This window comes from Amycolatopsis australiensis, assembly GCF_900119165.1.
In the GTDB taxonomy this organism is placed as follows: domain Bacteria; phylum Actinomycetota; class Actinomycetes; order Mycobacteriales; family Pseudonocardiaceae; genus Amycolatopsis; species Amycolatopsis australiensis.
In genome coordinates this window covers 1-54179 of the sequence record NZ_FPJG01000001.1, presented here as the reverse complement: position 1 = coordinate 54179, position 54179 = coordinate 1, and the positions used below count along the sequence as shown (strand labels likewise).

66 protein-coding genes (1 of these 66 running past the window's edge) are annotated in these 54179 nt (G+C 70.6%); 49 read left to right on the top strand and 17 right to left on the bottom strand.

Translation table 11 applies throughout. The features are described 5' to 3' along the window. The 3 genes from BT341_RS00310 to BT341_RS00300 all read right to left on the bottom strand — a co-directional run. Positions 1-1039: the 5' portion of a nuclease-related domain-containing protein gene (locus tag BT341_RS00310; protein WP_143168416.1), read on the bottom strand. 71 nt of this gene lie to the left of the window's left edge; only the first 1039 of its 1110 coding nucleotides appear in the window; its start codon is at positions 1037-1039; its stop codon lies beyond the left edge, outside the window. 85 nt (positions 1040-1124) lie between these two features. Further along, a complete protein-coding gene (locus tag BT341_RS45070; protein ID WP_072474344.1) occupies positions 1125-2501 on the bottom strand; it encodes a hypothetical protein in 1377 nt (458 codons plus the stop codon). Positions 2502-2836: 335 nt separating this feature from the next. Beyond that, positions 2837-3175, bottom strand: coding sequence for a hypothetical protein (locus tag BT341_RS00300; RefSeq protein WP_143168415.1), 339 nt, complete (start codon positions 3173-3175; stop codon positions 2837-2839). 228 nt (positions 3176-3403) lie between these two features. Between BT341_RS00300 and BT341_RS00295 the strand changes: the two genes are divergently transcribed. Together BT341_RS00295 and BT341_RS00290 are read left to right on the top strand one after the other, a co-directional pair. Then, positions 3404-4255, top strand: coding sequence for a ParA family protein (locus BT341_RS00295; RefSeq protein WP_245804854.1), 852 nt, complete (start codon positions 3404-3406; stop codon positions 4253-4255). Then, positions 4255-5160 (top strand): ParB/RepB/Spo0J family partition protein, encoded by a 906-nt coding sequence (locus tag BT341_RS00290; RefSeq protein ID WP_072474341.1) that lies wholly within the window; start codon positions 4255-4257, stop codon positions 5158-5160. The genes BT341_RS00295 and BT341_RS00290 overlap by 1 nt, the downstream gene beginning before the upstream one ends. A gap of 1625 nt (positions 5161-6785) precedes the next feature. On the opposite strand, the gene BT341_RS00285 is transcribed toward BT341_RS00290, so the two are convergent. After that, positions 6786-7589 (bottom strand): protein phosphatase 2C domain-containing protein, encoded by an 804-nt coding sequence (locus BT341_RS00285; RefSeq protein WP_072474340.1) that lies wholly within the window; start codon positions 7587-7589, stop codon positions 6786-6788. Between the two features lie 14 nt (positions 7590-7603). Further along, positions 7604-8476: a sigma-70 RNA polymerase sigma factor region 4 domain-containing protein gene (locus BT341_RS00280; RefSeq protein WP_072474339.1), complete on the bottom strand. Its 873-nt coding sequence runs from the start codon at positions 8474-8476 to the stop codon at positions 7604-7606. A gap of 689 nt (positions 8477-9165) precedes the next feature. On the opposite strand from BT341_RS00280, the gene BT341_RS46230 reads away from it, so the two are divergent. The 12 genes from BT341_RS46230 to BT341_RS00225 all read left to right on the top strand — a co-directional run bounded on the left by BT341_RS46230 (position 9166) and on the right by BT341_RS00225 (position 17650). Continuing rightward, entirely contained in the window at positions 9166-9483 is a 318-nt protein-coding gene (locus tag BT341_RS46230) for a hypothetical protein (RefSeq protein WP_072474338.1), read from the top strand. Beyond that, on the top strand, positions 9480-9827 hold the full coding sequence (locus tag BT341_RS46225; RefSeq protein ID WP_281255958.1) for a WhiB family transcriptional regulator: 348 nt from the start codon (positions 9480-9482) through the stop codon (positions 9825-9827). Before BT341_RS46230 ends, BT341_RS46225 begins: the two co-directional genes overlap by 4 nt. Before the next feature lie 5 nt (positions 9828-9832). Continuing rightward, positions 9833-9958, top strand: a complete 126-nt coding sequence (locus tag BT341_RS47235) for a hypothetical protein (protein WP_281255957.1) — start codon at positions 9833-9835, stop codon at positions 9956-9958. Next, a complete protein-coding gene (locus tag BT341_RS00265) occupies positions 9955-10167 on the top strand; it encodes a hypothetical protein (protein ID WP_072474336.1) in 213 nt (70 codons plus the stop codon). The genes BT341_RS47235 and BT341_RS00265 overlap by 4 nt, the downstream gene beginning before the upstream one ends. Positions 10168-10184: 17 nt before the next feature. Then, positions 10185-10562 carry a hypothetical protein gene (locus tag BT341_RS00260; protein WP_072474335.1) on the top strand — a complete coding sequence of 126 codons (378 nt, stop codon included), beginning with the start codon at positions 10185-10187 and terminating at the stop codon, positions 10560-10562. After that, on the top strand, positions 10559-10756 hold the full coding sequence (locus tag BT341_RS00255) for a hypothetical protein (RefSeq protein WP_072474334.1): 198 nt from the start codon (positions 10559-10561) through the stop codon (positions 10754-10756). The genes BT341_RS00260 and BT341_RS00255 overlap by 4 nt, the downstream gene beginning before the upstream one ends. 234 nt (positions 10757-10990) lie before the next feature. Then, positions 10991-12337, top strand: coding sequence for a hypothetical protein (locus tag BT341_RS00250; protein ID WP_072474333.1), 1347 nt, complete (start codon positions 10991-10993; stop codon positions 12335-12337). Positions 12338-12495: 158 nt separating this feature from the next. Next, positions 12496-12906 (top strand): hypothetical protein, encoded by a 411-nt coding sequence (locus tag BT341_RS00245; RefSeq protein WP_143168414.1) that lies wholly within the window; start codon positions 12496-12498, stop codon positions 12904-12906. A 4-nt stretch (positions 12907-12910) separates the two neighbouring features. Then, a complete protein-coding gene (locus BT341_RS00240; RefSeq protein ID WP_072474331.1) occupies positions 12911-13165 on the top strand; it encodes a hypothetical protein in 255 nt (84 codons plus the stop codon). Continuing rightward, the gene (locus tag BT341_RS00235; RefSeq protein WP_143168413.1) at positions 13162-13530 is read left to right on the top strand and encodes a hypothetical protein; all 369 of its coding nucleotides are present in this window, start codon (positions 13162-13164) and stop codon (positions 13528-13530) included. The genes BT341_RS00240 and BT341_RS00235 overlap by 4 nt, the downstream gene beginning before the upstream one ends. 59 nt (positions 13531-13589) lie before the next feature. Continuing rightward, the gene (locus tag BT341_RS00230; RefSeq protein WP_072474329.1) at positions 13590-15290 is read left to right on the top strand and encodes a hypothetical protein; all 1701 of its coding nucleotides are present in this window, start codon (positions 13590-13592) and stop codon (positions 15288-15290) included. Positions 15291-15403: 113 nt separating this feature from the next. Continuing rightward, entirely contained in the window at positions 15404-17650 is a 2247-nt protein-coding gene (locus tag BT341_RS00225) for a hypothetical protein (RefSeq protein ID WP_072474328.1), read from the top strand. A 74-nt stretch (positions 17651-17724) separates the two neighbouring features. Here BT341_RS00225 and BT341_RS00220 read toward each other — a convergent pair whose 3' ends face one another. Beyond that, positions 17725-18045: a hypothetical protein gene (locus tag BT341_RS00220; protein ID WP_072474327.1), complete on the bottom strand. Its 321-nt coding sequence runs from the start codon at positions 18043-18045 to the stop codon at positions 17725-17727. A 109-nt stretch (positions 18046-18154) separates the two neighbouring features. Here BT341_RS00220 and BT341_RS00215 point away from each other — a divergent pair, with 109 nt between their 5' ends. The 11 genes from BT341_RS00215 (at position 18155) to BT341_RS00165 (ending at position 24979) form a co-directional block, all read left to right on the top strand. After that, positions 18155-18721, top strand: coding sequence for a hypothetical protein (locus BT341_RS00215; protein WP_072474326.1), 567 nt, complete (start codon positions 18155-18157; stop codon positions 18719-18721). 120 nt (positions 18722-18841) lie between these two features. Then, positions 18842-19261 (top strand): hypothetical protein, encoded by a 420-nt coding sequence (locus tag BT341_RS00210; protein ID WP_245804853.1) that lies wholly within the window; start codon positions 18842-18844, stop codon positions 19259-19261. Between the two features lie 137 nt (positions 19262-19398). Continuing rightward, positions 19399-20049, top strand: coding sequence for a hypothetical protein (locus BT341_RS00205; protein ID WP_072474325.1), 651 nt, complete (start codon positions 19399-19401; stop codon positions 20047-20049). A gap of 100 nt (positions 20050-20149) precedes the next feature. Next, entirely contained in the window at positions 20150-20401 is a 252-nt protein-coding gene (locus BT341_RS00200; RefSeq protein ID WP_072474324.1) for a hypothetical protein, read from the top strand. Between the two features lie 56 nt (positions 20402-20457). Then, complete coding sequence (locus BT341_RS00195; RefSeq protein ID WP_072474323.1) at positions 20458-20796, top strand: hypothetical protein; 339 nt, start codon at positions 20458-20460, stop codon at positions 20794-20796. Then, positions 20793-21533, top strand: coding sequence for a hypothetical protein (locus BT341_RS00190; protein WP_072474322.1), 741 nt, complete (start codon positions 20793-20795; stop codon positions 21531-21533). Before BT341_RS00195 ends, BT341_RS00190 begins: the two co-directional genes overlap by 4 nt. An 89-nt stretch (positions 21534-21622) precedes the next feature. Then, positions 21623-22312: an NUDIX domain-containing protein gene (locus tag BT341_RS00185; protein WP_245804852.1), complete on the top strand. Its 690-nt coding sequence runs from the start codon at positions 21623-21625 to the stop codon at positions 22310-22312. An 86-nt stretch (positions 22313-22398) separates the two neighbouring features. Next, on the top strand, positions 22399-22680 hold the full coding sequence (locus tag BT341_RS00180; protein WP_072474321.1) for a hypothetical protein: 282 nt from the start codon (positions 22399-22401) through the stop codon (positions 22678-22680). Next, positions 22677-22964, top strand: coding sequence for a hypothetical protein (locus tag BT341_RS00175; protein WP_072474320.1), 288 nt, complete (start codon positions 22677-22679; stop codon positions 22962-22964). The genes BT341_RS00180 and BT341_RS00175 overlap by 4 nt, the downstream gene beginning before the upstream one ends. Positions 22965-23047: 83 nt before the next feature. Further along, on the top strand, positions 23048-23269 hold the full coding sequence (locus tag BT341_RS00170; RefSeq protein WP_072474319.1) for a hypothetical protein: 222 nt from the start codon (positions 23048-23050) through the stop codon (positions 23267-23269). 246 nt (positions 23270-23515) lie between these two features. Then, positions 23516-24979: a hypothetical protein gene (locus BT341_RS00165; RefSeq protein WP_072474318.1), complete on the top strand. Its 1464-nt coding sequence runs from the start codon at positions 23516-23518 to the stop codon at positions 24977-24979. Between the two features lie 79 nt (positions 24980-25058). On the opposite strand, the gene BT341_RS45060 is transcribed toward BT341_RS00165, so the two are convergent. Beyond that, positions 25059-25340, bottom strand: coding sequence for a hypothetical protein (locus BT341_RS45060; protein WP_072474317.1), 282 nt, complete (start codon positions 25338-25340; stop codon positions 25059-25061). A gap of 111 nt (positions 25341-25451) precedes the next feature. Between BT341_RS45060 and BT341_RS00155 the strand changes: the two genes are divergently transcribed. From BT341_RS00155 to BT341_RS00135, 6 genes are all read left to right on the top strand, one after another. Beyond that, on the top strand, positions 25452-25697 hold the full coding sequence (locus BT341_RS00155; RefSeq protein ID WP_072474316.1) for a hypothetical protein: 246 nt from the start codon (positions 25452-25454) through the stop codon (positions 25695-25697). Positions 25698-25859: 162 nt separating this feature from the next. Then, positions 25860-26195, top strand: a complete 336-nt coding sequence (locus BT341_RS00150; RefSeq protein ID WP_072474315.1) for a hypothetical protein — start codon at positions 25860-25862, stop codon at positions 26193-26195. Next, the gene (locus BT341_RS00145; protein ID WP_072474314.1) at positions 26173-26625 is read left to right on the top strand and encodes an RRQRL motif-containing zinc-binding protein; all 453 of its coding nucleotides are present in this window, start codon (positions 26173-26175) and stop codon (positions 26623-26625) included. Before BT341_RS00150 ends, BT341_RS00145 begins: the two co-directional genes overlap by 23 nt. A gap of 27 nt (positions 26626-26652) precedes the next feature. Then, positions 26653-26784: a hypothetical protein gene (locus BT341_RS47230; protein ID WP_281255956.1), complete on the top strand. Its 132-nt coding sequence runs from the start codon at positions 26653-26655 to the stop codon at positions 26782-26784. Positions 26785-26992: 208 nt separating this feature from the next. After that, entirely contained in the window at positions 26993-27691 is a 699-nt protein-coding gene (locus BT341_RS00140; RefSeq protein ID WP_072474313.1) for a hypothetical protein, read from the top strand. Between the two features lie 108 nt (positions 27692-27799). After that, positions 27800-30034 (top strand): hypothetical protein, encoded by a 2235-nt coding sequence (locus BT341_RS00135; RefSeq protein ID WP_072474312.1) that lies wholly within the window; start codon positions 27800-27802, stop codon positions 30032-30034. A gap of 256 nt (positions 30035-30290) precedes the next feature. Here BT341_RS00135 and BT341_RS45055 read toward each other — a convergent pair whose 3' ends face one another. Together BT341_RS45055 and BT341_RS00125 are read right to left on the bottom strand one after the other, a co-directional pair. Continuing rightward, entirely contained in the window at positions 30291-30848 is a 558-nt protein-coding gene (locus tag BT341_RS45055) for a hypothetical protein (RefSeq protein WP_177328696.1), read from the bottom strand. A gap of 112 nt (positions 30849-30960) precedes the next feature. Next, positions 30961-31992, bottom strand: a complete 1032-nt coding sequence (locus BT341_RS00125) for a hypothetical protein (protein WP_072474311.1) — start codon at positions 31990-31992, stop codon at positions 30961-30963. 377 nt (positions 31993-32369) lie between these two features. Between BT341_RS00125 and BT341_RS00120 the strand changes: the two genes are divergently transcribed. Together BT341_RS00120 and BT341_RS00115 are read left to right on the top strand one after the other, a co-directional pair. Continuing rightward, on the top strand, positions 32370-32642 hold the full coding sequence (locus BT341_RS00120; protein ID WP_072474310.1) for a hypothetical protein: 273 nt from the start codon (positions 32370-32372) through the stop codon (positions 32640-32642). Between the two features lie 232 nt (positions 32643-32874). Further along, positions 32875-33441, top strand: coding sequence for a hypothetical protein (locus tag BT341_RS00115; protein ID WP_072474309.1), 567 nt, complete (start codon positions 32875-32877; stop codon positions 33439-33441). Between the two features lie 81 nt (positions 33442-33522). Here BT341_RS00115 and BT341_RS00110 read toward each other — a convergent pair whose 3' ends face one another. The 5 genes from BT341_RS00110 to BT341_RS00095 all read right to left on the bottom strand — a co-directional run bounded on the left by BT341_RS00110 (position 33523) and on the right by BT341_RS00095 (position 37769). After that, positions 33523-33810: a hypothetical protein gene (locus tag BT341_RS00110; protein ID WP_072474308.1), complete on the bottom strand. Its 288-nt coding sequence runs from the start codon at positions 33808-33810 to the stop codon at positions 33523-33525. Positions 33811-33963: 153 nt separating this feature from the next. Next, positions 33964-34086, bottom strand: coding sequence for a hypothetical protein (locus BT341_RS47225; protein WP_281255955.1), 123 nt, complete (start codon positions 34084-34086; stop codon positions 33964-33966). Between the two features lie 566 nt (positions 34087-34652). Further along, positions 34653-35633 (bottom strand): hypothetical protein, encoded by a 981-nt coding sequence (locus BT341_RS00105; protein WP_072474307.1) that lies wholly within the window; start codon positions 35631-35633, stop codon positions 34653-34655. A 619-nt stretch (positions 35634-36252) separates the two neighbouring features. Continuing rightward, positions 36253-37533 (bottom strand): helix-turn-helix domain-containing protein, encoded by a 1281-nt coding sequence (locus BT341_RS00100; protein WP_072474306.1) that lies wholly within the window; start codon positions 37531-37533, stop codon positions 36253-36255. Continuing rightward, entirely contained in the window at positions 37530-37769 is a 240-nt protein-coding gene (locus BT341_RS00095) for a hypothetical protein (RefSeq protein ID WP_072474305.1), read from the bottom strand. Before BT341_RS00095 ends, BT341_RS00100 begins: the two co-directional genes overlap by 4 nt. 1025 nt (positions 37770-38794) lie before the next feature. Here BT341_RS00095 and BT341_RS00090 point away from each other — a divergent pair. From BT341_RS00090 to BT341_RS00065, 6 genes are all read left to right on the top strand, one after another. Beyond that, a complete protein-coding gene (locus BT341_RS00090) occupies positions 38795-39910 on the top strand; it encodes a type IV toxin-antitoxin system AbiEi family antitoxin domain-containing protein (protein WP_245804851.1) in 1116 nt (371 codons plus the stop codon). Next, positions 39879-40742 carry a nucleotidyl transferase AbiEii/AbiGii toxin family protein gene (locus BT341_RS00085; protein ID WP_177328693.1) on the top strand — a complete coding sequence of 288 codons (864 nt, stop codon included), beginning with the start codon at positions 39879-39881 and terminating at the stop codon, positions 40740-40742. The genes BT341_RS00090 and BT341_RS00085 overlap by 32 nt, the downstream gene beginning before the upstream one ends. Positions 40743-40831: 89 nt before the next feature. Further along, positions 40832-41116 carry a hypothetical protein gene (locus BT341_RS00080; protein WP_143168412.1) on the top strand — a complete coding sequence of 95 codons (285 nt, stop codon included), beginning with the start codon at positions 40832-40834 and terminating at the stop codon, positions 41114-41116. Positions 41117-41238: 122 nt separating this feature from the next. Beyond that, on the top strand, positions 41239-41643 hold the full coding sequence (locus BT341_RS00075) for a hypothetical protein (RefSeq protein WP_072474301.1): 405 nt from the start codon (positions 41239-41241) through the stop codon (positions 41641-41643). Then, the gene (locus BT341_RS00070) at positions 41640-41933 is read left to right on the top strand and encodes a hypothetical protein (protein ID WP_072474300.1); all 294 of its coding nucleotides are present in this window, start codon (positions 41640-41642) and stop codon (positions 41931-41933) included. The genes BT341_RS00075 and BT341_RS00070 overlap by 4 nt, the downstream gene beginning before the upstream one ends. Before the next feature lie 42 nt (positions 41934-41975). After that, entirely contained in the window at positions 41976-42503 is a 528-nt protein-coding gene (locus BT341_RS00065; protein ID WP_143168411.1) for a hypothetical protein, read from the top strand. Positions 42504-42787: 284 nt separating this feature from the next. Here the strand turns inward: BT341_RS00065 and BT341_RS00060 are convergent, their stop codons facing one another. From BT341_RS00060 to BT341_RS00050, 3 genes are read right to left on the bottom strand one after another with little or no spacing between them, the layout of a single operon-like run. Continuing rightward, entirely contained in the window at positions 42788-43765 is a 978-nt protein-coding gene (locus tag BT341_RS00060; RefSeq protein ID WP_143168410.1) for a hypothetical protein, read from the bottom strand. After that, positions 43749-44681 carry a hypothetical protein gene (locus BT341_RS00055; protein ID WP_072474297.1) on the bottom strand — a complete coding sequence of 311 codons (933 nt, stop codon included), beginning with the start codon at positions 44679-44681 and terminating at the stop codon, positions 43749-43751. Before BT341_RS00055 ends, BT341_RS00060 begins: the two co-directional genes overlap by 17 nt. Next, positions 44678-45424 carry a hypothetical protein gene (locus tag BT341_RS00050; protein WP_072474296.1) on the bottom strand — a complete coding sequence of 249 codons (747 nt, stop codon included), beginning with the start codon at positions 45422-45424 and terminating at the stop codon, positions 44678-44680. The genes BT341_RS00055 and BT341_RS00050 overlap by 4 nt, the downstream gene beginning before the upstream one ends. 157 nt (positions 45425-45581) lie before the next feature. Here BT341_RS00050 and BT341_RS45050 point away from each other — a divergent pair, with 157 nt between their 5' ends. The 10 genes from BT341_RS45050 to BT341_RS00005 all read left to right on the top strand — a co-directional run. Then, the gene (locus BT341_RS45050) at positions 45582-45740 is read left to right on the top strand and encodes a hypothetical protein (protein WP_177328694.1); all 159 of its coding nucleotides are present in this window, start codon (positions 45582-45584) and stop codon (positions 45738-45740) included. Between the two features lie 160 nt (positions 45741-45900). Next, entirely contained in the window at positions 45901-47115 is a 1215-nt protein-coding gene (locus BT341_RS00045; protein ID WP_143168409.1) for a hypothetical protein, read from the top strand. Further along, on the top strand, positions 47112-47726 hold the full coding sequence (locus BT341_RS00040) for a hypothetical protein (RefSeq protein ID WP_072474294.1): 615 nt from the start codon (positions 47112-47114) through the stop codon (positions 47724-47726). The genes BT341_RS00045 and BT341_RS00040 overlap by 4 nt, the downstream gene beginning before the upstream one ends. Before the next feature lie 31 nt (positions 47727-47757). Beyond that, complete coding sequence (locus BT341_RS00035) at positions 47758-48429, top strand: hypothetical protein (RefSeq protein ID WP_072474293.1); 672 nt, start codon at positions 47758-47760, stop codon at positions 48427-48429. A 23-nt stretch (positions 48430-48452) separates the two neighbouring features. Then, on the top strand, positions 48453-49376 hold the full coding sequence (locus tag BT341_RS00030; RefSeq protein ID WP_072474292.1) for a hypothetical protein: 924 nt from the start codon (positions 48453-48455) through the stop codon (positions 49374-49376). Beyond that, complete coding sequence (locus BT341_RS00025) at positions 49373-50356, top strand: hypothetical protein (RefSeq protein ID WP_072474291.1); 984 nt, start codon at positions 49373-49375, stop codon at positions 50354-50356. The genes BT341_RS00030 and BT341_RS00025 overlap by 4 nt, the downstream gene beginning before the upstream one ends. After that, positions 50353-52356 (top strand): site-specific integrase, encoded by a 2004-nt coding sequence (locus BT341_RS00020; protein ID WP_072474290.1) that lies wholly within the window; start codon positions 50353-50355, stop codon positions 52354-52356. The genes BT341_RS00025 and BT341_RS00020 overlap by 4 nt, the downstream gene beginning before the upstream one ends. 648 nt (positions 52357-53004) lie before the next feature. After that, positions 53005-53226 (top strand): hypothetical protein, encoded by a 222-nt coding sequence (locus BT341_RS00015; protein ID WP_072474289.1) that lies wholly within the window; start codon positions 53005-53007, stop codon positions 53224-53226. Next, positions 53223-53486: a hypothetical protein gene (locus BT341_RS00010; RefSeq protein ID WP_072474288.1), complete on the top strand. Its 264-nt coding sequence runs from the start codon at positions 53223-53225 to the stop codon at positions 53484-53486. Before BT341_RS00015 ends, BT341_RS00010 begins: the two co-directional genes overlap by 4 nt. Before the next feature lie 205 nt (positions 53487-53691). Beyond that, a partial coding sequence (locus tag BT341_RS00005; protein WP_143168406.1) for a hypothetical protein occupies positions 53692-54179 on the top strand: 488 nt, incomplete at its 3' end.

Here is a 54179-nt window from a genome sequence, read left to right as displayed (position 1 = left end):
CCACGATCAGCCCCCACGGAATCCGCCGCGGTCGCGCGCCTGCGCGTGCCTCGGTCACCGGGCGCGGCCGCGCCGCGGGCCGCGAGGACGATGTGGTTTTCGGCCGCGGCAGGCTGTGCCCGGCAGGAACTTGCCGCGCGCGCCGCGGCGGGGCGGGTGCCTTCGGCGGGGGCGTGCTCGCCGGAGCGGTCCGGGCCGCGGGAGTCGCGGCAGGAACCGGCCGGCGGGGATGCGGTGCGCTGCGTCCGCCCGCGGATGCCGGGCGCCGCACGATCGGCTCCCGATGTGGGGCGCTACCCAGAGCGGGCTCGACGGGCGGCGGGATCGGGGCTTTGATCGGCGGTTCGGGCCGGTCGGGTGGGGGTGGCAGGTGTTCGGGGAAGCCTTCGGTGAGCAGGTCGGCGCGGCCGGGCGCGAGCTCGGTCAGGGCGAGGGCGGTGCAGGCGGCTAGGACGTCGTCGACGGTCCAGGCCAGCGGCTGGGCGCGGTAGCGGTGCAGGACCTTGCGCAGGCTGGTCGGGGTGGCCAGAGCGACGTCGACGCCGGGACCGGCCAGGTCCTTGCCCGGCGGAAGCCGGAGCTTGCCGGTCGGGGCGAGCACGACCAGGCCGCGGATGAACCCCTTGCCGCCCGGGATGCCGGCGAACGCGCTCTTGGCCGCATAGACCCCGGCCTTCACCTGCTCGCCGGGGTTCGGGAGCCCGGCGAGGGTATGGATCGCTGCCGGCTGCCCGTCGACCAGCCACGGGCCGTTCGGCGGGATCACCAGCGTGCCGGTCTGCGGGGTGGTGAAGCCTTTGACCTCGAGCACGGCCAGGCCGGTGGGCAGGAACAGCAGCCCGTCGACCTGCCGGGTGCTGCGCTTGTCGGGGATGTTGACGTTCAGCAGCGCCAGCCCGCCGATCGCGTAGTCGGTGCCGTGGGCCCAGCCGGCCAGCAAGTCGTGGACCTTCGCCTCGGCGCCGGAGAGGCCGTGCGCAGCGGACCCGGTGCCCGGTTGCACCCGCACCAGCATTCCGTCGCCCTCCCGCGTGCACACGTTGCGGCACCTGCCGGTGCCTGCTCGTAATCGACGGTACGAGCAGGCACCGGTCCGTGCTGCCACCGTTCGGGTGGCCAGATGGCTACTTCTGCGGCGGGAACGTCACGGCGAAGAACTCGTCCACGCGTTCTGGTGGCATGCCGCCGTGGGACATGAGGGACTGGCGCAGGGACTTCTCGACCACGTCGGCGGGGATGTCCAGGTCGTCCTTGGCGTGCCGGACGATGGCCCCGAACAGGGCGGGAACCCGGCCGGGTGCCTGCTCGATGAACCAGCCCAGCGCGTGCCCGGCCTGGCGGGTCAGGCTGACGTGGCCGACCACCGACATCGTGTCGCGGAAGCGCTGCAGTTCCCACAGCACGCCCTGCTGGATCATCCAGGCCAGGTCGTTGACCGGGATCGCGGCGTCGGCATTGACCGCCGCGACCCAGCCCAGCTGCTCTGCCAGGTCGTTCGCGGCCTGCTCGTTGCGGAAGGGCCGGGACCAGCGTCGCCGGGCTGCGGGCTGTTCCCACAGCTCGCGCAGCAGCATGGTCGTTAACCGGGTCCACAGCCGCCGCAACGCCGGCGAGATCGAGCCTGAGGCGTTCTCGTCGGCGGTGTCGTTGCCGGCGAGGACGGCGGCGGCGTTGCCCGGGGCGCGGCGGCGTTGCTCGAGCCAGTCGGTCACGACCGGGCGGGACCATCGTTTGCGGCCGCCGTCGGTGACCTGGGGCTCGGGGATGTCGGCTTCGTCGCGGGCGATGTAGGCGCGCAGGGTCGCTGCGGCGATCCCGGCCTCAGCGGCGAACTCCTCCACCCCGAGCAGCGCGGACTCGGCCAGCTCGGGAGCGTTGAGCGTCACGACGCACTGCTCCAGGGCCAGGGCACCCGGACGGTCGGAGCGGTGCTGGGCCCAGCGGGCCAGGTCGTGGCGCCACTGCTGCGGGGGCACCGGCGGGCCGGGCGTGAATCCCACGATCTTGGCAACCGTGCCCCGCTCGGGCCGGCAGCTGTCGTCGAGCAGGTCGGCCGCCGTGATCACCGTGGGCCGTGACACCGGGCGGCGCATGTAGCTCTCGGTGGCCCAGTTCATCACCTGGCGGGGCCGGTACCAGGTGGTCCCGTCCCACCAGTAGCCGCCGAGGCGGGTCATCAGGGCCTTGTCGCCGAACCATTCGTCGTGGGCGCCGGCCCCGTCGTCGTCGCGATAGAGCAGGACCGACAGGCCATGCTCGGGGTGAAAGCGCAGCACCCACGCGAAGTCGTGGTTCTTCGGGTCGGTGGTGAAGGCTGCCCACTCCCCGGTGGCCGTGTCGCGGTCGCAGCGCCCCCACAGGCCGCCGCCCGCCCCGCGCCCCAGACCTTCAACCGCGTCCGGGTCCTCGATCGGGATGTGCCCGTCGTCCACGAACGGCAGGTTCGGCCACGGGTGATCCGTGCGCAACCCGTTGGCCACCGGTTCGTCGGTCCACGTCATTGCATCCACTCCCTACTCGGCAGCCATGACCATGCCACAGCAGTGCTGTATCCAAAGTACAGCACTGCTGTGGCGTATAGACCGGGCATCCAGGTTGCGGAGCTGGCAGATCCTCTCGACGAGCCGGGTTGAGGGCCGGGCTCGAGCCCAAGCTGAGTTCCGGGCGGAAATGGCGCGCCGAGTCGGGCTCCGCTCCGCGGCACGTCCACTGCGTGCGCTGCGGCGAGGTGGAGACGCTGGCACGACCCGCCGAGATGATCGACCGCTGACTCCGGGCACGTCAGCGGCGGGAGGACCTACCCCGCGCTTGTACGTGGCTCCGCGAGGTCTTCAGTTCATTCGACGTCCGTCATGGCGGAGCGTCGAGCGGCTACGCGACGGTAGTAGTCGGCGTCGTACTGGCGGCAGGCCGGCACGTAGCACACCCATGCCACCACCGGGAATACGAGTACTCCTATCGACACAGCCTTCAAGACGACTGTGATCCAGGCAGGGAAACCCTCGAGGATGCGGTGAAAGACGGCGGGCTGGGCCACCCGGGCCGCGGTGATCGATGTCAGGAGACTGGCCGCGGTTATCGCGATGCAGAGACTTCGAAGACTGCGGCTCGCCGGGCTGCGACGCCGTACGGCAGGCAGGTCGTAGAGCGCGGCGCGCCCCTCACTTTTCGTCATGCCGGTCATCGTTCCCGGCGTCGTCGTCTTCGTCCTGAACGTCGATGTAGCGCGCTCGGGTGTCACGAGTCCCCCGCGTCTCGACGTGCGAAGCCGCCGCTCGGCGCCACGCCGTCAAGCCAAGTGAAGGTGCCGCGCTCGATCCCGACCGCGCTATCAGGTCCTTGGCGACCGCACTGGCAATCCCGCCCTCGAAGAGCGTTCGCGCCGTTGAGCACCGTGGTTCGGGTGACGATCCGGGTGGTAACGCCGTTTCCACCCTGGTTTCGCGACCCGGCATGCCATCCTGTGCGCGCACACATTCCGAAGTACCGGGCCCGTCATGGCGGCCTGGGAAGCACACGGAGGTTCTTCATGGCATACGTCCATGTCATTGCCAACCAAAAGGGCGGCGTCGGCAAGACCACGGTCACCGTCAATCTGGCCGCCGTGGTCGCCGACACGATGGGCGGCACCCCTGACGACACGCCAGTCCTGGGAGTTTCGACCGACCCGCAGGCCTCGATGCTCGAGTGGGCAACCCGCGCAGGTGACGCGTTGCCCTTCGACTTCGAGCAGTGCAGCGACAACCCGGAGCTGCTGTCGAAGCTCAAGCGGATCAAGAAGTACACCCACATCTTCGTCGACACGCCGGGTTCGCTGGACAAGGAAGAGATCCTGCGGGTGGTCCTGGAGCAGGCCGACGACGTCATCATCCCCATCGAGCCTGAGCCACTTGCCTTCTCGCCGGCGGCCCGCTCGATCGAGAAGGTCATCAAGCCGTTCGGCAAGCCGTGGCGCGTCCTGATCAACAACTGGGATCCACGGGACGGCGAGGCCGACCTGGAGCAGACGAAGGGCTACGTCGCGGCGAAGCGCTTCCCGCGGTTCAACACCGTCATCCGGCACTACAAGCTGCACACGCGGGCCTCCGCCGAAGGCATGACCGTCGTGCAGTACCCGAAGAACCGCGTTGCGCTGGAGGCACGGCAGGACTTCTTCAAGCTCGCGCTGGAGGTGCTCGGCGGCAGCAGCGACGGAGTTCCGAAGCACGCGAGCGACGGTGGTAACGGCGTTTCCACCCCGGCCGGTGACCGCTGATGGGCAAGCGGATCAACCTCGCGGCGCTCGCTGAGGAAGACCTGGTCGAGGAGACCCGCGCCGGCACTCCTGAGGTTGCCGCGCCGTCGGCCCCCCAGCCGGCATCGACCGCGGCTATCGGCGCCGAAACGCCGGGGCGAAGGCTCACCGCTGCAGTCGCGACGGTGGCGGTCAACCCGCTGAACAAGCGTCCCGCTGGTGAAGACGACGAGATCGCCGCGCTGGCCGACACCATCATCGGCCACGGCGTGATCCAGCCCCTCGTCGTCTGCTCGGTCCAGGCCTTCCTCGCTGAATTCCCCGACCAAGCCGACCGGCTTGCCCGGAACGCCGAGTGGGTCACCCTCATCGGCAACCGGCGGCTGCTCGCCGTCCGCCGCGCCGGCGTCGACGAGATCGACATCATCGTCAACAACGACCAGGTCAACTCGATGTACGAGGTGATGCTGATCGAGAACGGTCAACGGCGGGACCTGCCGCCGCTGTATGAGGCCGAGGCGATGGAAGCCGTTCTCGCCAGGACCGGGATCTCTCAGCGAGAACTCGGCCGCAGGATCGGCAAGTCCCATGTCTACGTCGCTCAGCGCCTTGCGCTGCGCAAGCTCATTCCCGAACTGCGTGCGGCGCTGGAGCGGGGCGAGCTGAAGATCGAGCTGGCTCGCCAGTTCGGCGAGCTCTCGGAGTCGGAGCAACAGGAGATCGTCGCAGCCGGCCGGCCCTACCGCGCCGTGGCGCGTGGAAACGCCGTTACCACCCACGCGCGGCGCCGCAATATCCGCGCATCCACGCCGGCGATCGCCGCGCAATCCATCCGAGAGCGGTTCACCGCGGAAGAGCTTGCCGAGCTGATTCGCCTACTGACCGAGGCCGACCAGCCCGCTGAAGACGTGGCACAAGCAGGCTGATCCGAGTGCGCTGTCGCGGCGCACCGAGCCTCGGGCGGTGGAGTGGTAACGGCGTTTCCACCCCACCGCCCGAGGGACCTGCGGGCGGCGGCGGCCGCGATGGCGGGTCAGAAGCCCCGGGCCTGGCGCCGTCGACGGCCACCAGGCGTCGCGCACACGAGAATTCGCCATCGACGACCATGCCTGTCGGTCCATGTCGGGCGCCGGGCCGCTGCCGTCCCGTTGGTACACGTTCGAGGCTGTTGCGTCTGGCTTGGAAGTCGAGGCGCAGGAACGGGCGCCACGCTCACGCAGCGTCTACGTCACCGGAGTTCCGAGATCGCCGCTCCGTTGTTCCGGGTTGGGGCGCCCACGCGCGCTGCGCGCGTACGCGCGTAGGGCTGCACTTGTCAAGTTTCTGCCGTGTTCCGAGTTCCGTGTTCCTAGATCACTGAACGTGACAGACGGTAAGACGTTTGCATCTGAGTAAACCGCCCACGCCATCTCGTGGACACGTGTCTCCCGGCCACCAGTTGGGCCGGAAAGCGGCTGAGAGCGCCCAGGAGCGGGCGAAGTGGCCTGCCTTGGACTTGGGGGAAGTCTGGCCGCTTTGAAGGCCTCTGGCGCTCAGTGAGCCCGATCTTCCTGTTCCGATTCCCGGCTGAAGCGCCGACGAGCAGGCGCTGCGCCGTTCGTAACCGTGTTATGGCCACTCGCTCCGGCCGCGCGGCGGTAAGCCCGGCGATGTCACCAGGCTCCGCTCCCGACGCGAATTCGTGTGGGCCAGTGAAACCTCCAGAGGACTTCGGCGGGCGCCGATCTGGCGGGTTGGCGGGCGCCGATCTGGCGGGTTGGCGGGCGCTGATCTGGCGGGTTGGCGGGCGCTGATCTGGCGGGTTGGCGGGCGCTGATCTGGCGGGTTGGCGGGCGCCGGTCTGCGGGGTCGGCGGGCGCCGATCTGGCGGGTTGGCGGGTGCGTCGGCGGGCGCCGATCTGGCGGGTTGGCGGGCGCCGGTCGGCGGGTTCGGCGGGCGCCGGTCGGCTGGTTCGGCGGGTGCTGATCTGGCGGGTTGGCGGGCGCCGGTCGGCGGGTTCGGCGGGCGCCGATCTGGCGGGTTGGCGGGCGCTGATCTGGCGGGTTGGCGGGCGCCGGTCGGCGGGTTCGGCGGGCGCCGATCTGGCGGGTTGGCGGGTGCGTCGGCGGGCGCTGATCTGGCGGGTTCGGCGGGCGCCGGTCGGCTGGTTCGGCGGGTGCTGATCTGGCGGGTTGGCGGGTGCGTCGGCGGGCGCTGATCTGGCGGGTTCGGCGGGCGCCGGTCGGCTGGTTCGGCGGGTGCTGATCTGGCGGGTTGGCGGGCGCCGGTCGGCGGGTTCGGCGGGCGCCGATCTGGCGGGTTCGGCGGGCGCCGGTCGGCTGGTTCGGCGGGCGCTGACCTGGCGGGTTGGCGGACGCGTCGGCGGGCGCCTGGCCGTCGATGCTCAGCAGTCAATTGGCGGCTTCATCGCCGGCGTCGTCGACCGGATTCCGACTTCGGTCGAGCTTGATGCTCGCGGCGACCGAACCGCCAGGCCCTCGCCCGGCTCGGCATCGTCCTGGCCCGGTTGCTGTCCGGCGCCGGCGCGAGCTGCGCGCGAGGCGGCTGTGGTCAGATTCTCGCGTATACGGCGGTGGCGTCGTCCGACTTCTTGTTACGGCGGTACTTTTCGCCGAGCGGGTCGTCTTCTTCGACTTCTCGCACTCGCTTGATGAGCTGATGCGGGCCGGAGCTGGCCAACAGCTCGATGACCTCGTCCCAAGAGGCGAGCTTGAAGTCTTTGACTAGTCGGGCGGCTCCGTCGCTGAGGACTGCGATCTGGGTGATCGTTGCGATATCGAGTTGGCCGACGAGAGCGTGCTCGACGGCGGCCGGGTTCGCTGCGGCGATCCAGTAGCCGCCTTCCTGGTTCTGCGCGGCAAGCTCGGCTTCCTTCATCCTCACCAGTGCGGCAGCCTTTTCTGGCTCGCCTATGAGGTACCGATCGGCCTCGGCTCGCTCAGCCCGCGCGGTGGCGCTGACGCGCTCGTCGCTGACCACTTCCACATCAGCGTCGGTTTTCAGGACTATCGAGACATCGCCGAGAGCGATGTACCGCAGGATGTTGCCGTCTTGGCGGACGATGGCTGCGCCTGCGGATGGTGCGCCAGGACGCTTGAGGTCGCACTGCGGATGAAGCTTCGCGACCTCGACGATGGCGTTGGCAAGCACTTGCGAGAGCGTCAGGTTTCGATCGGCCGCACTGGCGATGATGGCGGCTCCGAGCTTGCGGGTGTACCACGCGGGACCGTGGTGACAGCCAGTTTCGGTGCGCACGGTGGCGCCGTCGAGCACCACGATCAGGTCTGGAGTTGCGGCTAGCCAGTCCTCGTTCTCCGATGCCCCGCCGGGAACAGTGGTTCCGCTGAAGAACATGCTCGCAGGTTCCCTTACTTGTCGGTGTAGATCGGCGCGGCGAGTTCGGACGTCTCGATCTGGCGAGTGTCAGGGTCAAACGTGCATTTCACCAGCGTGGACCAGCGCTTTGTCTTCACCTGCTGATAGAGCTCGGCAGTATGGCCGGCCAGGTAGTGCGCGACACCGAGCGTGCCCATTGCGTGGATGCCCGCGAAGTACAGGAACGTCCCCTTGCCATCGGGGCGAGGAAGCCGGCCGATGTAGCCGTAGTCCGCCGGCTCGCCGTCGTCGATGGGTGAGCGGAGCCTGGCCCCGGTCGTCTTGTCCTGGAGATACCAGCCCTTGCTGCTCTGACCAAAGCCGAGGTGCTCGTCGGCGTCGAGGACCTGCCCGACGATGGGGAGCAGGCGGGGGCTGGTGATCACGACGAGATTGGGACGATTGAGCTGGACAAGGCCAGGGGGCGGAACGACCTGGTAGGTGGCCTTGAGCCCGTAGTCGCCGGCCACGTCGGCGAGCAGGTGAAACGCGGCTAGTGCCTGCTCAGACAGCACGGCCGACGGTTCGACGTTGGGACCGCCGGTGCCGCCAGGGCGAAACTCCGACTTGGCGCCGATTGCGACGGTGAGTGCACCGGTGCCGAACAGTGCTCGCTCGGGCTTTGGGCCAGAGGTGAGCAGCTGATCGACACGAGAACGCGTCATGCCGAGCATCTTGGCCAGCTCGTTGGGTGTTTTTCCCTCGCCGATGAGCTCGCCAAGAGCTTCCCTGCGGACGCGGCTGTACTCGTTGACCCACTCCTGGTGGAGGCCCAGCGCTTCGATCGCCTGCTTCGCCCGCATCTCGGCAGGCTCGGTCGCAAGCCGGTCTAAGTCGGCTTTGACCAGGTCCTTCAGTTCTTCCATCAAGCGATCCGTCCTAGGCCGAGAGGGTCGATCAAGAGCGAATTCTTTCAGGGGGTCTTGACACCTTCAAGGGGGGCTATCTACTTTGATCTCTACAACCCCCCCTTGCGAGCCGAAGGGGGCTTGCAATCTCAGATTACAAGCCCCCCTTTACGCCCCGAGGGGGCTTGTGAAGCTTGAGAACTCCAGAGCGAGATCCGCAGACGCCCGGCCTGGGTGCGAGCGGATGGGAACCGGCCCCGGTCGCGCGAGAGCAGCTATGGGGCGCGAGACGCGGCACCTGTCATGCCCACCGCCAGCACCGGAAGGTGTCAAGGGCGGCCACCCCTGCCGGGGTTGGGTAGCGGCCGCGGATCGTGCTCTGCGCGACTCCCTAAGGGCCGGATACAAGCCTCGGTGCCGACGTCGGCGGCCCGGCCGCGCAAGCGGCTGCGACGTCTGGCACCCACCATGCGGTCCTGCTCGCGAGCTCGTAGCCGCGAGTTGAGAGGACCGGGCGACACCGTTCGGTGTTAGCCGATCGCCACCAGCGTCTCGCTTCGCGCGGGGTGGCTGGTGGCTGGTCGAGGGACACCGAACCCTGCTCCACCTGACGCTGTACCGCTCACCCCGAGAAATGCGCGTGGGGCCCCGCCCTGGCCGGCGGGGCCCCACGTCAACCACTTCTGCACACGAGGAGGACACCCTCGATGCCGATCCACGATATCGCCCGCGACCCGGTCTGGGCGGACGCCACGTTCGCCACCGACTGCTGGGACGACCCGGCTGCCCCGCCGGTCAGCACCGCCGGCTTCATCGCCTCGCTCGACTTCGAGCCGGGCCTGCTGACCGACACGCTGCACCCGTTCGACGGGATCGCCGACCCGCAGCTGCTGGCGGACATGGCCGCCGAGGCCGAGGCCGAGGTCGCCGCCCTGCTCGGCGTGCCCGCCGAGCCACCCGACGCGGAGGTCCTCGGCGCCGGCAGGTTCCTCGAGCGCCCGGAGGTGACCTCGTGGGCCGCGTGACCTCCACCATCCACACCCCTGGCGAGGGCTACCACTTCGACCGCCGGGTCATCCGCTGGTCCTGGCGCGAGCTGGCCGCCTGCGCCACCACCCTCGACCGTGACCAGGCCGAAGGCTTCTTCCCGCTGGCGAACAACCTGGCGGTCGAAGCCCGCGCCAAGCAGGTCTGCACCCGCTGCCCGGTCCGCGGCGAGTGCCTCGCCGATGCCCTGCTCGGCAGGCACACCTACGAGATCGGCGTCCGCGGCGGCCTGAGCGCCACGGAGCGGGCCGAGCTGACCGACGAGCAGCGGGAGGCGCTGATCGCGCCGTACGCCACCGCCGCCCCCGGCAGCGAGGAGTAGCCGCCATGCCCACCACCACCAGCAGCACCACGGCGGCGACGTCGCGCAAGGAGACCTTGCGCGACGTGCACGGCCGGCCGATCACCCAGCCCGCCGAACCGGCGATCCTCGGACGGCGGCGGCCCCGATGACCGCCGCCCCGACCAACCCCGCCGCGGGCGTCACCGAATTCTGGTCCCCCATCCCGGTCGTCGAACCCGAACCGAGCTCGGCCCGGCTCGACGCCGCGGACTCCGGTTTCGTGTTCGACAGCAGCGTCGCGGACCGCCGGGCGCGACGCGTGTTCGCCGTGATCATCGCCGCGATGCTGATCGCGGTGATCGTCTTCGCTCTCACCTGAATCGGGAGAACCTGCTCATGTCCTGGATCACCATGCCGGTCACCACGTTGACCGCCGCGCCGGTCGCCACGACCGCCGTGAACATGCTCCGCCCGCGCCTGGCCCGCAACCCGCTGCGCACCGCCGCCGTCGTCGTGGCGGCCGCGGTGGCCGCCACCCGGCTCGGGTTCCCGCTCGCCGGCCTCGACGTCGACGGCCTGCTTCCCGCCATCACCAACCAGGTCCTCACCGCCGCCGCGGTGCTGGTCTCCGTGGCCTGGCTGACCAGCGTGGCCGTCCGCAGCTACCGGACCGGCCGCGGACGTGCGGCGCGACGGCCCGCCCACCGCATCGGCACCGTGTACCGCAGCGACGACGAGTTCGTCGCCGACCTCGGCGAGGTGCGGAGCCGATGAGCACGCGCACCGTCCACCCCAGCCTCGCAGTCCTGCATCACGACGCGGTCGTCCGCGGCGAAGCCCTGCAGGCGCTGGTCGTCTGCTGCCGTATCAACGACCCGCACGACCCCAGGATCTCGGACCTGGACGACCAGAGCGTCACCGCCTGGGACGTCATCGCCAATCTGGACACCGCCCTGCACGCGTCCTAACAGGACAGACACCACCCGGCGCGCCTTGTGTGCGCCCCGAAAGCTGGTGCTCCGGCACCGGGGGAGCACTCACATGAGGTCTCGGCCCCTACCTCTCCTGGGGTGCGCGACCAAACCCCCGCGTGTGAGTGCTGCCCAGGCCACCGGATCCGACCCCGCCCGGGGCGCCGCCACCACCCGCACCGGGCGGCACGGCAAGATGCCCCGCGTACGACCCGATTGGAGGACCCCACGATGGCCGATGCCCGCAACCTCGACCCGGCGGTGGACCTGGAGCTGGCAGCGTTCACCCGGCAGCTGCACTCCGGTCTGTTCGTGCCCGAGGCGGAGCAGGCCACCGCGCCCATCGACGTCGTCGACCGCCGCCCCGCCCCACCGACCCCGACCGCGCCAACCCTGGCCCCGCCGTCCCCGCCGGCCGCGGTTGCGGGCTCGGCCGCGGCGCAACCGCTCACCGAGCACCCCGCACCCCCGAACCAGAAGCCGCGCACCGCCGACGAGCGCGCCGAGCCTTGGAAGCGCCCGCCCGCGCCGAAGCTTCCGCAGCCGACGGGCCCGTCCGGCTGGCAGCGCGCCGGGCACGCCCTGGCCGACTGGATCGAGCTGCGCACCCAGCGCACCCGCACCCGCCGGGCCACGCCCGCCGAGGACAGCGACATCACCGTCGGCGCGCTGATCGTGGTCTCGGTCGTGACGCTCGTGGTCTGCGCGCTGGCGTTCGCGCTGTCGTTCTCGATGATGCTGGCCGCCGCCCGGCTGTATGGCTGGAACGACAACCTGGCGAAGCTGTTCCCGATCCTGATCGACGTCGGCGCGATCGGCGGCACCTTCATGGGCGCCATCAGCGCCAACCGCACCTACGTCCACGTCGGACGGTCGGTGCTGACCTTGACCTTGGCCGCGAGCGTGCTGTTCAACCTGGTCGGTCACGACGTGCGGGGCGGCACGCTGATCGCCCTGCCGGAGAGGTGGAAGTGGACCGGCACGGTCGCGGCCGTGTTCATCCCCATCGTGCTGGCCTACTTCGTGCACGCCTTCTCCAAGGCGCTCAAGGCGTACATGGACCAGCGGCGGGCGCAGAAGGCTGCCGCGGAAGCGGCCGCGACGGCCAAGGCCCGCCGTGCCGAGGCTGAGCGAGCCCAGCAGCGGCAGCTGCCGGTGGCGCCGGTCGCCGACCGCGTCACCGCCCCGGTCGCGGCGATGCCGCCGGCGCGCGTGGTTGAGCAGCCGAAGCCGCCGGCACCCGCGCCGGTCGCGGTGCCCCAGCAGCGCCCGGCCGCCCGGCCCGTCCCGCCGAAGGCGGCCCCTGCGAAGGCCGCCGCCCCGCGGAAGGCGGAGGCGGCGAAGTCCGAGGCGGCGCCGGCGGCGTCGGCTCCGGCGAAGCCGGCGTCGAAGGCCAAGCCGGGCAAGCTGGATGCCGACACCGCCTACGCCTGGTCCCGCCGCAACGGTCACCCCGGGCCCACGGTGGTGCTGAAGCACTTCGAGCAGCAGGGCTTCGAGGTGCCGGCGCTCTCGACGCTGCGGTCGTGGATCAACTCCCGCCGCGACACCGAGGCCGGGAGTACCACCCAGTCCTGATCCGCCCGTACCTCAGACGGCCCCGAACCTGACGCAACACCTTGGGTTCGGGGCCGTCTGGTGAGTCGGACGGCTCACCAACCCCGAATTTTCCGCGTGGCACCCCTTGGTGAGGGGTGCCCGTTTCTTAGTGCTGCCCAACGAAAGGAGCGTCAGTCATGGCTTGGGTTGTCTTGTTGTTCACCGTGGCGCTGTGGTTCATCTTGAAGAAGAAGACCAACGCGCTGAAGAAGTGGTACGTCGTCTCGTTGTTGTTCGCCATCTTCAGCGTCTCGCTGGCCCAGACCATCGTCGGCGGCTGGCTGGTCGCGGGGCTGCGCAAGCTGATCGGGCTGACCCACCTGCCGGTCGGCGCGCTGGCCGGGGCGCTGGTGCTGCTGGCGCTAATCGTGCTGGTCGCCGACATCTGGAAAGACCGCAAGGCCGACCGGCTGGCCCAGGTCGCCATCCTGCTGCTGCCGATCCTGTTCGTCCTCGCCGCCGGGCCGATCGCCCCGACCGGGCGGAACCTCACCGACTCCTTCGCCAACATCTCGGCCAACGGCCTGGCCTTCCTGACCGGGGCGTGAGCCGGTGTCGACGGTCAAGCAGCGCCGCACCGATCGCGTGCAGAAGTGGCAGGCCCGCTACTGGGCACGGGTGCAGCGTGCCGAGTCCGACGGCGACCCCCGCGCGAAGTTCGACGCCGCGGTCGACCTGCTGCGCACCGCCTTGAACAACACCACCCGCGAACGCCGCGACCTCGTCCTCGCGCAGCTGACCGCCACCGTCGCCACCGAGGCCGAAGCGATCTTGCAGCGCTACATCGTGGAAAGGAAACCGACATGACCGCCCCGCATCAGCCCTCCACCGGTGGCCCGCCGGCTCCTCGTGACGTGTGGTCGCTGCTGACCGCCCAGTTCATCCCGCCCTCCTTCTGGACCGACTCCCGGCCCCCGCTGAAGGCCACCAAGGAGTGGGCGGTCTCCGGCGAGCACCTGCCGCCGGAGGACCTGTCCCGGCACGGCTCGCACGCCTGGGCGTGGGTGGCGATCGGGCTGCGCGCCGTGGCGCTGCACGCGGACTGGGTGTTCGAGCGCGGCTCCCGCACCACCGCGGCGCTGATGCTGCTGATGGTGCTCAACCAGGTCCTGCCGTTCCCGCAGCTGCTGCACGCCGCCGGCGACGTCGCCGGCTGGCTGCAGTTCACCTGACCCCCTGATCGCACGACGCAGAGAGATCGGTCCACGAGAGAAAGTGAAGGAGGCGTGCTGTGCTGCTGTTGTTCTGCCTGCTGATCGGCTACGGCGTCATCAGGCTCTGGGAAGACACCACCGCCCGGTGGCGCAACGAAACCCCGCCGCGGCATGAACACCGGATGGAGCGGATGCGCCAGCGCGCCGCCGCGGGCGCTCCGCCCCCGGCCTCGGGCCTGCGCCGCTACGTCGCGGGGCTGGCCGACGACGTCTGGTCCTCGGCGCACGAGAAGCGGCAGCTGATGGACGATGCCCGCCGGATCAAGCGGGAGGAGAAGGCCAAGCGGAAAGCGGCCAAGATCATCGCTCGGCAGCGGGCGAAGACCGATAAGGCGCTCGGGTTCTCCGCCGCTGTCCCCAACGACACCGCCACCCCGGCCGACACCGCTGCACCCGCGGCCGAGCCCCTGCCGCCCGCGGCCACCGCCGCGGGCACACCCGTCTCCCCCGCCGGGACACCGTCGGCCGACGCCGCGAACGACGTCCCTGCGGCGGGCGACCCCGCTCCGGCGGCCGCCGGGCGGGCGGAGGAACCGGCGCCGATCGGGTTCTTCGCTGCGGTGCCGCAGGCCGACAGCGGCACTCCGCCGCCGCAACGCAGCCCGCTGCCGCAGCGGACCCCGCGCACCACCCCGCCGGAGGCGTGGACGTCGCCGGGCACCCACCGCAGCGGGGCACCGGCATCGCCGGGAACCGCGACCCGGGCCAGGGCCCGGGAACTGGCACCGGACGTCGCCGCGCGGGCGGAGTCCCCGGAGGTGGCCGCGGCCACCTCCGGCGCGCCGTACCCGATGACTGCGGAACAGTCGGAGATCTACCACCGGGCCATGGCCGGTGTCACCGGCCCCGGCATAGGCCGGGTCACCATGCAGGAGCTGAACACGCTGCCGCTCACTGCCCGGGCGGACCTGCTCGACATCGTCCGCCGCACCCCGGGGGCGGGCCTGACCGTGGTGCCCGGCCTGGAGGACGTCGACGCGCTGGCGGTGCTGGCTCGCCGTCACGGTGACCAGCTCGACATCGCCGACATCTACCGCCATTACGAGGACGCCTCCCCCCAGGTCCAGGCGCTCGTCGAGCAGGAGATGCAGGCTGCAGCCCGTTCCGGCGCGGGCACGATGCCGGCCGCCCCGACGACGTCGGCCAGCGGCGAGCCCGCCCAGCCCACCGACCACGGCTCCGCGTCCAGCGCGGACCCGGAACCCGGCACCGGAAAGGAGAACAACGACCTCGCAGCCGCCGCGCCGGAGCCCTCGGCTCCGGCCGAATCCAGCAACGTCATTCCCTTCCCGTCAGTGAACCCCCACGCCGCGCAGTTCGCGGCAGGCAAGGAGTACCCCATCGTGAACGGTGAGATCACCGGCCTGGACCAGGCCATCCAGTACGCCGGCGACCTGGTCGACTACTGCACCCGCGCCCACGACGGCATCGTCGCCGCCGCCCCGGACCCCGATGCGCTCGCCCAGTCCTGCGAGCAGGCCAACGCCGACCTCGACCGCGGAGGTGTCCGCGGCGAGACCCTCACCTCGGTCGCCGAGGTGCAGGAAAGCGTCGTGGCCGCCGCCCGGGCGGTCAACGAGGCGCTGGCCCAGTGGGAAGCCGCCCAGGCCGCCGCGCAGAAGCTGCACACCGGTCTGAGCCAGCAGACCTCGGTGCAGGAGGCCTACGCGGCCACCCCCGACGCCGGCAGCCGCGAGTTCGTCACCAACGGCGTCTAACCAGCACCGGCGCTGTTCCGGCACCCGCACCCGCAGGCCCCGCGGCCTTCGGGTGCGGAGGTCGGTGCGGAACCGGCTCTGCAGCCGATCCCCAACCCGAGGAGTGAACCCCAGTGAAGACGACCACTCGTCCGAACGCCCCGGGCCGGGGCAAGGGCAACCCGCTCGACACCATCGAGCGCAGCTTCGACGAGACCGCCCGCGAGCTGGCCCAGGCCGTGCAGACCCTGATGACCACCCTGCCCGACCAGGTCGCCGGCGACCACACCGCGACCGCCGACCCGGCGGAAAAGCCGGGCAACCGGGCGGCCCGGCGTGCCCGCACCAAGGCCCAGCGGCTGGCGCTGGCCGAGATCGAGCGCCGCAACCGCGCGCAGCTGCTGCCGCACTACCTGACCGCCGGACTGATCGGGTTCGCGTTCGTCATCCGCGAGGCCGCGCAGAACGCCGCCGGGATCGCTGCCCTGCTGACCGGGCTGGGCGTGCTCGGCACCAGCGCGCTCGGCTACTGGATCGCCCGCCACCGCCGGCAGCTGCTGGATGGCTGGCAGCTGTGGACCGGGCTGCTCGGCATGGCCGCCGCGGCCTGGATGACCCTCGCCGTGGCGATCGGCGTCAACTGGGGCAGCCTGGCCCTGGCGATGATCGGCGACTTCTCCCTCGGCGCCCGCTGGTGGCGCCACCACCAGCACGACCTGCGGGCCGCGAGCGAGCCAGAACCGGCCGCCGAGACCGTCGAGCCGGTCGAGATCGACGACGCGACGATCGCGAAGTTCCCGAAGCTGTGGGCCGACTTCGTCGGCAAGACCGGCTACTGCCTGCCAGGGTCGGCGCTGATCGCCGGCGAGCGATTCGACCACGGCGTCGAGTACGTCCTGCGCCTGGCCCCGGGCAAGCAGTCCCTGGCCGACGTCCACGCCGTGCTGGGCAAGATCGCCACCGCTCTGGGCATCCCGGCTGTCCGGCTGCTGGCCGAGCCCTACACCGAAACCAACGACGAGGGCGAGGAGATCGAGCAGCCCGGCCTGGTCAAGTTCACCGTCATCCTGGCCCAGCCGATCAAGGGCGCGGCGTTCTTCACCGACCCGGCGCTGCTGCCGGGCGGGTTCGTCCCGATCGGTCCCTACGTCGACGGCCGCGGCACCGCCACCTACCGGCTGTTCAACGCCAGCCGCATGCTCAACGGCCTGGTCGTGGGCTCCCCCGGCACGGGAAAGTCGCGGCTGCTGGAGATCATCGGCCTGTGCGCGATGTGGACCGGGGTCATCAAGGTCATCCACATCGACGGGCAGAACGGCGAGTCCTGCCCGTTGCTGTGGGACAACACCGAGCACTACGGCCGGGACGAAGCCGATCTGGCGCTTGCGCGGCTGCAGGAAATCCAGCGGTACCGGGAGACGAACAAGCCGGCGCACCTGCGCGGGAAGTTCCGGCCCACGCGGGACTACCCCGGCGTGCTGGTGATCATGGACGAATCCCACCTGAACATCACCAAGGAGAACAAGGAGGGCTGGAAGAGCCTGTTCCGGGAGGCGAACAAGATCGGGATCGGGTGCCTGTGCGCGGACCAGGACCCGTCGGTGCAGACCTGGCACGACACCGCGCTGCGTTCGTTCCTCAAATCCGGCAACGGCATCGGGCTGCGGGTCGAGGACGCGACGTGCTCGCGGATTGCCGCCTCCGGCCCGGACGCGTTCGACCTGAACACCCTGCCCCGCAAGCCCGGCGTCGGGTACGTCATGAAACCCGATCACCCCGAGGCCCGGCAGGCGGTCTACCAGGGGCTGTGGGCGCCGGACCAGGACGACGCCTACCCCCTGGACGAAACCACCGGCGAGCGCAGCCGCGACCGGACGATCCCGGACAACGTCGTGCTCATCGAAGAGTGGTTCGCCCGGGCCCGCGGCCGCGCAGCTGAGCTCGACGCCGGCAGCGAGGCCGCCAAGCTCAGCGTCACCCAGCCCCGCCCAGCGGCTGGTGACGCCGGTGCCGGCGGCGCGGCGTCCGCGCTGATGACGAGGCCGCGAGCGTTCGGCAGCGCCGGTGGCGTGCGGCCGGTGCCAGGGTCACGAGCTCCGCTGCCGCCGACCATCGGCATGCCGCCCGCGCCGCCGGCACCGGCACAGCCCACCGCGGAGCCGGTTGCCGCGGAGGCGGTGAACGAGTCGCTGCGGCTCGTGCTGGGGGCGATCGCGTCCGGGCTCGACCAGCCCGGCCGGATCGCCGACACCATCGGCTGCACCGCCCGGCACGCGGGCACGCTGCTGGGCAAGCTGCGGGAAATGGGGCTGATCGACCGGGAAGGCAACGGCAAGGCCGTGCGCTACTTCCTCACCGAAGAGGGCCGCCGCGCCGCCTGAAACACCGGTGGCCGCCCCCGAAAGTCCGCACCGGACCTTTCGGGGCGGCCGCCCGGTCGTCACAGAACCTGCGCTCAGCCCGCCAGAATCCACATCTCCTCGATCGCCTGAATCAACCGCGACCAGTCCTCGATCTGGCCCCGCTCGGCGCGGCCCTTGGTGGCCCACAACAGCATCCGGCGCCGCTGCTCCTTCACGTGATGCTGCGAGTCCGAGAAGCCGCTGCGCAAGAACTTGAAGCAGTGCATGTGGCCTTCCTTGAACGCCCCGCGCCGATCCATCGACGGCGGCCCCAGCACGTTGAACACCGCCTTCATCGCGACGAACCGGTCGATCTCGCGTTCGTCCCGAAACGCTGCCCCAGCCACGTGGGAGAACACCAACTCCTCGCTCATACCGGCAGACCCTACCGGCCCACACCGACAAAACCCCTGCTCACGACCCCGGGCTGCCGTGCTGGGAACGCCGCCGGCAGTCCGTCCACGCCCGCGAAGGAGCCCAGCCTTGAACACCACGACCACCATGCCCGTGCGCGAGCCGCTCGACACCCCCGCCGACCCGCAGCTGCGCTACCTCGAGCTCGACGACCTCGTCGACGGCCTGGTCGCCGCGTTCACCCGCAGCGACGACGACACCGAGGACGCCCGCATCCTCGCCACACTGGCCGAAGCCACCGCCGAGCTGGCCACGCTGTCGAGCTCGGTGCACCACCCGGTCACCGAGCACGAGCTGATCGCCGCCGACCGCGACGACGCCCGCCTCGCCGCGCTGCTGGCCGACGTCGCCGCCACCCGCGCCCACCGCACGCCCCGCACGGTCACCGTGCCGGAGCTGGAAGCCCACCCCTACGTCCGGGCCGTGCTCGAGCAGATGGCCGGCCAGATCGACCAGCCCGGCTGGGTGCTGGCCCACCGGATCAACGTCCTGATCGACCACGCCGATTTCGCGGGCCTGGACACCAGGCTGGCGCAGCGGCTGGCCCTGGCCGTCTCCCGCCGCCCCGACGGCGAGAACGCCGCCGAACACGAAGCCGCCGACGACCAGCTCGCCCGCGCAGCGCAAGCCGCCTGAACACCCCTTCTTGAATGCGAGCCAGGACGCCCCGGCTCGCCCTGCTGCAGAGCGACCAACCCGTAGAGCCGCCGACGCCGTTCACCACTGCTGACCAAGCCTTCTCCGAGGAGCCCTGACATGTCCTCCCCCCACTTCAGCACCGAGTGCGCCAAGCACCATCACGTCGTCCGCGATTACCGCGGCCCCGCACCGAAGATCACCGTGTTGTGCGGCTCCACGCGATTCAGCGACGCCTTCCGGACGGCCAACCTCCGGCTCACGCTCGAAGGGCACATCGTCCTGTCCATCGGCTGCGACACGAAGTCCGACGCGGATCTGGCGTCGGCGCAGCTGTTCGGCCCGGAAATCGCCAACGCCAAGATGCGCCTGGACCGGCTCCACATGCGCAAGATCGACCTCGCCGACGAGGTACTCGTGCTGAACGTCGGCGGCTACATCGGCGAGTCCACCCGAAACGAGATCACCTACGCGACCCGGCTCGGGAAGCCGATCCGGTACCTCGAAACGACCAGCGAAGCGTTGCCGGAGGCCGACTGAAAGGCAACAACCCGTTCACCAGCCGTGGGTGGGCCATCGCCCATCGCCGTCCTCGCCACCACCGCTCGCACGGCCCGGCCACCGCTCACGGCGACGCACTGACCCCCGTTCGCCTGCATGAAGGGACCGATCCTCTGATGTCGACCACCACCGAATTTCCCGCCGTCGCCGAGCCGGCCGGGACCGAATCCGCCGGCCCGGACGGCGGGCTGCGGCCGCGGCTGCGCGGCCGCTACGCCGACTACCTGCGGATCGGTCAGACCCTGGCCGATCTGGCCATGCTGGGCCTGGCCGGTGCCGTGTTCTACCTGATGGTCTTCACCGCCCCGGCCCAGCTGCTGTGGCCGGGCGCCACCGGCGGCACCCCGCAGCACTGGGGCGCCGGCATCGCGGTCGCGGTGCTGCTGCTGGCCGGATTCGGCTACAGCCGCGCCGCGATCCAGGAGAACTGGGCCCTGACCCACCACCTCGACGGCGTCACCGCCTACCAGCTGTGGGAGATCAATCGGGACAGCCGTGCCCTGGAGCGGCGGATCTTCGTCGTCGACTTCGCGTTCACCGCGCTGCTGCTGTACCCGGCGTTGCCGGTCGCAGTGGCCCTGTGGCACCACAACGACCCGGCCGAGCTGGCAGTGCTCGGTCCGCAGCTGGCGGTGCGGGTCGTCCCGATCGCCTCCGTGGTGCTGCTGCGGATCCTGATCGGCCACGGTCTGCACGCGCTCGTGAACGTCCTGCAGGACCGGCAGGAGATCGCCGCCCGCGAGCGCCACGAAATTCCGGCGGCCTGACCGCTTCGACAACCAACCCGCACAGCGCAGACGGGGCGGGGTGATCCGACGCCGGGATCACCCCGCCCCGTCTGCTCTCCGACTCGCTGGGGGAAACCCGATGCTCACGGCCTTGCTCAACGCCTTCAACAGCCTCGACTCCACGGCCCGGTTCGTCGTGGTCCTGGTCCTCGTCGTCGTCCTCTACGGGGTGTCCGGCCTGATTTGGCCCCACACCTCCTGTTCGCACTGCAGCGGCGGCAGGCACCACTCGCCCACTGGCAAGAACTGGCGCCATTGCGGGAAATGCGGCGGATCCGGCCGGAAGGTCCGCGCCATCTCCCGGCTGCTTGGCCGCAGTCGCGACGACTGACCCCCGCCCCCGGCTCGCGCGCCGTGCGCGGCCTGCTGTGAAGGGAGGACCGATCGGTGCCCTCGACCGTGCGCGCCACCGACATCGCCGACTACCTGCAGCACCAGCACCACGCGGCCCCGGCGGCCGCCAAGCAGGCCGGGCGCGACATCGCCGCTGCCTGGAACGACTACGAGTTCTGGCTCGAGCCGACACTCGCGCCGCTGCGGCAGGCCGCAGCCGCTTCCCCGGAGTGGACCACACCGCCCCGCGAGGTCGTCACTGCCCTGGCCATTCGGTTCGGCCGCCACATCCACGACAGCCCGACCTACACCCCGGCCGTGGCCACCGAGCCCAACGGCCGCCCCCGCATCCGCCTGAGCCACTGCACCCGCGCAAGGAGCTCCCGCCCATGACCACCGTCCCGTTCACCACCACGACCGCCACCCCGCTCGGTGCCGTTCCCGCCCCGCGTACCCCGCCCCCGCCGCCGGAGGGCCGGGACGGCGAACCCACCGCGGTGCCCGGGCTGCTCATCGTCGCCGACCGCACCCCCGACGGCGCGTTCACCGGCCTGTGGACGCTCAGCGCCCCCGGCGGCGGCCGGGTCCGGCCGACCACCCTGACCTACATCCGCGAGCTGGCCACGCACCTGGCCGACTTCGACCTCGACTGGCCCTACCCCACCGGCAGCCCGGCCTCGGCCCGGCTGGCCCGTGAGGTCAGCGCCCGATTCACCCGCGCCCAGGCCGAGCGGCGCCCGCTGTGGTGGGCTCGCACCAGCTGGCTGTCCCACGGCCCGCTGTGGCGGGTCGGGGCCGGTGACGGCGACGTCGCCAGCGTTCCCTTTGCCGACTTGTGGCAGCTGCTGGACCAGCTGCCCGCCGACGAAGCCCATGTCGGATTCGACCCGGCCCCGACATGGTCGCTGCGCTGCGCGGCGCCGCTGTGCGATGACGGCACCGGCCGGCCCCTGCAGCTGCACGCCCAGGACGAGGACGGCAGCGACGCTGGCGTGCTGCGCCACGCCGAGCGCAACGTCCTGCTCGTCGAAGCCGTCAGTGCGCGCTGGGCCCGCCGCGGCCGGCACTGGATGTGCCCGGCCTGCACCCTCGAGCACCTGCCCAACCCCGGCCGCGACCTGCGCTGGTAACCACCGCGGCCCCTCGAGCACCGGGAGCGCTGGCCCGCCCCCGGCCGCACCACCACCCCATCTGCTTTCCTGTCTGGAGGACACCCAGCATGGCGATGACCACCGTGACCGACGCGCACTCGTTCAACCAGCTCGTCGCGTTCCTCGACGGCCGCACCCTCTCCACCCGGCCCCTGCCCAGCGAAGACGAGGCCCGCCGTGCCTTCGAACACCTCGTGTGCGCGGCCAACGGCAAGCTGCGCGACGGGGTCAACCACCACCAGGCCCCCGAAATCTGGGCCGCGATCCTCGCCCGCCTGGGCAACCCGGTCGACGTCGCCCGCACCGTCGATGTCGTCCTGCTCGCCGAACGCGACGGCGTGCTCTCGGTCCTGCTGATTCGCCGCCGCCACGACCCGTTCGCCGGACGATGGGCTCTGCCCGGCGGCTACGTCGACCTCGCCGACCGCGACAGCGCGCGCGAGGGCCAGGACGACACCGAAGTCGCCGCCTACCGCGAACTGCGCGAGGAAACCGGGCTCACGGCCCAGCAGGCGCGGCTGCGCCGCGTCGGCGTCTACGACACCCCCGGCCGCGACCCCCGCGGACCGGTCGCCTCCACCGTCTACACCGCCCGCCTTGACCACCAGCCCACCCCGACTGCCGGCTCCGACGCCGAGCACGCCCGCTGGCTGCCGGTCAGCACCGTGCTGTCCATGCCTGACCAGCTGGCCTTCGACCACATCCGCATCCTCGCCGACGTCGTCGACACCCCTCACGGCCTGACCCCGATCGCCTGAGCCTCACTCGTCACCTGGCCCAGCACCCTGCACGTCGGTGTCGACCGCGGGGTGCTGGGCCTTCGCCGTCACCTGGAGACCACCTCGTGCCTGACACTCTGCTGCCCGACCCGGCCGAACCCAGCCCCGCCGCGGCCGTCCTGCGCCGCGAACGCACCCGCTGGATCCGCCGCGAAGCCGATCTCAACCAACGCCACGCCGCCGGCCTCGGCAACGTCACCGGCGCCGCCCGCATCGAAGCCCGCACCGCCCACCTCGTGCTCACCTACGCCCTCTCGGTTGTCGAAGGCCGGTCCAGCAGCGTCGGGTCCTTCGACGACCTCGTCCGCCCGAACCCGCCGGCACGAGAGGCGGCGGGACCGTCATGAGCGATGCCTACGACCAGCTCCCCCACCCGCCGGTCGACGGGCTCGACCGCGTCAGCTGCGAGTACCTGGCCGCCGAAGACAGCCGCATCGTCGCCGCGGTCCACGGCCGCGCCGCCGAGCTGTTCGCCACCTACAAAACCGACGTCGCCCTGGCCAGCAACGCCGCGCTCGCGATCGCCGAGCTGCAGACCCTCGGCAAGCTGATCCAGGCCAGCGCAGCCACCTATCGCGACGCCCAGCGCCGCACCCCGAACAACGCGAGCTTCCGCGGCGAATCGCGATAAGCGCGTCGCCACTGGCCGATTTCGGCTACGGGGGCGGCGTGTCTTCCCGTGTTTCGTGCGCGTGAAACGGTAGAACGTGCGACATGGAGGAACGTCGGAAGACCGGCCGTCCCTGGAAAGGGCCACGGAAGCGCAAGTCGCTGATCGTGCCGATCCCGCTGGCCGAAGCTGCGGAGCAGTACGCCAAATCCCACGGTATGGACTTCAACGACTTCTGCGCCCGCTTGATGGCTGAGCACCTGCGTGAGCAGGGCATCGACATCAGCTACACCCACCCGATCCAGGAGCAGCTGATGACCGCGTAAATAAAGACGAGGCGTAGCGGTTGCCCACCGCTCGCCTCGTCATCCGCTTCGGGCGACTGCACCACCAGTCGCCGTCATCCGTACTGACCGGTTCTCGGGTTACCAGCCCGATTTCCGCTCAGGCGGCCCGGTTGTCAGCCGGGCCTGTATCCCACCTGCAAGGGATTTCGTGTGTCCAGGATAAGCCCTGGGTCGCGCGCGCACCAGAGGCGCGCCGACCGACCCTGTTTTACCTGCGGAAACGCCGTGGCGGAGCTGCGGCGCGACCTGCCGTTGAGGTTCACCTGCCCGGAGATGGCGACGCTGTGCGGCCGCTGCTGGCTGCAGTTCGGCGGGAAGGCCGGCGCGGCCGAGGCCGGTGCCGCCCCGTCGGCTGCGGTGCCGGTGCGGCCTGCGGACGGCCCGACGGAGTGGGCGCAGCTGCTGCTGGCGGCGCCGTGGGTGCAGCAGCTGCGCCGCGACGCCCAGACGCGGCTGAGGACCCTGGTCGAGACGTTGCGGAACTGGGCCGACTGGTCCACCTCCGAGACCTGGCCGACCTGGGCGCGGCTGCAGGCCGCCACCGGGTGGGCGCGCTCCACCCTGGCCGCGTGGCTGCGGCAGCTGTGGATCCTGGGCTGGATCGACCGCATCGAGCCCGGCAGCACCCCGCAGTTCCGCCCGATGGCCAGCCCCCTGGAGGGCAACCGCGCGGCCGTCTACGGCCTGCTCGTCCCCGCGGCCGCCGAGCAGGTGGACCCGGCGCAGCGGCACCGCCGCTACCTGATGACGCTCTCGGAGCTGCGGGAGAAGATCGCCCAGCTCAAGGCCATTGAGGACAAAAACTGGACCCCCTCTTGGTCTTTTGATCTTTTAGGGTTAAAGATCGAAGTTGGTTACCTACGTACGCGCGCGAGCGAGCTTTTCCACAGGTCAGCGCCGCTTTCCGGGGTGGATGAACCGAAGATTGAGCCGCTTCGCGGCCGCATCGAGAAGAAGAGGGCGGGCCGGTTCGCGACGGAGGTCCCGACCACGCGGGCTGAGATGCTTGCTGCTGCCGCTGAGCTGGCCCGTGAGCACCCGGTTCTGGGTCGGCTGAGTGCGCGAGCGATCCGATCGGTGTGTCGTCGCTGGTGGCGTGCCGGGTGGACGAACCGATGCGTCCTGTGGGCCCTGCGCTACCGGCCGACCGGCTGGTCGGGGACCGAATCGACCCACGCTGAGTACGCCGTTATACACCCGGCGGGGTGGGTGCGCAGCCGGCTTTCGGCCTGGCTGGACGACCGCGGGAACCCGCTGCCCGGCCGGCATGCGCTTCTTGCCGAGCGTGCGGAGGCCGCCGCGTCCCGGCGGTTCCGGCGGGAGGTGCACGGCGCGGCGATCGAGAAGCTCGGCGTGATCACGCCGGAGGCGGTCGCCGCCTACGGCCGCCGGTGCGTGGCGGAGCTGGCCGCCGAGCGACGTGCCGAGCAGGCGCGAACGGCCGCGGTAGCGCAGGTGCGCGAGACGCTGGCCGAGGTCCGCGCCTCGCGTGAGCTGCGGACGTCGCTGCAGCAGCAGCTGATCGCTGATGCTCGCCGCAGCGTGACCGTGGCGACGTCGGCCCCGGCCGCGGTGGTTGTCGACGAGTTCGCCGGCTTGGATCCGGCGGAGCGGCGGCGGCGAGTTCTCGACCGCGCTCGCCAGCGTGCCGCCGATGAGGCGCGGGGCCGAGCGCGGCCGCGGCGATGAGCGGGACACGCGGACACGTATAACGCCCTATTCACCCGGGCTGGCTACGGCTCGCGTAGGCGCGTCGCGCTGACCCGGATCAGGCGTCGTCGGCGGAAGACGTCGCTGGGGACGTGCCGCTGGTGTCGACCGGCTGGTCCGCCGGGCGGCGGCGGGACGTCGTCGCGGCTCCGGGCGGCGGCCAGTACTGGTCGAGCTGGCCGAGAAACCCGTCAGGGTCGGCGCGTAGCGCCCGCAGGCACGCGATCACGAACCCGCGGATTTCACGGCTGCGGCCGGACAGGATCCGCTTCGCCGCGGCGAGGTCCTCGGCCGGCGGACGGACGTTCAGCTGCTGCGGGTTGGCGTGCTTGCTGGGCATACAGGTGATCCTCCCACAGGTGGCTAGCCACCGGATGATGCGACTGCTAGCGTGGTGGCTAGCCACCGTGACGTGCTCAAACATTGCGTAGCTGATCGAAGGGAGCTGCTCGTGCTCAACGCCGAGAACGTCTACCCGCTGGCCCGGCCGAGCGGCCGGCTCAGCAAAGTCACCCACCCGCTGATCGCCGCCGTCGCCGCCACCCTGGCCGAGCACGGCTTCCCGCAGCCCGTCGGCACCCGCGACCTCGCACGGCTGTACCGGGCCCTGGACCGCTTCGCGCACGGCCCGGCCGACGAGCCCGCCGCTGCGAGCGGAACCCCGCAGATGACCGGCATGGACGCGATGCCGAGGTGACCAGCCGCCGGTCGCGGTGAACCCCAGCGGCCGACGCGGATCCGGTGGCAACCACAACCGAACAGCACTCGAAGACTCCCGGCCGGGGCGCGGACGAAGGCCCTAGGAAGCACTCCCGCGGCCCGGCCGGGTTCCAACCACCTCGCGATGGAGGAGCCTCCAGTGTCTCATTCCCGTCCGCCCGCCACACGCAGCGACGCCCAGCGCGCCCGCCTGGCGCTGGCCGAAGCCGACTGGGCCAACCTGGCCCGCTTCGAAGCCACCACCCGCGACCCCGACCGGCCGCTCACGGCGCTGCAGTGGCTGGCCGGTGCCGCGCTCGCGGCCGCCGTCGCCGAGCACTTCACCGCCCTCGCCGCGATGACCACCGGTACCGCCGGCGCCCGGATGTGGGCCGAGGAAGCCACCCGGCTGCGGGACACCGCAGCCCGCTACGAGCTGGCCGCTACCCTCGCCGAACCCCAGGACAGCGACCATGTCGCGCACGACGCTGCATGAAATCCAGCTCTGGAACGGCGTGTGGACCTGGTGTAATGGTTACCGCGACGGCCTGCCCTGGTGGAAATACGGCGACTGCCCGGCCGAGCTGGTGACGAAAAGCCAGCTGCACGAACAGAAACTCCGCCGCCGCCGCGGCCAGGACCCGTACGGACTGCTGGTGTTCCGCCACCGCCGCTGGGGCGAGCAGGTCGCCGAGCTCTACCGCATCGACCTGGCCATCCCGTCCCGCCCGATGACGCCGCGCTGGCGCGCCAGCATCGAAGCCATGCAGCGGGCCCATCGCACCTGCAGCGAATGCGGCCACGAATTCGAGCACTACCTGGCCACCAGCACCTGGACCTGCTGGGACTGCATGGAACGCACCGGCCGCTTCGGCGCGCCACCTGGTCACGAGCTCGACCTCACCGCGGCCCGCCGCATCGCCTGAACCCGCAAGCCACCTTCTCCGAAGGACGTGAACGTCATGCCCACAAACGACTCCGGCGCCTGGCACGCCACCCTGGCCGAACAGGAAAACGCCGCCCGCCGCGCCCGCAAACAAGCACAGCAGCAGAAACAGCAGCAAGGGCAGGGACAGCCCCGATGACCCGCCCCGCGATCCTTGGTCTGGGCCAGGCTCTCAGGCTCGTCGACACCAGCGGCGCCCGAACCGCCGCGTTCCCGCCGGCGAGATCGAGCGAATGCACGCCGAACTCGCCTCCGCCACCCCCACCCAGCTGCTCAGCGAGGGGTTTCACCGCCGCCCTGATCGCCCGCGCCGTCCACGACACCTACGAATTCGAGGTCCACCAGCGATGAACCGACCACACACCACCCGCTTCTCCGCCGATGTCGCCACGCTGCCCGACGCTCCCTACGTCATCGGCGCCGCAAACGGCGCCCAGCACGCTGTCGCCCGCTGGGAGGCCGAAGCCGCGCTTACGGCCGGCCGCCCGGGCTGGCTGGTGGGCACGTTGTGCGGGCGTGCCGCCACCGTGGCGCCCGCCTGGGGCACGTTCGACCGGACGAACCCGCGGTTTGGCTCCGGATACCTGACCGGGCGCTGCCCGTACTGCGGATGGCTCGTCGCACTCGAGCAGAACACCGAGCACGCTGAAATTGCCGCGCTCGCCCCGGCCGCCGACGAGCTGCCCGCGCTGACCCGCCTGCTGCCCGACCCGTACCTGGCGGTGCGGATCTGCGAGGCGATCCTCGCCAGCGACCACTGGGACCACGACCACCCGCACCGCGCGCAGCTGCTCGGCCACACCGCCGCACATGCCCCGAGCCTGCTGCTCCCGGAGCAATGCGCCGAAGGCGCATGCGACGAAGCAGCCGAGCACGGAACCTGCAGCTACCCCGACGCCGACGTCGGCTGCCCGGCGTGCAGCGTCCGCGCCGGTGCCTGGGCCGGGGAATGGGAAGGCCAGTTCACCACCGAGTGCACCGCCACCTCCCCGTGCGACGTCCTCCGCACGCTCGCGCGCCACTACGACGTCCAGCTCGGGACGTGACCGGGGCCGCCCACCAGCAGCACGTCACAACCCGCCTCGCTCGATAGGAAGCCAGATTCCGAACCCGCCACCGTGCCCGCACCTGGACAGCAGACAAGGAGATCACCGATGAGTACCCCGCCGACCTCTCCCCACGCCGGAAACTCCGCGGCCGAAACCGTCCACTCCGGAGAGATCAACGGTCTCGACGCGGCCATCGACTACGCCGACAATCTGGGCACTTACTGCCTCACCGCCCACGACGGCATCGCCGCGGTCACACCGGACCCCGACGCGTTGGTCCAGGCCTGCCAGCAGTCGGCGGCGGCCTTGCACGCCGACGGCGTCCGCGGGGACACTCTCGCCTCAGTGCACGAGGTGCAAAGCAGCGTCATCGCCGCCGCGCAAGCCGTCCGGGACGCGATGGCCAACTGGGAGATCGCCGCGGCCGCGGCGCAGAAACTGCGCGCCGGGCTGCGCGCGCAGACCTCCGTGCAAGACGCCTACAGCGGCAGCCCGGACGCCGGAAGCCGCGAATTCCTCACCGGCGAGCCGACGGCAGCACCCGGATCCGCCAACCCGGCCTCGCCCGCTCCGGGGAGCCCCGCCACCGACAACACGACCCGAGCCGAGGAACACCAAAGCCCGCAGGAAGGGAGCCCGGACATGCCGAACAGGTCGCGATCCGACCGCCCCGATCGCCGCACCCTGACCAGCGGCCGCTTCTCCAAGCACAGGCTGCCCGACCCCGCCGACGACGCGGAGCTGCAGCAGCTGATCGCCGACTACTTCGACCCCCTGCAGGACAAGGACCCGCGCTCGCTCAAGGACATGCTCGACGCCGCACCGGATGACCAGCGGGACGCCTGGACCCGCCGCGCCGACGAGATCGCCCGCGCCTGGGGCTCCTCTCTGCACGGCCCCGACGGCTTGTTCCGCTACCTCGACCCCGCCGAACCCCCCGCGCAGCCGACCGACACCGCGGCCGACACGGCCGAGCCCCCGCTGCCCGCGGCCGCGTCGCCCGCCCAGGATCCTCAGCTGTCCACCGAAGAACGCATCCGCGCCGCCTTCCACGAGCTCGCGAACTCGCCGCACTCGTTCGTCACGCCCGCTTCCACCGTCTCCGACGCCGGCGAGCTGGCGCCGGCACCCGGACCGGTCTCGACCGAGCAGCGGATCCGCGACGCGGTCCGCCAGCTCGCCGCCGAGCCGGGCGACTTCGTGCGCATCGCGAAGGTCCGCGAACTGGTCGGCGACGACGTCGACCCGGACGAGGTCACCCGCGTCCTGAGCGACCTCGCGCGCGCCGACCCGGACGTCCAGCTCGCCAACGCGGCCAACGCCAAGGCCCTGACTGACGCCGACCGCGCCGGCGCCCTGAAGGTTGGCAGCGAAGAGCGACACCTGATCGCTATCCAGCCGCCCTGCATCGACGGCGCCGCGGACCACGTCCGGGCCATCGGCGTGGCCAACGCGAGCGACCAGGAACTCGAGCACGGCCTCTACGCCCCCGAGGCGCGTTCCCAGCTGATCGAGGAGATCCGCGCCGAGCAGAGCCGCCGCAGGCAGGCCGCTTCCGCGGCGGGCCTGCGCGAAGGCCAGCAGACGCCGCGCACGGCGCTGGCCCCGGCCGAACCGGTGTCCACGGAGGACCGGGTCCGGGACGCTGTCGCCAAGCTGGCCACAGAGGACGGCGGCTGGGTCGGGCTCGTCGACGTCCGCAAGGCCCTGCCGGACGTCGACCACGACGAGGTCAGCCGGGTCCTGCGGGACATGTCGCGCACCGACCTAAACGTCCACCTCGTCCCGGAGGACAACCGCAAGGCGCTCGCACCCGAGGACCATGCCGCGGCGGTCACCGTGGGTGGCGAAGAGCAACACGTCATCTCCATCGAGCGTCCCCGCGACCCCGCCGCCAAGGACCGCGTGCAGGCCGCCGGCATCGGCAACGCCACCGACGACGACCTGGCCCTGGCCCTGCGGGATCCGCTGCTGTCGACGCGGACCCACGACGAAATCCGCGCCGAGCAGAAACGTCGAGCCAGCCGGCCGCACGAGGACGTCGCCCCGGCCACCGTCGCGAAGACGTCGGCCGCGGCTGAGCGGTCCGGCTCGATCGAGGCCGCTGGTTCCGTGCCCTCCGCCGCGGCGATCGCCGCGCGGCTACGGGAAGCTGCCACCGTGGAGCAGGGCGCAAACTACCTCGCCGAGCAGAAGCTCGACCGGGACACCCTGCGCGCCGTCGCCGCCGAGCTGGGCATGACCCGCATCGGCCGCCTCAGCGACACGAAACTGCGCGAGCGGATCCTCAACCAGGCGATCGCCGCGCGCAACAAGTACGCGGGCCTGCGCAACTGGTGATGGCCGGCCGGGCCAGTCGAGGTTCCGCGCGGTCCATCCAGGCTCGAGTTCGAGACGTCGTCGCCAACCTGTCAAGCCCTGATCAAGTCGCAGAAAGCCCCCAGCCGTCGGCTGGGGGCTTTCTGCGTTCTGGACCTGTCCACTGGACACAAATCCGACAACAACACGACGGACGCTTCGGGCGGCCGGCGCGTCGGGTGGTTGCGCTCTCGGTGTAGCGATTACGACCGTCGCGGCGACAGCACAGAGCCGAAGATCACCATCTGGCCAGCCCGTCGAACTTCCGCCGGGCGCCGATCGCTTGCTTCAGGATCCGGCGCCGCAGTTCGGCCTGACCGCGCACGTTGTCCAGGCGGGTCAGCTGCAGCGCCGCGGCCACGGCGAGCAGCCCGTCGCGGTCCAGCTGCAGGCGCTCGAGGTAGGCGGCGCCTTCGTCTTCGGTCTCGGTGGCCCGTAGCTGCGCGGCGATCGCCGCGGCGTCGATCCCCGCCGGGCTCGCCTCGGGGGCCGGCCCGGCCGTGCTGGGTGTGGCGGCGGGCGGGGCGCTGTCCAGCGCCATGGTGACCATTCGTTCGGCGGCGGCCGCCATGCTCCGGATCTCGCGGATCCAGTCGAGCGTCTCGCGCAGCACCGCGGCCGCGCCCTCGTCGGTCGCGGGCTGTAGTGCCGCCCGCCACCTCGGTCCGGAGTCGGTCGGCTCGGTACGGACCTGGCTCAGCACGTCGTCGGTGATCGTAGTGACCAGGTCGGTGATCTGGTCGTAGGCGGCCAGCACGGCGTCGGGGTCCAGGTCGCCGGTCTGCGGGTCAGGCATTGTCGCCGCCAGCGGCGGTCCGGCTGCGTTCGGCTAGCCACGCGTCGGTGTGGTGGCGGCGCAGGATGGCGGTGCGTTCGGCTTGGGCGGTGGCGATCACGTGATCCATGGGCTAAAACCCTCGGTATCCAGCGTCTTTGACGAACTGGCGGAATTCCTGCATGAGGACGTTGCGCTCGTAGCCCTTGGCGTAGCGCAGCTCGTGAATGTAGTGGACCAGATGGTGGTTGGCGACAGTCTTCCGCCAGTCCGCCGCCCACCGGGTGCCGTGTTTCGGGACGGTCTTCTGGAACCGATCGCGCACGCGCACGCTGGGGCCGGCGCCGACTCGGAGGTCGGAGAAGGCGAGTTCGTTACGTATCTCGTCGAGTGAGGCCTGCTCGACGTCGCCGGCGAACTGGATGCCGAGGTCGATGACCATGAAGCCGAGCTGCTGAGCCATCCAGAAGAGGGGATCCTGGGCCTTCCGGCAGACAAATACCGGCAGGATTGGCTGATCCGGGTGGGCGGTCTGCAGCACGCAGGCCTTATCGAGCAGCTGGTAGACCTCTTCGGAGCTGGGATACATCCAGCCTCGGATGTTCTTGATCTCGATCATGACGACGATCGGCTCACCGAGTTCTCCGACAAGCAGCGGGACGTGGATGCCAGCGCTGTCGAGTGGTCCCGGCAGGTCGGTGCCGAGCAGCCTGGTTACCTCGCCGGCGTCGGGCCGGAACGGCTGGATCCCGCCGGACATTAGTAGCCCGCCGCGGACGGCAGCCTCGCCGGCGGGGCCGATGAGACCGTGCCGGTAGCGCTCGGTGCCCTGGGCCCAGCCGAGGTAGCGGCCATAGAGGAGCCGCTTGCGGGCGGCGGCGTGGGTGATCGCGGTCTTGCGGCGACGTTGGTCGGCGGGCTGAATCGTTTCGATCTGGTGTCCGCCGCGGCTGGCCACCGGCCCGGTGCGGAGAACCTCGCCGCGGGCGACGAGGTTCCTCAGTGCATTCGAGATGTGGTGCGGGTTGATGTTGATGCCGGAGTCGGCGTAGCCGGCCTCGCTGATGCGGGCTTCGAGCTCGAGGGGGACGACGGCGTGCTCGACGTTGAGGACTTCCCGGATGCGCTCTTCGGCGCGCTGGGTGTACTCGGCTTCGTCGGGCACCGGCCCAGTATCGGCGAAAGTTCAGTTTCACCGCATCTGAGATGCCCTATATAGAAGTTGTTGCTACCCCTCTCCGGGCTTGGGGCGTCCACCTGCGATCTCCAGAGTGTTGTGTATTAGGGATTGTGCCAGCATCACCCTGGACCTGAGCTGCGAAAGTGCTGGTCCTTGGGGGTCTCCGCTCGTGGTTGCAGACAACTCAGCGGCGTTGGCATGGTCGAGCAGGCCGGGTCGCAAGCGGTGCCTTGGCGCTGCGCTCAAACTGAAAAGGGCCGCGCCCTTGACGGCGTCCGGCTGCTGTCCAGGACGAAACGGCGGTGCCCTGACGCACGTCGTGCCTGCCCCTGTCCGGCGCTGATCGCAGCTAGGGTCCGCGGATGAGTGAGCGCCAGCGCAAGCCCGTGCTCCGGGCGGCCGGAGAGGACGAACGTTCGGAGGTTGCCGTCCGGGTGCATGAACCGGCGTCCGGCCAGACGACGATCATCCAGGTCAGCTTCACCGGCGGACTGCAGAGTGACCAACTGCGTGCCGCGGCGACCTGGCTGGACGAGCACAGGGATGCCACCGCGTTGAGCATGTCCGTCTACACCAGCGACGACGACGAGATGGTGCTGGCGATGTTTGCTGACGACGGTATCTACCGGCCGTAAATACCCCGATCAAGGAGAAGGGCCCGCCGCCGCGGCTGGCGCCAGCCCAAGAACAACAGCGCGAAGCAGCGACGACGGACCAGCGACTGGTGAACTCGACCTGGACAGCAACCGCGCTCTCCTGCGAGCGGATCCACAATGCACGGAAATGTCGGTGCCTGCTGGCACACTCCACCCCCATGAACAGCAGTTTCACTCCCGGCGCCCGCAGCCGAGTCTTGGTGGTCGGCTCATGACCAGTGATGCGCAGAGCGCGGCGGAGGTTGCGGCAGGCCGCGGCGAGGGAACGGCCGCCGAATTCGTCAACGCCTGGGTGAACGTCGTCCTGGACGATCGCAACTGGGCGCTGGCGATGGGGGTCTCGACGTCGGAGCTACGGCTGGCCACCGCGCAGCACTTCATCGTCCGCGCCCAGCAGCTCGGAGTGCTCGAGGTTCCCGATGACGGCCGCGACGAGGTCGCCGCCGACTTGGCCTCCGTCGACACCGACCACCCGTTATGGAACTTCTACGCGACGTACTTCCTCGACAGCTTCGATGACGTACGCGGAAGGCAGCTGGCGCATAGCACACGGCCGCGGCCCATCGACGTCGAGCACGAAGGCGTGCTGCTGATCGACTACGCCTCCAGCCCAGGCGAGCTGATGACGGTCGACGGCCAGGAGATGAAGCAGCTCCGCGCCGAGCACCCGCCACAGCCCCAGTGGCCGCTCGTGGCCCGCCGCGTTTCGCACGGCTGGCTCCTGGCCAGCTTTCGTGAACAGCTCCCTCAGCCCGGGTGGCCGCCGTTCTTGGGCTGAAAGGCCACCGCGTCACCCCGCCCTCCCGTCCGCCATCGACGTCATGGTGATCGGCGGCGGCCGCTGAGGGGTGTTTGGCAGTCAGGCCCGCTGGGCTGGGGGGCCGGGGATGTGGGCCAGGCACAGGGCGCAGGGCATCCCGGTGATGGTGTCGATCAGCTCGACGGCCTCGCGGTTGAGGTGTTGTCCGCAGAGCGTGGTGAGCTGCAACTGGGTGGGTGTGCCGTCTGGAAGAGCGAGGAAGTGGACTTCGCGGTCGCGTTCGCCGACCGGCCGGCCGTCGGGCCGGGCTGCGCCGAGGCGGAGCCGGGCCGCGACCACGCGGTGGTCGTGGCGGGGGCGTCGGTCGGTGGTGTGCGTGTGCGTCATAAGGGTGTCCGTCCAGTGCGTTCGGGCACGCCTGGCCGCGAGGGCCTCGTGGGCGGGCGATGGGGTGACATACTGAGCGGCGCGGGGCCGGCCCTGGTGTGAGCTGTGGTGCCGACCCCGCGGTGAGGCGGTTCTTCTAGCAGGGGATCCGCATCAGCCGATCAGGGAGCGAGCCTGGTCGGCGAGGGTGGCCAGCAGGACGAGCAGCGGCACGGTGAACATGATGATCACCGCGCAGCCTCCCCTGCTGGCCTCCTTTTTCCGGTGCTTTCCCATGCGTCCTCCTTGTGGGTCGGGGACTGCGGACGCAGCCCGTGTGCTCTCGCCGACGGCGAGATCCCCGGTCGTGCGGCACACGCCGGGAGCTGATGGGCCGGCGCCGACCCGGCTTGGAGCTGCACGAGCAGGCTGGCCACGCCCTGCCCGGCCAGTGCTCGTGCGGACGCGGCAGCAAATGCAACAGCTAACTGCACGTGCAAACGCGCAAGACGATTTTCTTTCATTAACGGTGAACCTCCCAGCTGATTCACGGATCCGGTGTTCGTGAAGCCCGGTGCGGGCTGCACAAACACGACGCTATCGGGTCGAGGAAACCGTGCGGAATGGTCGTGCGATCAACGGTTTCTTCGGCCGTTAACCGGTTTGTTCCGGACCAGTAGAACCGAAATCCCGCCGCAGTCCCGTGCATGTCGGGACACGACCGTGACCAGGCCGGGACTGAAGCGCGAGTGAACAGAAAGTAATCGGGGACTGAGACGAGTGTCCCAGCCCCCGATTCACTTGCGGGTTACTCCCCCGCAGGTGACCGCCGGTGCAGGTCTGCAGGCCACGGGGGACGGTAGTCAGCCGTGCAGGGTGCGCGGCTTCACTGGCCGCGGGGAAACGGCGCTCTCGAGCCGCTCATCCAGCAGCAGCCGGATGGTCTCCGGCGGCACAGTGGGGTGCTGCTCGCGTAGCAGTTGCTCGGCGAGTCGGCTGGCCCGGTGGTTATCCGCACGCAGTCGCCAGTTCTGGGCCTGCAGGTTCTGCACCTGCTCGCGGGCCAGGTCTCGCTGGGCTCGGACGCGGTCAAGCTCCTCGCTGCGCTGCCGGAACCCGTCCACCACGGCCCACAGCATTTCCCACAGCGCGGCGGGATCTTCGCTGACAGGCCGCGCGGCTGCCGGTTGCTCGGACACCGGCCCGGCTGCGGGCGCGGTGACCGGTGTGCTCGCGCCCGGGGCCGGGCAGGTGAGCGCGGCGAACGCGGGCACGGCGGCCGACTCAGCGAGCTCGGCCCGGATCATCTCCACGGTGACCGTGGGTTCGTCGGCCCAGGCCGGCGGGACGACGGGCCCGGTGTAGTCGCGGGTCGGTTTGTCCCGCTGGTGCGCGCGGCTGTAGAGCGCGGCCGCGCGGGCCAGAACCTGCTCCCGCTGTGTTGGCGGCAGTACCGCCTCGATCATGTCGACGATCCGGTTCCAGCCCGGCGTCGTCTCCGCACCCTTGCCGAGGAACTTGGCGACCCGCCGCCGCAGGCTGGGGACGTCCTTGGTGGCGCACCAGTGCCCCTCGCGGTCGCCGTAGACGGCCAGCAGCCGGTGGTAAGTCTCGGTGAGCGCGTCATCATCGTCGGCCAGGCAGACCAGCAGGAACAGGATCAGCTTGCGGTCGTCGGGAGTGAGCCGGGAGTTGGTGAACTCCGCCGTCGAGGGCAGCCCACCCAGGGCAGTGCGGCCCTGCCTGCGGCGTGGCCGCGGGAAGTCGGTGGATCGGCAGGCCGGCGTCAGAGCGCCCGCCAGGGCCGAGGTGGAGGTACTACTACGCGCCGTTGTGCCGCGCATCGCCGTGTCGTCCTTATCTGGTCGCTCCCCGACAACTCTCGGTAGTCGTCGCTCGCAGCCCAGCCCGCGAGTGAACGGGAGAAGGAAAAGTCCACGCTCAATTTCTGCCCGACCCCGACTCGGACGTTCTCCGAAAACTTCAGTGCGTACTCTACCGGCTCATTGTCACTCCCCTTTCTTGTTCCACCCAGTGATCGCGACGCGGCGCCGAAATGTCGGCTCCTCCGCCGGACTACGCGTGAAGGCGGGCTCCGGAATCGCCCCGGAAGCCCGCCCCGTGTGCTTCTTCAAAACCAAGATAGTGGCTCTGAGCCGCCGGGACCGCACCCCGCCGGGCGCTTCCCTCGAACGGCACGTGACCGGTTCGTTATGACGCCCGAATGGCCTAGTGATCGGCGGTTGATCGACACGCTCCGTTCACCTACGGCGGTGTCGCCACTCCTTAGGGGAGGGCGAGTCGGAGCTCGCCCTCCCCTGAACGTGAAGCGAACCCACCGTCAGCGTGTGCAATTTGCAGTTCGCAGGATGGGGATCCAGCGGAGTGCGGCGACGAAGCTCGCGTAGCCGCGACCAAGGACATCGGGGCTCGACCAAGGCCACGGCTGGCAGTTGAACGGACCTACCGCGGGGACAACGCGCCGAAGTGGGCGACCAGGGACGTCGTGCCGAGGTTCAACAGGACGACGGCCGCGACGATGATCAGCACCAGTGCCACCAGCGCGCGCAGCAGGCGGCTGGTTCCGTACTCGGTCACGAGCACGTTGGCGAGGCCGGCGACGAGAGCCGAACCAGGAATCCTGGAACCGTGCGGCTCATCATCGGTGTTGTGGAGCCAGCCGCCGATGAAGCCGTACCGGGCGCGCGGCTTTCGGGACTGCTCCCCCGACACCTCCTCGCCCACGGACTTGGCCGTGGATTCTGGTTCCGCCGTCGCCAGCGGTTGCAGCGGCGTAGCCCGCAGGGCTGGGTCGGGCCCTTCCCTCGCCGGTAGTGTCACCGGCGTCTCCTCGCCGACGGCAAGCCGGGGCGGACCGGAGATCACCCGCTGCCGGATGACCTCGTGTCGGACGGGACGCCCAGGCGGCTCATGCGAGAGCTCCGGCGTCCTGCCCTGGCGGCGCAGCACATCGAGCCGCTGCCACTGCCGCAGCACGATCGCGACTTGCTGAGGTGGCACGCCGCAGGCGGTGAGATACGCGGTGATCTGCTCGGGGCTCCGAGGAACAGCGGTGGATCCCTCCTTCTTCAGGTTGTAGACCTGACTCCGGCTGATCTTCGCCTTGATTGCGAGCTGGCCCGCGGTGAGACCCGCCCGATCCAGAACGAGCTGGAACACCCGAGCCAGATCTGCCGGTGTCCGCAGCCGCAACTCGTCCTCCGACAGCAGCGCCATGCTGCGGTGCCGACCCGTCATGCCGACCCGGTCTGCTCGCTCGCCGGCTTCGCGGCGCGCACTGAGGACCGATGCTCCTGCCCGCGGGGCGGGCTGCAGCATCGCGTGAGCCATGGCCCGTTCTGCGGTGGTGGCGCGACAGGCGCCGAGAAGATCATTCAGGAAGTCGGCGCCGGGCAGTGCTTCGCCGGTCAAGATCTGCAACATGTCGGCGTCGGTCACATCGACTGCCGCGGCGAGCTCGCCAATCGAAATCCCGGCACTGCGCCGGAGTTCCTCGAGTAGCTGATGCAGCGCCACCGGTCGCAGATCGCGTGGTTTGCCACCATCCGGCATGGCCGACGAGCCATCCGGTACCGGCAGGGCGGTGCTGGGTACGGCGGAGGCCGGCGCCGCGGAAACCGCGTCCGCCGCTGCGGCGGCGAGACGCATCGCGATGGCCGTGCGGGCGCTGCGCCGGGCCGGGGTGCCGGGGCCAGGCGGGATGTCGAGCTGGATGCGGGTCATGACGCGTGTCCCATCGCCCGCACCAGCTTCATCAGCCCTCGGGGCAACACCAGCAAGCCGCTGCCCACGGCCACACCGCCGGAGGCGATCAACAGTGCTTCGTATGGCGGGATCCCGCGGGCGATCAGCCAGCCGATGAACACCAGGACCACAGTGATCAACAGAACCTGCGCTGCGGTGATCGGCGTTCCCAGCCGGGCGTCCCCGCCCGGATCGGCACCACCAGGGGTTGACACAAGAGGCATCGAAGCCCCCACTTTCCTGAACAGCGGCTGCCCAGGTGGGTGCGCACCTGGGGCAACCCGGGAACGGTCTTGCCGGAGCAGATAGGTCCGCCCAGACACCGGAGGTTGCCGCCTCCGGGCCTCCGCAGCGCACCCGCGAAGACGCGTCAATCCTCGCACGCGTTACGCGTTCGATACGTCACCTTGCGACGAATCCGCGTCCAGGTTCACCGACCGACCGGTGTCCAAGTCCTGTCCAACTGCCCAAGTTCGCGGCCGGTGACCCGTCACACGGAAGGATGAATTTGTTGGAGTAATCCCAGTTCCAGCGCGCTTCGGCCCTGTTCCCGCAGGTGAGAAGCCGTTCGTGTTTTGTCCAAGTGGCGGATTTCGGGCCCTTTGCAGGCTAGGCTAGCTCTCGTCACCAGATGACACCCTGACTGCCCACATCGGTCTTGCTGGAGCTCAGGGAGCGACACCGGCGACATGTCTTTGCCGAGGCGTTCGCCATGTACGGCCCCGCGGATCCATGATCCACGGGGCCGTACGCCTGTCGCAGAACACCGGTTCTCGCCGAGGAGTCGGGCACTTCACCTCCTGGGTGGGCTACTCCGACGTCTGCGCCGAGCGCCCCGCCGACATTCCCGTCACCGAGCACGCGACGGACACGCACGGGGTTCGTGCTTCGTCACGATCGGTTCATGATCATTATTTGCCGTCGGCCGTGCCCTTGCGGTCGGCGGGGCCCAGAGTTTCAGCTGGGGCCAGGACAACCGCAGCGGCCTGGTGGTCGTGCCGCGGTGGCCGGTGCCCGAAGCCGCCGGCCACCGCGGGTGCCCCATGCGCAGGCCAGTCGACAGGGAAACCGGCGCCGGCGGTCCTCCGGCCTGGCTCCGCCGGGATGGCGACGGAGCCAGGCCGGTAGGTGAGAGACAGGCAGATGATCGATTGCAGCACTTGTCGCACAGTTATGCAGCGTTTGTAGCTTACTGGCTGCAACTAACGCTGCACTGATGGGCTACATTTGCTGTATGGAGATGCGACAGGCGCTGGAGTTGGTGGGTGGGTTCACTGCCGACCAGTGGGGCATGGTCACCTCCCGCCAGGCCGCCGGGGTTGCGGTGGATCGTTCCACGCTGCATCGCCTGGAGGCGGCCGGCTACCTCGACCGGGTCCGCCGTGGCGTCTACGCCTCCACCACCGCGGCGGTCACCGCGGCCCGCGACGAGCAGGCCGCCTGGCTCGCCCTCAACCCCGCGGCCGCGGGGTGGGACCGGCCGCTGCTGGATCCCGACGGCGGCGTGCTCTCTCACCAGTCCGCAGCCCGGCTGCACGGCCTTGGCGAGCTGGTCAACGACCGGATCACCTTCACGACCCCGCGGCGGCGAACCAGCCGCGACCCGGACCTGTGGTTCAAGAAGGCCGAACTGGCCGAGGACGACGTGACCCAGGTCGACGGCCTCCCGGTCACCACCGCGCTGCGAACGATCTGCGATCTACTCGACCAGCACCTCGACGGCAGCCACATCGCCACGATCATCCGCGAGGCCGTCCTGGCCAACCTCGTCAGGCTCGACGTTCTCGCCGAGCGGATCGGTCCCTACGCCCTGCGCTACGGCGTCCGCCGTCCCGGTGACGGCGTAGCGCTGCTCGAGCACCTGCTCGCCGGAATCGGCACCAGCGCGGCCGACCTCGCCCGCCGACCCGCCCCGGCCCGTACAACCGACACCGCCCGGCTGCTCGCGGACATCAGCCGCGCGGTAGGAAACCCGCTGGCTACAGGAGAGGTCGGTGCTGGGATCGGGAAATACTTCAGCGAACTCACGCCCCAAGTGCTCGCCGAGATCCTCAAAGACGTCGCGCCGGTGTCCGAACTGCTGCGGACACACCCGGAACTCCTGACCGGGTCCAGGTTTGCTAAGGCCGCGGCGCCGCTCAACGCGCTGGCCGACCTCGACGTCGGCAAGGTCGCAACACCGCTCAACGCCCTGGCCGCCCGCGACCCCGGCGTGGATGACCGCATCGCGGAGCACGCCCGCGAAGATAGCGCTCGTGGAAGAACCGAAACGTCCAACCAGCCCGCGCGCGTACCTGGCCTCGCAGAAGAGCCGAGCGGAGAACATGGCGAGGCAGACCGGCGGCAAGGCCGGTGAGCTGCTGGATCTGCACTTCCACCGCCGGCTGATCGCCCGCGTCTTCGACGGCGACGACGCCGGCAACTGGGTGCTCAAAGGCGGGCAGGCCATGCTCGTGCGCTGGCCGGCTGCCCGCTACTCCACCGACGTCGATCTGTTGAGCGCCGAGGACACCACCGACGCCGCCGTCGAGGCTCTCAAAGCCGCCGCGGCCCGCCGGCTGGACGACGCCATCTGGTTCCGCCACCTCAGCACCTCCGAGCAGACCCACGTCGACCGCCCCACCCGCAAGGTCAAGTTCATGGCCATGTTCGGCAACGCGCCGCTCAACCACCGGGTCAGCGTCGACGTCGTGGTGTCCGGGCACCAACCCCGCGGCGTGATCACCACCGAACCCCTCGAACCACCGTTCACCACCGACTGCGCGCCCTGGCCGAACGCGCGGGTCTTCCCGTTCGAAGACCACGTGGCCGAGAAGATCTGCGCGATGTACGAGCTCTACCGGGCGGGCGGCAATCCGTCCACGCGGTACAAAGACCTCGTCGACCTGGTCCTGTTCGCCCTCAAGGTGACCCTGCCCGGCGCCGAAACCCACCGCATCCTCCGTGACGAGGTGACACGCCGCCAGCAGCGTGGTGTGGTCCTCGAACTGCCCGAGCGCTTCCAGCTTCCGGACGAGCAGACCTGGCCCAGCGGCTACGCGAAGATCGCCGAACAGGTCGCCGAACTGCCTGAACACTTGCGGCGCATGGACCATGCCCGGCTCCTCGCCGACGCCTTCATCTCCCCGCTCCTGCAGCCCGAGCCGCCAAGCGGATCGTGGCGACCCGATGAACGCGCATGGCGATGAGCGGCGGGAATGGGTGAGGCTGGCCTTTATGCACATCCCGTCGTCGAGATCGTCAACGGTCGGCTGTTGTGGCTGGCAGTATGGTGACCATGACAAACAGTGAGCGAGCCGTGTACGTGGTACATGACCGCACCACGTCTGCCCAGCCCGGCATCCTGACCACGGCGTTCGAGTCCGTGACGAAGGCGATCGCGCACCTCGACGCGTTTCGCGCTCAGCAGCCCGGCGCCCCCGGCCCGCTTCACTGGGAAACCGGCCCTGGCTGGGCCGATGGCCGCGATGCTCAGGGCAACACGGTGTTCTACGTGTTCGGCCTGGCCCTGGTCGCCGACAACGAATTGACCTACTTCGAGCGAACTGCCCGACAGCGCTGACCAGCGTCGGCGGGCAGTTCCTTTCGGCCGGTCCGCGATGTCACCGGCGGCGGGACAGCCGGTTTCGAGGCCGGTGGCGCGCTGTCCTCAACCAGGGCCGCGCCCGCGCCGATACAGCTGAGGTGAGCGAAACACGCCAGCAGCGCCGAGCCCGCCAGCGCCGGGAAGCCAAGGACGCCACCCGACCAGGACCCCGGCCACCGGCGGCTTCCGGCGGCACCGCGGCGAAGCGGGAGCGGATCATCGATGTCGAGCTGAACCGGACGCTGTTCGACGACGACCCCGCCGACGTCTACGTGTCCTGGCACGCCGAGTGGGGCATCCGCGACGACAGCACCGGCACCGAGGACAGCAGCGAAGACCTCGCCGAGCTGGTCGCTGCGGTGCTGGAGGATCTGCGGTCGATGGCCGAGCACAACACCGTCCGGGTGGAGTGGACCATCGGCGGCGACCCGCCGGAAGGCTCGACCATCGAGGCGGAGATCGCAGCCCTGGGCGTCACGCTGCCGAACGAGGTGACCGCGTGACCGAGCTGCGGTTCTCCTCCAGCCCGCGGATGACCTGGCTGTGGGCGCCCGACGCCGAAACCGCGGCCCGCGTCCGCGGATACGGCCGCCCCGCCCGCCGCGCCGGAGCCGAGCTTCCGCTGGTCACCAACATCGACATCGGCGTGACCGCCTACGAAACCTGCCAATCGCTGGCCGCCGCCGGGTTCACCTTCACCTGGCACGAGTCCGTGCACCCGCTGAACCGCAGCGGCTGGCCCGCCGACCTGCCCGGCATGCCCGCGACCGACCAGGGCACCCCGGCCAGCTGACCCGGCCGCCATGGCCAACCCCCCGCACTGCATCCCTTTGACGTGAAGGACCAGAAGACGATCATGCCGTCCCGCAAGAAGTTCCTGTGCCAGCGCTACGAGCCCGGCGACTCCGCCTTCGGCAACTCGCTGCGGCTCGGCCGCTACCTAGCCGCCCCCAAGTGCGACGAGCTGCCACGCGAGGTGTTCCGCGACGATCACACGATCACACGGGGCTGGGCGGTCGGGTTCGGTGAGTGGTTCTTCTTCACCGCACCGGAGCCGGCGGTCACGTTCGGGCGGGCCGCGCGGATGTCGGCGGACTGCCACGGGTACGGGGTGTACGAGGCTGCCCGCGAGCTGCAATTCTGCGACATCCACGAGGTCGATGAGTGGGTGCTGCTGGTCGACATCGCCGGCGGCCAGGTCGACCGCCACGACGAGGAACTGCAGCTGAGGCTGATGAAGGGCTTCGTCCAAGGCGCCAAAGAAAACCCGTGGTCAGCGCACTGGAAGCCGCTCACCGGCTTCATCAGCGACTACAACCAGGGCAGGCCGGTCGCCACCCGGATCCGGTCGCTGCCGCTGTAGCGCCTGGTCCCAGCGTCGCGGTCGACGTGCCGCCCCTCGAAAAGCTCGGCGCGCGGTCGAAGCTGGAAGTCGTCGCCGTGGCACGCCGGGAGGGCCTGCTCGGCTGATGCAGCTGCACCAGCCCCGCGGCCCCTCGTTGAGCGGCTGTCCCTCGCCTGGGGCACCGCGCCACAGAGTGGGGAACGTGGTCTGGTGCGGTGCTGTCGGCACTGTCGGCCGAGCTCGTCGGCTGAGGTCCTCGCGCTCGTGCTATGCCGGAGCGCCGGTCATCCGGTCTTTCATGATCAGCGTCGCCAGGTGATGACCTTGTCCTTCAGGTCGAGGGGCTTGTCGTCGGGCCCCTTGATGTGTTCGTTGATCCAGATCGCACGATGGGCACCGAGCCGCGGATGCCACTGGTTCCGCCAATGACCTCGCACCATCCATCGGTGCGACCATTCGACCTGAGCGTGCTCGGCCTGCGGGTCGCTGGGTCGTGAACGCCGACGAAGCGTGACGATCACGACCGGCCCAGGCACCTGGCTGCTCTTCTGGAGACGTCGCCGTTGCGGCCTGTCGGGCTCGATCTCGCCGACGGCGGCCAGTGGCTGCTGCATCAGGGTCCACATGGCCCGCGCGTATCGGCACAGCTCGGCGGTCATCGGGCGCATGGCCCCGATCTCCACGCTGTAGGAGCTCGCCAGCGGTCGCCCTGCGGGGAGAAACGTTCCGGTGGCGACGGGAACGACGGGAGAACCGAAGAACGCACGCTCTTGCTCATCGACCGCCAGCCCGAACCACTGCAGTATGAGACCGTCGTCGTGTTGCTCTTCGGCGTAGTCGTTCGCTGGGAGGGTCCGGTGCGCCGGGCGCCAGTGCAGCCCGATAAAGGGATGTTCCTCGCCGCATTCCGGGTCGCCGCAGAGCAAGGCGAAAGGGCGAGCGAGCAGGAGGAACCCGTGCGGGGCGGGCGGCTCCTCGAGCAGGACGTCCTCGTCGGGCATGGTCTTCTGCGCCGTCACGGCGACGTTGACCATGTCGGGCGCGACCCAGAAGTTCTGCGCCGCCTGCAGGCTGTCGAACTCCTCGTCCCGGGCGTTGCTCAGGCCTTGAGCCTGATAGCCCTCGGCCATCGTCTGTGCAATCTGCTCGGCCATCGGAGATAGCAGCCAGGCGGCGTAGTCCCGTTTCACATCAAGGGTTTGTCGTGGGTCGAATGCCTGCCCGATAGCCGCGTCCTGCGCGAGACCACCGTCAGTAGGGCGCTCATCGCTTCCAGACATTGACCTTCTCCCCTCCCAGTAGCGGAGCTTCATCAGGTCCTTTGAGATGCGGGGCGATCCACACCGGCCGGTGGACCTGCCGCGATGGATACCACTGCTGACGCCAGTGGCCGCGCACGATCCAGCGGTGGCGATACTCGCGTTCGCCGACCGAGTCGCCGGTCGGTGTCGCGCCGGCAGGACGTCGGAGCTCGACAAGGCGAACATCGGCTGGCTCGTGTCCTGCTCGCTGCAGGCGCCGGCGGGCCGGGCGCGTCAACGGCACGTCCCGGGAGCTGGTGACCGGTTGCTGCATCAGCAGCCATGCGGTGCGCAGCCGCGGAAGCAGCACCGTCGCGAAGTTCGCCGCGTCTGTCGTCACCCCGGCGTTGTCGCCGAACGGCCAGAAGTACTCGCCGCCGTGAGCGTAGACCAGCCGCGGCTCTCGCCGACCCACCTGCCGGTTCGGCGCGATGCGATCGAAGATCGGGGCCGCCTCGGCGCGATCCATGTAGGTCGTTCCGAACAGGACGTCGTCGCGCGCCGGCGTGCGCGCCCAGCAGACTGCGGTGACGCCTAGTTCGTCTTCGCCGATCGATACGGGTGCGATGGGACTCTGGAAGATCATCAGCCCGGTATCGGAGGGCAGGTCTTCAGGTGCGAGCTGAAAGTCGGGGACGGACTGCGCCGCCGCCTCGACCAGCTCGACCATCTCCGCGGCGACGTAGAACAGGGTCGCCTCTCGTAGGCGCAGGACCTCCGTGCCGCGGAGAACCGATGCTGCCTGCGCGGGGTTTTTGTTGGCACCGACCGGCAGCCAGTCGTACTGGCCAGCGGTCGCCAACTTGAACCACAGCTCGGCTGCAGTCTCCTGGCCCAGCCACTCGACGATCTCGGCCCTGATTTCCGGCAGGTCGACCGGACGAATATCCGTCATGAATCAGCCCCGGCGTCCGCGACGGTGGTGGCGCGCAGCTCGGCGATCTGCCGTTGCAGCCGCTCAATGGCGTCGGCGACGTCGTGGCCGGCCTCGCCCAGCTGCTTCCACAGCACCAGTTCGCGTTCGGCGATCGGGAGAATCTTCTCGGCCGGGGGCACCAGGTATTCGCCCAGCAGGCGGGAGCGGCGGCGCTGCAGGCGCATCAGCTCGATGTGCGGGTGCAGCCGGGTCATGCCGCCGCTGACCGGGTCGTCCTGCTGGGCCGGGTCGCTGGGGCGCCGGCGCTCCCGGTACCACTTGTCCAGCCGAGGGCCCCAGTACTCCGGATTGTCCGCGCCTTCGGGAAGCCGGAAGCTGCCTTCGACGCCGTCTTCGGCCTCGAGGAGGGCGCCCTTGAACCGGTCGAGCGCCTCGGCGTAGCGGCGGTGCGCGCTCTGGCGGGAGATGCCCAGGTCGTCGCCGAGCATCTCCCAGGTCGCGCCGGACACCATCTCGTAGACCGCAACCAGCTCCACGAAGTCCTCGACCCGGGAGCGGAGCCGGTCGGCGTCGTCGATGCTCGTGCGGTCGGGCAGTGGCCGGTGCTGACCGCCGGTGATGGTCAGCTCGGCCGGCGGGATCGGCACCCAGCCGATCAGCGAGTCGGCGAGTTCCCGCGCGGCGAGCGACACGGCCAGTCTCGCGCGGGTCGCGTCGGTCCAGGGAGCGGTGTCGTCCGGCTCGGGTTCGGTCAACATCATGGCGTCAGCGTACGGCTGACACATGCGTGGTTGTCAGCCTTCGGCTGACAACCACTCGTTTGGCGGATGCCGTGAGCCAATTCGGCCTGGTGTACTGAACTAGTCCTGATTACCTGTGAAATAAGGATCGGTTACCCGGACACGAGGAGGCAGCGAGATGGGCGCGAAGAAGGGCGACATCATCGAGTGGGAGAGCGACGGCGATGACAGCTACCGCTACGGCGAGATCGTCGAAGAGCGCAACGGCTACGTCCGCGTCGAGGGGCGCACGGGCGAGGAGTTCTGGGCCGACGGCAACGAGGTGTTCGTGCCGTGACCACCGCGCCGGAGACGCCGCCAAGGCCGGTTGCCAGCTCCGCTGAACCCGGATTCACCGGACGACATCACACCGGAATGTCCGGCAATGGACAGTCCGATGCGGCGAAATCGACCACTCTGCACGCCGCCCGCCACTTCGCGCGAAGGAGCCCTGCCTCATGACTGCCGCCATGACCGCCCCCGCCCCCGCCTCGACCTCTCCGAGCGAGGCTTCGCTGCAGGTGGTCCCGATCGATCCTGCCCGCTGGCCGGCCAACCCTGGCCAGTTCGTCGCTGCCCACTACCGCTGGGTCACCCTCGACCTCGACACCGGCGAGCTGGCCCTGTCCGCCGACCCCGCCTACTGCGGCCCGGACGACGAGCAGCTGCGCAAGGGCGAGCTTCCGCGCGAGCTGCGCGGCCACTGGTACACCCGCGGACACGGCTTTCCGACGCCGATGCCGCGCCGGATGGTCTGGTTCCTGTGTCGGTACGACGATCTCGATGCGGATCAGGCCACGCGGGTGCTGGAGCTGATTGCCGTCCACGCCCGGACCGTGCTGGCCGGGCAGGTCGAGGTGCCGGAGCGGTCGGCGCCCGGCTGCGACTGGTCCCTCGAGGCCGCGATCGCCGTCCGGACCATCGCCGCGATCACCGAATCCCCGCAGCGGGCGCTGCGTGAACCCAGCCAGGTCGGCAGCTACGCCGCCGTCGGCGTCCTGGCCCTCGAGGACGCGTTCGCTCTCGCGCCGGCGCTGGCTGACCCGCAGCACGCCGCGGCCACCGACGCCGAACTCGACGCCGCGGCCGCCAAGCTCGCCGAGCACCTCCCCTACCAGTGGGCCGAGCAGCCCGAGCTGCAGTGTGCCGCTGGGCACGCCGACCGGAGCTTCGGCTACCGGACGATCCACGCGGTGGGTGTGCTCGCCGCGCTCTACCGCTACCGACGGATCCAGGCTGGGACGCTGAGCGTGTGCCAGGCCCCGGTGTGGTTCGCCGGCCGCCCGGCCCGGTTGGCGGTCGTCCACGACGACACCACCGACGCCGAGCTCGCGCGCCTGGCCCACGCCGAGGACCAGGCCGCCGCGGCCGCCGGGCAGCGCCTCGTCGGCGCGCTGGCCTACCTGCAGGCCAGCCGGGCCGCCCAGCGCGACCACATCCGCCACCGTCTTCGCACTGCTCGCGGTGACCGTGCCGCGCTGCTGCTGCGCGTCGACGCCTGGGGCGACCCGGCCGACGGCGGCGACACCACTCGCACCACCACGCTCGCCCAGCTGGCCGGCCTGCCCGCAAGCGTCGTCGCCGCGCTGCGCGAACGCGCCCACCTGACCAACCTCGCCGCGGCCGCCGACAACGCCCGCGCGATCGTCGGACCCACCGGGGGCGCCCGATGAACCGCAACGATCGGCTACCCGCCGCGCACCTCTCCCCCGCGACGCTGATCGTCGACCCGGAGCAGGCCGACACCCGCGCCCGGCTCGTGGAGGTCGTCCACGTCAGCGCCCCCGATGCCGAGGGGATGGTCGTGATCGCCGGGCGCCGCGACGACGGCGTCGCGTGCCGGATCCGGATCGCCGCGGACTGGCCGGTCGAGCTGTGGACCGCCGAGCTGGCCGCGCTGTGGGCCGGCACCCTCGCCACCGAGCGAACCCGCCGGATCCAGGCGGCGCAGGAGCAGCACACCCGCGCCTTTTACGCCCAGGCCGACGACGCCGCGCTGCACGAGCGGCTCGACGAGATCGAGACCGACCTCGTCGACAGCCCGCTGACTGTCCTGCAGCGGATCGGGCTGGTGTGGCGGCGCGGCCTGATCCTCGACGAACTCACCCGACGCGACCGCGTCCGACGGCTCGCGGCGTTCATGACCGCGCTGGAGGCCGGCGACACCGCCGAACTCACCCGGCTGGCTAACGAGACCACCCCCGCCGATCGCGAAGCGATCCGCACCGCGGCCTTCGCGGAGCTGGCCGACCGGACCGTGGCCTATCTGGCCAACCTCGCTTGACCAATCTCGCTTGACCGACCGAGGAGACACGATGACCACACCCACCGCCCTCATCGGCCGCGCTGGCGCCGCGGTCCTGGCGGCCGCCGCGCTCGCGGCGTGCCAGCCCGGCCACGCCGCCACGACAACGACGGCCGCCGCGGGATCCACGGCCGGTGCCCCGGCGACGGCGTTGGCGAATGCGCCGGTGCCCGCGGCGAGCAGCTGCACGCTGGGCCACCACAACGGTCAGGACCTGCCCGACCCGCACTGCACCCCCGGCACGGTCAACCCGCAGGTCACCCAGGCCACCATCGGCACCACCATCTGCGCGTCCGGCTGGACCAAGACGATCCGGCCGCCGACGTCGGTCACGAACAAGCTGAAGAAGCAGATCGACGCCGCCTACGGGCTGCCGACGTCCACCGAGGGCGAGCTGGATCACCTCATTTCCCTTGAGCTCGGCGGGGCGCCGTCGGATCCAGCCAACCTGTGGGTCGAGCCCGGCAAGATCCCGAACCCGAAGGACGCGGTCGAGAACAAGCTGCACAGCGCGGTCTGCTCCGGGCTGGTCCCGCTCGCCACCGCGCAGCGGGCGATCGCGGCGGACTGGACGACCGCGTTCGACGACGCCGGGCTGCGCGTGGCCGGCGGCAAGGTGTGCCTGCGGGACAACCCATCCCGGTGCGTGGGCTCGCAGCGTGGCGACGAGGACGGCAACTAAAGCCTCAACACCAGGGGAAACCGATGATCGTCGCGGACAACGAGAGGGAACCGATGGCCACGCCAACCGGTGCAAGGCGCTTCGTGCGCTGGAGTGACGTGCTGGGCACGTCGTGCCGGGACCTGGAGGGCTGGGAGCTGGACCCGGTCGACGGCGACGATCCGCGTACCCCTGAACCGGGCCGGTCCGATACGTGGCTGGCCCGGCTCAATCCGCTGCAGAGTGCTGCTGGCCCGTGGCGCTCCGGAGGCCGCCCGGCGCACGGCATCTACTGCCGCCCCGCCGCCGTTGATGGCCTGACCGACTGGGCGGCCGCGGTGGACGGCTGCTTGATCTGGCGCTGGAGCGGCCCGCGGATGCGCTGGCAGTCCCCCCTGGTTTCACCGTGGAACCCGATCCTGGCCCAAGCGCGCACCCTGGACGACCTCGGCTTCCGCGCACCAGACCTTGGAGACTGGAACCGCTTCACGGCCGAGGCGATCCTGTCCGGCCGCAAGCCGGGCGGCTACTTCGGAATCCGCCCGCGCCGCGACATGCGGCGCTGGGTGGAAGCGGCCCGCACCGCCGGGATCGTCGTCCAGTTCCACGCCCGTGGCTGCTGGGCGTACGCCGCCCAACCCGGCACCCTCGGCGACCACTTCGACCTCCCCGCGCTGGCCACCGAATACCGGCGGGTCCTCCCGGCCGAGCTGGCCGCAGAGCAGGTGGCCGAGCTGGCCACGCTCGCCGATCTGGATCTGCTCACCGCGGCCGAGAACCACGAGACCTACTCGGTCGCGATCGGCGGCCTGGCGCTGGGCTACCCACCCGAGGTCACCGCCGGGCTGATCCTCGCCCGCCGGCATCGGGCCGGGCACCTTCCCCAAGCGCTCGAGTACGGCGCCTACTGCCCATCCTGCCGACAGCCGCAGCTGGCTGCAGCCGTCGAGGATCGAGGGACTCGATGATCACCGCGGCGAGTTTCCCGACCCCGGAACTGGCGCTGCGCAGCAGCGACCCGGCCGAGCAGACCCGCGTTCGCGGGTTCGCCCAGCACCAGGCCGCCGCGGCCGAGGCGCTGCGCCGGCGGCTGGTCGCCGAATGGCCGGGCTGCCGGTCCCGGCTGCAGCGACGCGACCTGCTCGCCCAGGCGCACGCCGATCTCGTGCAATGGCGCTACGAGCTCGCATTGCAGGCACCCGGCCGTCCCGGCACCGGGATTCCGCTGGACCCGCAACGGTTCCGGACGACGATCCGCGACGGCGGCCCCAACTACGACCGGATCGGCTACCTCGGCCGGCTGCGCGACGGCGCGCACTGGGATCCGGCCACCCGCACCTTCCAGAGCGGCCGGCCGACCCCGGCCAGCGAGATCATGCTGCGCTACGGACAGCTCGCCCAGGCCCGCTTCGACAACGCCGGGTGGCTGCCAAACCCGGACGTGCTGCAGAACGTCGTACGGATCCCCAGCACGCGGCGGCAGATCCTCGGCAACCGCCTCGTCCGCGGCGATGCCGCGCGCGCCATCGCCGACGAGCTGACCGCCCGGGTCGCCGCTCGTGGGCGCGATACCAGCCGGATGGAGACGGGCGGCGATCTGCTCTACGTCGTCTCCGCCGACCCCGACGACGCAGACACGATCTTCGACACCGCCCTGTACCTGCTGGCCGACGCGGACATCGGCGACAGCGCCGAGCGGCTACGGCTGCTGCAGCACGTCCGCTACCTGCTGTTCCAGGCGCCGCAGACGAAGAAGGGCTCCGACGCGGTCACCCGCGTGTTCCTCGTCGGCGTCGGCGCGTTCCTGCTCGGCCGGGCGCCGGTCATGCAGTCCGACGCCGACCTGCGCTGCATGGTCCTCGACCAGAACCACGCGATCGAGATGCCCGCCGACGTCCCGCTGATGGTCGCGGCCGGGCCCGTCCGCCGCCGGGGCGGTGCGGTATGAGCAGCGCGATGTCGCCGTCCGGGCCGGCCGAACCGGAGATCGCCGTCCGGCTGCGCGCCGCGGCCGCCGACTGCGACCACGCCGCCGGCGCCACCGCCGCGGGGTGGGTGCGTGAGCGCCTGGCCGCGGCCGCCGCGGCGTGCCGAGACCTGGCGGCCGCGCTCGGCACCGACCCGACCCTCGCCACCGAACCCGCAGACAGCGGCCGGCTCCGCGCGGTCGAGCTGGTCCTCGAGCTGACCCGGCAGCTGCACACCCTGCTGCACCCCGGACCAGACGGCGAAGTCCAGGACGAGCGGCGCGCGGACGCCGACGAGCTCGCCGCGCGGCTGGACGCGCTCGCCCGCGGCGCGGCCCGGCTGGTCCCCCGCGCCGACGCCCGCAGCGAAACCGGCGCGCGGGAGATCTCCCGCCGCCGCCTGGTCGGCCAGGCCGTGGCGTTGCGGGAGGCCGCGCAGCTGCTGCAGACCGCCGCCGAGGCCGCGCTCGCCGTCGAGCACCCTGACCCGGTCGCGGTGTCGCTGGCGGCGATGGCCGTGCAGATCCGTGCCCACGCCCACGACCTGACCAGCTGGGCCAGCAGGCACCCCGACCCCGCCGCGCAGCTGCTCGCCGGTGCCCGGCCCGTCGACGAGCACGGCCATGCCGTCGACATCGACGAGCGACCGGGCGACGACGCCGCAGATGGGTTTGCGGCCGCGGGCACCGTGCTGGCCGCCGAGCCGCCCGGCACCGGCCTCGCCGCACCGGCCGAGCCGGAAGAACAGGAGGGGGCACCGGCCTGGGCGCGGCCGCTGGTCGACGAGACCGCCGCCTGGCTGCTCACCGGCTACACCCGCGCGACCTCGCGCACCACCGCGGCCAACGCGCTCGGGATCCCCCGCGCCGATCAGCGGCTCTGGCGCGGAGAGCCGACCCGCAACGCCCCCGAAGCCCCGAACCCGCTGACCTTCTTCCCCTGGTGCCAGCGCGCCGGGATCAACCCGCTGACCGAGATGAGCCGCGAGCATCTGCGGGAATGGCTCGCCGCCCAGCAGGCCGCCGGAGTCCCGGCCGGGACCCGCAAAACCCGGCTCGGCTACGTCTCCGCGTTCTACCGCGAGATGCGGCTGCGCGGGAAAACCACGTTCGAGGTGCCCGCGGCGCTGCCGCGCACCGAACGCGGCCGCCTCGGCGTGCTCCGCCCGCCCGTGGAAAAGCCCACGGTCGCCCTGACCCTGGCCCAGGTCCGGGCGCTGCGGGTCGCGGCCCGCACCTACCGCGGCCGCGGCCCGCTGGCCACCCGCGAGCTCGTGGCGCTGCGGCACGCGGCGATGGTCGATCTGCTCACCACCACCGGCATCCGCGCCGACGAGCTCTGCGCCGCCAACCGCGGCGATCTGCGCCGCGCCGGCCCCGACGGGCACCCCGCGCTGCACATCCACGGCAAGGGCGCGAAAAACCGGTGGGTCCGGATCACCGCCGTCGCCCTGGACTCCCTCGACGCCTACCTCACCGCCCGTGATGCCCACGAGGCCGGCGCCGAGCTCACCGTCGCCGGGCAGGTCGGCGCGAAACCCGCGGCGACACCGCTGCTGGCCACCACCAGCAGCGCCCGCCTCGGCGTCGAGCAGATTCCCCGCATCCTCAAGTCGCTATGCACGAGCCTGCTGCGCGTCGCCGCGGCCAGCGGTTCCTCGACGATGCGGGCCCACGCTGCGGCGCTGCGGCCGATCGCCGACACCATCCACCCGCACAGCGCGCGGCACTTCTACGCCCGCGTCGCCGAAGCCCACGGCGTCCACATCCGCCAGCTCGCCGCCGACCTCGGCCACTCCTCCGTCGCGGTCACCGAGGCCTACCTCGCCGCCGCCGACACGCTGGAGAACTCCGCCGCCCCGGTACTGGCCGACCTCATCACCGCCGGCGAAGAACTCGCGCTGCAGCCCGCCTTCACCGATCGTCCAGACGACGCCGCGCTGCGCCAGCCCGAGCCGGGCAGTACGGAGGGCCTGCGATGAGACGGCAGCGATCGGCGCCCGCGATGTGGGGCCCGACCCAGGGCACCAGCCTCCGGGCATACAGCTGAGCTACGGGGCACTGTCCTCGTAGGTCGAGTCCAGTCGGAGATGAAGCGGCCGGGCTGCGGTGCCGTCCTGCGCCCACAGGATGCTCGGCTCCGCGCCCGGCCTCTCGTGTCGGCCCAGCTGTCAAACAGGGAAGCGACCCGAGAAAACTAGTTTCGCACGTGATATTCGTGCGCATCTCAGCTGGTAGAGAGTTTTTAGAGGAACTTCCTACTAGAAGAGACGTGGAAACTATCCCCCCGTTTTGGGGGGACACATCAGGTTTTCTGCGGTTTTCTGCACACTCTCGTACAGCGCCCGGCGAGCCGGGAGGGCCCGGTAAGCCGAGCGTCCCAGGTCAGACAGGACGCGCCGCTCAGGTTTTGCGTGTGACCTGCAACACAACTCGTCGGTTGTGTTGCAGGTCACTCTAGGGGCCACCTGGGGAAATGAGAAGCCTGAACAAATCCGTTCACGAACGTGCGTGGCGGGCCTACAGCGGTGTGATTTTCTTGTTCTGTGGCGCCCGACGCGCGACGCAACGCCCATTGCGTCGCGCGACTTTCGGGTGATGGCCCAGCTGTCAAGCAAGGAGAACACCCGATGGTTTACATCCTGCCGCCGCGGCGGCCCAAGCGGTCCTGCGGCGCGCTCAGCGTGCTGGAGGTCCTGACCTTCACGACGGCAGTGGTCGCCGTCATCGTGCTGGAGCGGCTCAGTGCCGAACTGCTGCTGTCCGCCGGCGTGGTCGTGATGCTGCTGGCCCTTGTGCGCGGTGTCCCGCTGCGGCACCTGCGTTTTCCGGGCGGGAGCGTGATCGCGTGAACACCGCGATCCCGTTCGCCGACCAGGCTCAGGACCGGGCCAACGTCATCCCCACGCTGGGGCAGCAGCTCGAAGCGCTGGCCGAGGAGCACTGGGAGCTGAGGCGGGAGACACTCCGGCGCCTGGCCGATGCCGAGGCACGCGGCCGGTACGTCACTCCGGGGAAGCGGATCAAGCTGGCGGTTCCCGGCAAGGCGATTGCGGCGGCCGCGTGGCCGCGGCGGTGGACGTCGTCGACGACCCGCGTGCCCTGGCGATAGCGGAGGCCCGGACGAAGGAACTGCACCGTGCGCTGGCTGCGCTCGACCCGGGCCAGCACGAGTGGCGGCTGCTGGCTGGCGAGGTGGGCACCGATGTCAGCATCCGGCCGGCCCTGCTGCGCCGGGCATGGAACCCGGAGGAGACAACTCTCTTCGCACGTGAGGTCTACCGGCAGTACTCGACTTGGCCGGAGCTGCGCACACCGTGCGGCAGGAGATCTGGCGCCGCTTCAACGCCGCGTTCCAGGCGGTTGCGGCGGCGAAGGGCAAGCGCCAGGCCGGTACGAGCTCGAACTCGCTGCTGTGGGTCTCCGGGACCGCGACAGCGCAGGAGGTCATGACGGCGCCGTTGCAGACCATCGATACGGAGCCGGCGTTCCTCGCGCACCTGCGGTACCTCCTCGACTACTCGACCCTCAGCACCCGCACCCTCCACGCGGCGATGGCCAAGCGTGTCCCGCGCGTCCCGGGCCACACGACCCTGGTGGGCTGGCTCAAGGCACCAAGCTGCCCTCACAGCTCAGCGAGTCGGCTCTGCGGCATGGTCGAGGCACTCGCCGAGAACATCGTCGAGAACCCCTCGGTGCCGTCCGCAGGTGTCGACGAGCACGTGCGGACTACCGGATGCTGCTCACTCAGCGGCAGGGCGATGCCTGCTGGCCGGCCGGTCCAGCGGGCGCTCGGCGTGCTGGC

Coding starts and splice junctions, on each gene's coding strand:
- BT341_RS45070 (WP_072474344.1), bottom strand. CDS start 2,501: ATGACGTGGACCGACGAACCGGTGGCCAACGGGTTGCGCACGGATCAC.
- BT341_RS00300 (WP_143168415.1), bottom strand. CDS start 3,175: ATGACGAAAAGTGAGGGGCGCGCCGCGCTCTACGACCTGCCTGCCGTA.
- BT341_RS00290 (WP_072474341.1), top strand. CDS start 4,255: ATGGGCAAGCGGATCAACCTCGCGGCGCTCGCTGAGGAAGACCTGGTC.
- BT341_RS00285 (WP_072474340.1), bottom strand. CDS start 7,589: ATGTTCTTCAGCGGAACCACTGTTCCCGGCGGGGCATCGGAGAACGAG.
- BT341_RS00280 (WP_072474339.1), bottom strand. CDS start 8,476: ATGGAAGAACTGAAGGACCTGGTCAAAGCCGACTTAGACCGGCTTGCG.
- BT341_RS46230 (WP_072474338.1), top strand. CDS start 9,166: ATGCCGATCCACGATATCGCCCGCGACCCGGTCTGGGCGGACGCCACG.
- BT341_RS47235 (WP_281255957.1), top strand. CDS start 9,833: ATGCCCACCACCACCAGCAGCACCACGGCGGCGACGTCGCGCAAGGAG.
- BT341_RS00265 (WP_072474336.1), top strand. CDS start 9,955: ATGACCGCCGCCCCGACCAACCCCGCCGCGGGCGTCACCGAATTCTGG.
- BT341_RS00260 (WP_072474335.1), top strand. CDS start 10,185: ATGTCCTGGATCACCATGCCGGTCACCACGTTGACCGCCGCGCCGGTC.
- BT341_RS00255 (WP_072474334.1), top strand. CDS start 10,559: ATGAGCACGCGCACCGTCCACCCCAGCCTCGCAGTCCTGCATCACGAC.
- BT341_RS00250 (WP_072474333.1), top strand. CDS start 10,991: ATGGCCGATGCCCGCAACCTCGACCCGGCGGTGGACCTGGAGCTGGCA.
- BT341_RS00245 (WP_143168414.1), top strand. CDS start 12,496: ATGGCTTGGGTTGTCTTGTTGTTCACCGTGGCGCTGTGGTTCATCTTG.
- BT341_RS00235 (WP_143168413.1), top strand. CDS start 13,162: ATGACCGCCCCGCATCAGCCCTCCACCGGTGGCCCGCCGGCTCCTCGT.
- BT341_RS00220 (WP_072474327.1), bottom strand. CDS start 18,045: ATGAGCGAGGAGTTGGTGTTCTCCCACGTGGCTGGGGCAGCGTTTCGG.
- BT341_RS00210 (WP_245804853.1), top strand. CDS start 18,842: ATGTCCTCCCCCCACTTCAGCACCGAGTGCGCCAAGCACCATCACGTC.
- BT341_RS00205 (WP_072474325.1), top strand. CDS start 19,399: ATGTCGACCACCACCGAATTTCCCGCCGTCGCCGAGCCGGCCGGGACC.
- BT341_RS00200 (WP_072474324.1), top strand. CDS start 20,150: ATGCTCACGGCCTTGCTCAACGCCTTCAACAGCCTCGACTCCACGGCC.
- BT341_RS00190 (WP_072474322.1), top strand. CDS start 20,793: ATGACCACCGTCCCGTTCACCACCACGACCGCCACCCCGCTCGGTGCC.
- BT341_RS00185 (WP_245804852.1), top strand. CDS start 21,623: ATGGCGATGACCACCGTGACCGACGCGCACTCGTTCAACCAGCTCGTC.
- BT341_RS00175 (WP_072474320.1), top strand. CDS start 22,677: ATGAGCGATGCCTACGACCAGCTCCCCCACCCGCCGGTCGACGGGCTC.
- BT341_RS00170 (WP_072474319.1), top strand. CDS start 23,048: ATGGAGGAACGTCGGAAGACCGGCCGTCCCTGGAAAGGGCCACGGAAG.
- BT341_RS45060 (WP_072474317.1), bottom strand. CDS start 25,340: ATGCCCAGCAAGCACGCCAACCCGCAGCAGCTGAACGTCCGTCCGCCG.
- BT341_RS00145 (WP_072474314.1), top strand. CDS start 26,173: ATGTCGCGCACGACGCTGCATGAAATCCAGCTCTGGAACGGCGTGTGG.
- BT341_RS00140 (WP_072474313.1), top strand. CDS start 26,993: ATGAACCGACCACACACCACCCGCTTCTCCGCCGATGTCGCCACGCTG.
- BT341_RS00135 (WP_072474312.1), top strand. CDS start 27,800: ATGAGTACCCCGCCGACCTCTCCCCACGCCGGAAACTCCGCGGCCGAA.
- BT341_RS45055 (WP_177328696.1), bottom strand. CDS start 30,848: ATGCCTGACCCGCAGACCGGCGACCTGGACCCCGACGCCGTGCTGGCC.
- BT341_RS00120 (WP_072474310.1), top strand. CDS start 32,370: ATGAGTGAGCGCCAGCGCAAGCCCGTGCTCCGGGCGGCCGGAGAGGAC.
- BT341_RS00115 (WP_072474309.1), top strand. CDS start 32,875: ATGACCAGTGATGCGCAGAGCGCGGCGGAGGTTGCGGCAGGCCGCGGC.
- BT341_RS00110 (WP_072474308.1), bottom strand. CDS start 33,810: ATGACGCACACGCACACCACCGACCGACGCCCCCGCCACGACCACCGC.
- BT341_RS47225 (WP_281255955.1), bottom strand. CDS start 34,086: ATGGGAAAGCACCGGAAAAAGGAGGCCAGCAGGGGAGGCTGCGCGGTG.
- BT341_RS00105 (WP_072474307.1), bottom strand. CDS start 35,633: ATGCGCGGCACAACGGCGCGTAGTAGTACCTCCACCTCGGCCCTGGCG.
- BT341_RS00100 (WP_072474306.1), bottom strand. CDS start 37,533: ATGACCCGCATCCAGCTCGACATCCCGCCTGGCCCCGGCACCCCGGCC.
- BT341_RS00090 (WP_245804851.1), top strand. CDS start 38,795: ATGCGACAGGCGCTGGAGTTGGTGGGTGGGTTCACTGCCGACCAGTGG.
- BT341_RS00085 (WP_177328693.1), top strand. CDS start 39,879: ATGGCGAGGCAGACCGGCGGCAAGGCCGGTGAGCTGCTGGATCTGCAC.
- BT341_RS00080 (WP_143168412.1), top strand. CDS start 40,832: ATGACAAACAGTGAGCGAGCCGTGTACGTGGTACATGACCGCACCACG.
- BT341_RS00060 (WP_143168410.1), bottom strand. CDS start 43,765: ATGTCTGGAAGCGATGAGCGCCCTACTGACGGTGGTCTCGCGCAGGAC.
- BT341_RS00055 (WP_072474297.1), bottom strand. CDS start 44,681: ATGACGGATATTCGTCCGGTCGACCTGCCGGAAATCAGGGCCGAGATC.
- BT341_RS00050 (WP_072474296.1), bottom strand. CDS start 45,424: ATGATGTTGACCGAACCCGAGCCGGACGACACCGCTCCCTGGACCGAC.
- BT341_RS45050 (WP_177328694.1), top strand. CDS start 45,582: ATGGGCGCGAAGAAGGGCGACATCATCGAGTGGGAGAGCGACGGCGAT.
- BT341_RS00045 (WP_143168409.1), top strand. CDS start 45,901: ATGACTGCCGCCATGACCGCCCCCGCCCCCGCCTCGACCTCTCCGAGC.
- BT341_RS00040 (WP_072474294.1), top strand. CDS start 47,112: ATGAACCGCAACGATCGGCTACCCGCCGCGCACCTCTCCCCCGCGACG.
- BT341_RS00035 (WP_072474293.1), top strand. CDS start 47,758: ATGACCACACCCACCGCCCTCATCGGCCGCGCTGGCGCCGCGGTCCTG.
- BT341_RS00030 (WP_072474292.1), top strand. CDS start 48,453: ATGATCGTCGCGGACAACGAGAGGGAACCGATGGCCACGCCAACCGGT.
- BT341_RS00025 (WP_072474291.1), top strand. CDS start 49,373: ATGATCACCGCGGCGAGTTTCCCGACCCCGGAACTGGCGCTGCGCAGC.
- BT341_RS00020 (WP_072474290.1), top strand. CDS start 50,353: ATGAGCAGCGCGATGTCGCCGTCCGGGCCGGCCGAACCGGAGATCGCC.
- BT341_RS00015 (WP_072474289.1), top strand. CDS start 53,005: ATGGTTTACATCCTGCCGCCGCGGCGGCCCAAGCGGTCCTGCGGCGCG.